The following is a 57,671-nucleotide window of genomic DNA, read 5'->3' on the forward strand; positions in this document are numbered from 1 at the left end:
ACAATATGGTGTATATATCCTGTATAAACCAATAAAAAGAAAGGAAAATCTGCTTTAAAACAGTATTTTTATAAGGAAAGATTTGTGCGATGGGAATAAATTCGTAAATTCGCAAGGTCAAAAGACAAAAGTAACGAAATTGTTAAACCAAAAACAAACTTCAAATGAAAAAGCATAATTTCAATGCAGGACCTTCCATTCTTCCGCGTGAGGTGATAGAGGATACAGCGAAGGCTATTTTAGATTTCAACGGCTCTGGTCTCTCTTTGATGGAAATCAGCCACCGTGCCAAAGACTTCCAACCTGTGGTTGACGAAGCAGAGGCATTATTCAAGGAATTACTCAATATCCCCGAAGGCTATTCGGTACTGTTCCTGGGTGGAGGTGCTAGTATGGAGTTCTGCATGGTTCCTTATAACTTCCTGGAAAAAAAAGCTGCTTACCTGAACACTGGTGTGTGGGCTAAGAAAGCAATGAAAGAAGCTAAAGGGTTTGGTGAAGTTGTAGAAGTTGCTTCCTCTGCTGAAGCTACATATACTTATATCCCAAAAGATTACACAATCCCGACAGACGCAGATTATTTCCACATCACTACTAACAACACGATTTACGGTACAGAATTGAAGAAAGACCTCGATTCTCCGGTTCCGATGGTTGCCGATATGTCTTCTGATATTTTCTCACGTCCGATTGACGTTTCTAAATATATCTGTATTTATGGTGGTGCACAAAAGAATCTGGCTCCTGCAGGTGTTACATTCGTTATTGTTAAGAATGATGCTGTAGGTAAGGTTTCTCGTTACATTCCGTCAATGCTGAATTATCAGACACACATTGATAATGGTTCTATGTTCAATACTCCTCCGGTAGTGCCCATCTATGCTGCATTGCTGAACCTTCGTTGGATCAAAGCACAAGGTGGTGTGAAAGAAATGGAACGTCGTGCCATTGAAAAAGCGGATATGTTGTATGCTGAAATCGACCGCAACAAAATGTTCGTGGGTACTGCTGCCAAAGAAGACCGTTCACGCATGAACATCTGTTTCGTGATGGCTCCCGAATACAAAGACCTTGAAGCTGACTTCTTGAAGTTTGCCACTGAAAGAGGTATGGTAGGTATCAAAGGACATCGTTCTGTGGGTGGTTTTCGTGCATCTTGCTACAATGCTTTACCGAAAGAAAGCGTACAAGCTTTGATTGACTGCATGCAGGAATTTGAAAAACTTCATTAATATATTATTTTCACCACAGATTACACGAATTAGCACAGATTCCTAAATTCTATAATCTGTGAAAATCTGCGTAATCTGTGGTGAGTCTTTATAAATAGAATTAAATTATGAAAGTACTTGTAGCTACAGAAAAACCGTTTGCTAAAGTTGCAGTAGACGGCATCCGTAAAGAAATAGAAGCGGCCGGATTCGAGCTTGCTTTACTTGAGAAATATACAGATAAGGCTCAATTGCTGGATGCAGTGAAAGATGCTAATGCTATCATTATCCGTAGTGATATTATTGATGCAGAGGTGCTTGATGCTGCCAAAGAATTGAAAATCGTAGTACGTGCCGGTGCGGGATATGACAACGTTGACCTGGCTGCTGCCACTGCTCACAACGTATGTGTGATGAACACTCCGGGACAAAACTCTAATGCTGTTGCCGAACTTGCTTTGGGTATGATGGTATATGCTGTCCGTAACTTCTATAACGGAACTTCCGGTACAGAATTGATGGGCAAGAAACTGGGTATTCATGCTTATGGAAACGTAGGTCGTAATGTAGCCCGTGTTGCCAAAGGTTTCGGAATGGAAGTGTATGCTTACGACGCATTCTGCCCGAAAGAAGTAATCGAAAAAGATGGTGTGAAAGCACTTGATTCGGCAGAAGAACTGTATAAGACTTGTCAGGTGGTATCTCTTCATATTCCGGCAACTGCCGAAACGAAAAATTCTATCAATTATGCTCTGTTGAAAGATATGCCGAAAGGTGCTATGTTGGTAAACACTGCCCGTAAGGAAGTTATCAACGAAGCAGAACTGATTAAATTGATGGAAGATCGTGCAGATTTCAAATATATCACAGATATTATGCCTGCTGCTAACGCAGAGTTTGCAGAGAAATTTGCCGGACGTTATTTCTCAACTCCAAAGAAGATGGGGGCTCAAACTGCTGAAGCAAATATCAATGCCGGTATTGCTGCCGCTCAACAAATTGTAGGCTTCCTGAAAGATGGTTGCGAGAAATTTAGAGTAAACAAATAAGATTCTTTTAGAAATAAGTAGTATATTTGAGCCACAGATTTTCAATAAGTCTGTGGCTTTAATTTTTTACATATAAAATACTAATATCATGGCAATAATTAAACCTTTCAAGGGCATTCGTCCTCCGCAAGACCTCGTAGAACAGGTTGCTTCACGTCCTTATGATGTATTGAATTCAGAAGAAGCCCGCGCAGAAGCGGAAGGTAACGAAAAGTCTCTTTATCATATTATTAAACCGGAAATAGATTTCCCTGTCGGTACGGACGAACACGACGAACAAGTGTATGCTAAAGCTGCCGAGAATTTCCAACTGTTCCAGGACAAAGGTTGGTTGGTGCAGGATAATAAGGAAAATTATTATATCTATGCCCAAACGATGAACGGGAAAACGCAATACGGATTGGTAGTTGGTGCATACGTTCCCGATTATATGAATGGGATTATCAAAAAACATGAGCTTACCCGTCGTGACAAGGAAGAAGACCGTATGAAGCATGTCCGTGTGAACAACGCTAACATTGAGCCTGTTTTCTTTGCTTATCCGGATAATGAGAAGTTGGATGTTATTATCAAGAAGTATACGGCAAACAAGCCTGTTTATGACTTCATCGCTCCGGGGGATGGTTTTGGACATACTTTCTGGATTGTCGATCAAGATGAGGATATTGCTGCTATTACTGCCGAATTTGCTAAGATGCCGGCTCTTTATATTGCCGACGGACATCACCGTTCTGCCGCTGCTGCACTAGTGGGAGCAGAGAAAGCAAAGCAAAATCCGAATCATCGGGGTGATGAAGAATATAATTACTTCATGGCTGTTTGCTTCCCTGCAAACCAGCTAACCATCATCGACTATAATCGTGTAGTGAAAGATCTCAATGGTTTGACTCCCGAGCAATTCCTGGCTGCACTTGATAAAAACTTTATAGTAGAAGAGAAGGGTGCGGATATCTATAAACCATCCGGCTTACATAACTTCTCACTCTATCTGGGTGGTAAATGGTACAGTCTGACAGCCAAGACAGGTACATACAATGATAACGACCCTATTGGTGTGCTTGATGTTACCATTTCTTCCAACCTGATTTTGGATGAAATTTTGGGTATAAAGGATTTGCGTTCGGACAAGCGTATTGATTTTGTGGGCGGCATCCGTGGATTGGGAGAACTCAAGAAGCGTGTGGATAGCGGTGAAATGAAAGTGGCTCTGGCTCTTTATCCTGTATCTATGAAACAATTGATGGATATTGCAGATACAGGTAATATCATGCCACCGAAGACAACTTGGTTTGAACCTAAACTTCGTTCGGGGTTGGTAATTCATAAATTGGATTAGGAAATTCTATCGGATGATGCAAAAAAGACGTTGCTGATGTAAGCTATATCAATAAATGTAACACCCGATTAAGATAAAAAAAATAGTGACGGTATATGCCCGGGATAGTGACGGTATCCTTGTGGTATACCGTCACTATTTTTATTGGATAGCGTCACTATCTTGTAGATGAAAATCTGCCAACAAAGATTTTTATATTCCCAGCTACATCTCATCGATAAGTGGAACATTAATATTTCCAAACGATAGATTGACTTTTCTTATTAAAGCCGTATCTTTGCAGCATGACTGCTGAAGATACTTATAAAACCATCATTGAACCTTCCGAAGGTATTTATACGGAAAAACGAAGCAAGTTCATTGCTATAGCCCTTCCTGTGCGTACTCTCGATGAGATAAAAATACATCTTGAAACGTATCAGAAAAAGTATTATGACGCACGACACGTATGTTATGCCTATATGTTGGGAGCTGCACGAAAGGATTTCCGTGCCAATGACAATGGAGAACCTTCCGGAACAGCGGGAAAACCCATTCTCGGACAGATAAATTTAAATGAACTGACGGATATCCTGATTATAGTAGTCCGTTATTTTGGAGGAATCAAGTTAGGGACAAGCGGATTGATCGTGGCTTACAAGGCTGCCGCTGCTGAAGCTATTGCTGCCGCTACAATTATAGAAAAAACGGTAGATGAAGACGTGACGGTAATGTTTGAGTATCCTTTCATGAATGACGTGATGCGCATTGTGAAAGAGGAGGAACCGGAAATTCTCAATCAGTCGTATGACATGGATTGTAGTATGACGTTACGTATTCGTCGTTCGATGATGCCTAAATTGCGTGCTCGTTTGGAAAAGGTGGAGACAGCTCGGATTCTTGATGAGGAGAATGTATTGTAAATAAGATATTTAAAATATTGCATGAGAAATAAATATCATATAATTTTCAATTTGTTTTTAAGCTTCTTTGCTTTGATAAGCGTTCAGACGCAAGCACAAGCACAGGAGACTCAAAAGCTCGCTCCTAATAATATCCCTGTTCCGTGGTATTCGCAGAAAATCACAGGATGTCCTTACTCGCATTGCTCTCTGGCTTCTTCGTTAATGGTCTTTGACTACTTTAAAGGCATGACGACCGATACACAACGTACAGCCCAGGATGCAGAAAAGAAACTGATTGAGTATCAACGTAACTACTTTCTGAAAAAACGTGCCCCTTTCCGTCGTCGTACATCGATAGGGCAGGGAGGATACTATTCTTTTGAAATTGATTCTTTGACACGTTATTATGAAAATATGATAAGTGCCGAACATTTTCAGCAGAAAGATTACCGGGTATTGAAAGATTATATTGATCGTGGTATACCTGTGCTTGTGAATGTGAGATATACAGGAGCAGTTCGTGGTTTGCGTCCCGGTCCGAGAGGGCACTGGATGGTGCTTCGTGGCATTGACGATAAACATGTGTGGGTAAATGACCCCGGACGTTCGCCGGAGATGCGGAGTAAAGGAGAAAATATCTGCTATCCAATAAAGAAACAGCCGGGCAATCCTTCCTATTTTGATGGTTGCTGGACGGGACGATTTATCATAGTCACTCCTAAAGAATGGATTCGAAACTCCCTGTTTGCACAAGTAGGCAAGCTTCCTCCTTTGGAGGAAGTAACTCATATAGTACCTCCTGTTGCGTTGCCTGTAACCTTACCGCAGGTTATTAATCAGTAAGCAATTCATTGTGAAGATAGAAATTTCTTAGTGAAATTAGGATAAAAAGAACATTAGTAAAATAAAGAAGAACAAAGATATATGGCATTCGAAGCAACCAAAAAAGAATGGTGCGAACTCTATTCTTTCTTTCGTCTCCTGACAGACGGAAAAGTAGTGCTAGGCACAGCAGACGCAAAGGCGGGAGAAACATCTTGGCCTATTGCAATGATTCAACGGGAAGAACATGATGGAACACGTCAATATTATATTGAGGAAGATACGATTCGTATAGAAGCAGAGAGCGGAACTAAATTCATGCCTCGCGAAGACTTTGGTATTGTAGCTGATTTGATATTGCGGGCTGTGAAATCTTCTTCGGAAGATGACGTAACCTCTCCGGAAGGAGTAGAAGAGTTTTTAGATGAAGCTGCCATTTTCGATTTGGAAGCAAAAACAGAAGATCGTACTGATTTCTCTATTGCATTTTGGCATCCGGAAGCTCCGTTGAGAGGTTTTAATGTTCGTTCACGGTTGGGTGTAATGAATCCGTTACTGGACGGAGGACGTGCTGCAAATCTAAAACTGGAACAGAGTGGAGTCAAATTTGCCACTCCTACAGTGAATAAAATCAATGCTTTGCCTGAATCTCCCAATGAGGTTGCCGAGCGAATGATGATGATCGAACGATTGGGAGGTGTACTTAAATATTCTGATGTAGCCGACCGGGTATTCCGTAGCAATCTTCTAATGATTGACCTGCATTTTCCACGTGTTTTGACAGAAATGGTTCGTATTATGCATTTGGATGGTATCTCTCGGATTAGTGAGCTGACGGAAGTTATCAAACAAATGAATCCGTTAAAGATTAAAGATGAACTGATAAACAAGCATAAGTTTTATGAGTTTAAGATGAAGCAGTTCTTGATGGCATTAGCTTTAGGTATGCGTCCCGCAAAGATTTATAATGGATTGGATTCGGCTGTGGAAGGTATTCTGTTGGTGGGCGGAAGTGGAGAGGTGCTCTGTTATCATAAATCAGAAAAGCAAGTAATGGAAGACTTTTTGTTTCAAAATACCCGTTTGGAAAAAGGATCTTTGGAGAAGGATAAATACGGATTTTTGGAGAGAGAGAATGGAGTCTATTATTTCAAACTGAATGCAAAGATTGGGCTAGTTAAAAGGTAAATGATAAATTAGAATTCTGTGGTGAAATTTTGATTCGATATATATAAAAAACTTGTTATTCATGAAAACGAATGAAGTTTTAGAGAACATTAAAGCACGTCGTAGTGTACGGGCTTATACTAGTCAGCAAGTTTCAGAAGAAGATTTGCAGGCTATTCTGGAAGCTGCAACTTATGCACCCAGTGGAATGCATTTGGAAACATGGCACTTTACTGCTATTCAAAATGTAGATAAATTGACAGAACTGAATGAACGCATTAAAGGAGCTTTTGCAAAAAGCGATGATTCCCGTTTGCAAGAGCGTGGACATAGCAAGACCTATTGTTGTTATTATCATGCTCCGACTTTGGTGATTGTATCCAATGAACCTACACAATGGTGGGCTGGTATGGATTGTGCTTGTGCAATAGAAAATATGTTTCTGGCTGCCCATTCTTTAGGAATCGGCTCTTGCTGGATCAACCAGTTGGGCACAACGTGTGATGATCCTGAAGTTCGTGAATATATTACCTCTTTAGGTGTTCCTGCCAATCATAAAGTCTATGGTTGCGTAGCTTTGGGGTATGCTGATTCGAAGATTCCGATGAAAGAGAAAAAGGTGAAAGCTGATACGGTAACAATTGTCAAGTAGAAAAAATATTCAGAATTGTAGTTGGATTAACATTCCATATCACGAAATATGAGCCTTGGGGATAATTGATGCATCCCCAGGGCTTTTGTTTATTCAGTCTTGGGCTGATAAAAATAATCCTAGGGCTTACATTCATTGAACCCCGGGATTATTTCTTATTGAGACGCTTCTAAAAATCTTTTCTAATGAATTGATTTCTACAATAAATCACCTTTATTCAAAAGTGCCATAACGAGTTGGTAGTAACTTACGGTCTCCCAATGTGTTATCTACACGAGCTACATTGACCCAGAATTTGTTATCACGTACACTTTCTATCGGATAAGCCGCTTTTTCGCGTGTGTACGAATGTTCCCAACGATCACTAACAATCTCGTATTCCGGATGCGGAGCATTAATCAACACATTATCATCCTTATCAGCTTCGCCATTCTTCACTTCCTGAATCTCCTTCCAGATATTCAGCATGACATCTACGAAATTGTCCAGTTCTGCCAAACTCTCGCTTTCTGTCGGTTCAATCATCAATGTACCGTGAACAGGGAAGGAGAGGGTAGGAGCATGATAACCATAGTCCATCAAACGTTTGGCAATATCATTTTCCGAGATGCCTGCTTCTTCATGTACTTTCCTACACTCCAGAATCATCTCGTGTCCTACGAAACCATTGGCTCCCCGATAGACAACTCCATACGTATCTTTCAGACAAGTAGCCAGATAATTAGCATTCAGGATGGCGATCTTAGTAGCCTGCGTCAATCCCTCTGCACCCATCATGCGGATATATCCATACGTGATAGGCAAAATACCTGCACTACCGAATGGGGCAGCTGATACTTGATTCTGCGAATTGCCGAAGATTCCATGTCCGGGAAGGAAAGGAACCAGATGTTCGGCCACACAGATAGGACCTACTCCCGGACCTCCGCCACCATGAGGGGAAGCGAATGTTTTATGAAGATTCAAGTGGCAGACATCTGCACCGATGAATCCCGGATTGGTCAATCCCACTTGGGCATTCATATTGGCTCCATCCATATATACTTGTGCGCCACAGGCATGAATGATGTCGCAAATTTCCTTTATTTCTGTTTCGAAGATACCATGTGTAGAAGGATAAGTAATCATCAGCGCTGCCAATTCATCCTTATTTTCTTCAGCCTTGGCACGCAGGTCATCCATTTCTACATTTCCTTGTTCGTCGCATGCACAGGTGACAGTCACAAATCCGGCCTGTATAGCTGACGCAGGATTTGTTCCGTGAGCTGAAGCCGGAATCAGGACTTTGTTCCGATGTCCCTGACCGATACTTTCGAGATAAGCACGGATTACACGAAGTCCTGCATATTCTCCCGCAGCACCCGAATTGGGTTGCAGGCTCACCCCTGCAAATCCGGTGATAACTTTCAGATCTTCACTTAAATTCTTAATTAATTCCCGATATCCTTCTGCCTGATCTTCCGGAACCAGCGGGTGCATACCCATAAATTCGGGACGACTTAAAGGCAACATTTCCGCAGCTGCATTCAGCTTCATGGTGCATGAACCGAGAGAAATCATCGATTGTGCAAGCGAAATATCTTTGCGATCCAAACGTTTGATATAACGCATCATCTCTGTTTCCGTGTGATATTTGCTGAATACTTCGTGCGTCAGGAAAGGAGTTGTCCGTTTCAAAGCCTTGTCGATACTGCTTTTTTCCGGAATATCGTCTACTTTCTGATAATCTTTTCCGGCAGCGATGGCAAAGATAGAGAGCAATACATTGGCGGCTGCCACATCTGTTGTTTCATCAATACTGAAACCGACATCACCATTTTCATAATAACGCAGATTTACTTCTTTACTAAGCGCTATGGTACGGATTTGTTGTGCCGAAACGTGTTCGGGCAACTCAAAACGTAAGGTGTCAAAATATTGAGCGTTGACTTGTGTGTATCCACATTTCTTCAGTTGCTTTTCAAGAAATACAGTGATACTGTGGATGCGCGACGCAATTGTGGTGATACCCTCCTGGCCGTGATAAACAGCGTAAAAGCCTGCCATGGTAGCTAATAATGCTTGTGCGGTACAAATGTTTGAAGTTGCTTTTTCCCGCTTGATATGCTGCTCACGTGTCTGTAAAGCCATCCGATAGCAAAGTTTGCCATATTTATCTTTAGACCATCCGATGATTCGTCCCGGCATATTCCGTTTGTATTCGTCTCTGGTAGCAAAGAAAGCAGCCGACGGACCACCATAGAACATTGGAGTACCCAAACGTTGTGTGGTTCCGAATACAATATCTGCTCCCCATTCTCCCGGAGGAGTCAGCAGGGCAAGACTCAAAATATCTGCGGCGACAGCTACCTTGCAATCTGCGGCATGAGCTTTTTCTGTAAATTCGGAATAATCCTCTGCGTTTCCATTCGAGTTTGGATATTGTAGAACGCAGGCAAACACTTCCGGTGAAGGTTCAAAATCCTTATATTTACCTACACGCAGTTCGATGCCTTGCGGCACGGCGCGTGTAGTCATAACAGCCAATGTTTGTGGGAAAATATTCTCGTCTACAAAAACTACGTTCGCATTGGCTTTCTGTTGCGCACGGGAACGTATGGCATACATCATGCTCACGGCTTCGGCAGCGGCAGTTGCTTCGTCCAGAAGTGAACAGTTGGCAAGTGGCATGGCAGTAAGGTCGCATACGGCTGTCTGAAAATTCATCAACGCTTCCAGGCGTCCTTGCGACACTTCTGTCTGATAAGGAGTGTAAGAAGTGTACCATACCGGGTTTTCGAATACATTCCGCTGGATAACAGCCGGGGTAATCGTGTTGTACCATCCCAAACCGATATACGTAGTATATAGTTTATTTTTATTTGCCAGTTCGGCGATATGTTTTCCAAATTCGTATTCCGTCAGCGGACTAGTCAATGCCAGCGGCTCTTTCAGCCGTATATTGGCGGGAATTGTTTTATCAATCAGTTCGTCCAGTGAGTTCACGCCAATTTTGCGGAGCATCAGGGCTGTGTCTTGTTCATTGATGCCGATGTGACGGCTAGCTAACAAATCGGTTTTCATGTCTTAATGATTTATGATTTATGATTTATGAATTATGAGTTCTGATTTATGCTTTCTTATGTTTTCCCGATTTATAAACCTCAATCAGCCGCAACACCTACTTCATCCGCACGGCAAATCATAAATCATAAATCAGAATTCATAACTCATTAAATCTTCTCTTATCTAAAAAATGGGTTTTCAGCTTTTTCCATTCCGATCGTCGTAGGAGCACCGTGTCCGGGGTAAACGACAGTTTCGTTGGGAAGAACAAACAGACGGCTGCAAATGTGCTCTATCAGTTCATCGAAGTTGCCTCCTGTGAGATCGGCACGACCGATGCTACCCTGAAACAGGACATCGCCGGAGAACATGCAGTTGTCTTCCTTGCAATAGTACACCAAGCTACCGGGTGAATGTCCGGGCACGTGTATCGCTTCCAGTTTGGTATGTCCGAAAGTGATAATATCTCCGTCATGCAGGTATTTGCCCAGTGGTACAGGCTCTTCCTGCAACTGAAAACCAAACATTCTGCTTTGTTTCGGTGCTTCGTCAATCCAGTACTCATCCGCTTTGTTTGCTTCTGCCGATAATCCGAATTCTTTCAGCATGAACGGATTTCCGAAGATATGATCCAGGTGCAAATGAGTATTCAGCAAATGCTTTACATTCAGCTCATTGGTAAGAATGAACTTTTTCAGAGCCTGCTTTTCCTCTTCATAAAAACAGCCGGGATCGATTACGACTGCTTCTTTAGTGTCATCCCATAATACGTAGCAGTTTACGGGAAACATATTAAATTCAAATCTCTTTATTTTCATGGTTTCTTTATGATTTATCATCTATCAGAACATATAGTCTTGTTTAAATCGGAACATATACCACTTTCTTAGTTTGAAAGAACTCTTCTTCGAAACTATCGCTCAAGTTATGAATGACCGTTTTATGCTTGAACGGCATCGTTTCATGCTCCAGCTCGCCACCTTTGAGGCAGATCAGTCCGTTGGGTAATGCATTCTGTTGTTTTGAAGAGATATTCTTTTTGATAATCTTAATCAAATCCGCCAAAGGCATTACGGCACGGCTGACAACAAAGTCGAACGTTCGTTTCTCCTCTTCTGCGCGGGCATGACGGAATGTTACATTTTTCAGTCCGATAGCGTTTGCCACTTCGGTTGCTACCCGTACTTTTTTGCCGATACTGTCCACGAGGTGAAATGTTACTTCGGGAAATAAGATGGCTAAAGGAATACCGGGGAAACCTCCTCCTGTACCCAGGTCCATAATGCTGGTTCCGGGGCGAAATTGGATTGTTTTGGCAATGCCTAACGAATGGAGCACGTGATGCTCATATAAATTCTCGATGTCCTTGCGGGAGATTACGTTGATTTTAGAATTCCAGTCAATGTAGAGGTCGTATAGAGCTGCAAACTGTTTGCGCTGCTCTTCCGTCAGATCAGGAAAATATTTCAGTATGATTTCCACTGTTTGAGTTTTGAGTTATAAGTTTTGAATGATAGATATGGATGAATATCCTATTCTGTCACACGGGAGTGATAACAATAGGATATTCATTGGTGTTCAGCTTTTTATGAAATTTAATTTTTCAGTTCTCCCAGAATTGGGTTACTGCCTAGTAAATGCTCCATCATAGAAAATGGGATTGTTACCTTTACAGGTCCCATAGAATAAGGAGTGATATCGTATACATTATAATAGAAGGTGATTCCTTCTTTGCTTAGATAGAAATTTTCTGTCGGAGCGATGTCTCCGGTGGAAGCATATCCCATATCTTCCAATGCTTCGTGAGTGTTCACTTTATTGTCCGCCATGAGCTGGTTCCAGATCAGGTCGGTCAATGCGTCTTTGTAGTCTCCGACAAAAATATCATCAAGACGGAGCGGGCGCATCAGGGTGAGGTCCATGTTCAGGAAAGTAGCCATGTAAATGCCATGTGCACCTCCGGTATATTCGTTGTAGTCGATACGATATACAAGCAGGTCTTTATCATACAGTTGTACGTGGCTCTCTATACCTTTATAATAAGAATACCAAGCTCCGATGGAAGATTCGTCTTCTTTGTCTTTCTCGTCCTCGGCATACATCGGTTCGAGGTCGCGGCGGTATTCGCTGATATAGTTCTCGGTATATTGCTTTACAACTTCTTCCGGCTTTTCGCTGATGTATTTATCACCGAAGCAGGCCGAAATGAAATAAGAATTCAAACTGTCTTTCAGCATATCATCCGATGATTTTACCGGATAAGCAAAATTTATAATGATATTGCAGGCCGGTTTGGCTGTATCACTGAAGAGGTGTGCTGTCTCATTCACTTGAATGCTATCAAACTGTAACGCACCTGTGTTTTTGTTCATCTTGTCATGACAAGAAAACAAAAAGCCGCTTACCGAAAGTATAATTGCAAGCAGACTGACATATTGTTTTTTCATACCCGTTTTTTCTATAAATTCAACATTTGTTTTATCATTCACTATTGACAAATATAGATGAAATTCGTGAATCGGGCTAATAAAAACAGAAAAAAATGCAGCTATTTATCCCCAAAAATGGGATTGGCGGATATTATCCGCCAATCAATGCTTGCAAACTTTAGTGATATCTACTGTGAATCCATCTTCAACAGGCATAAATTTCCCTTTCATTTTCAGAAATTCGATAAGGGTATCTACATCCATGTTTTCTGCCGAGCAAGCATAAAAACGTTGCTGTGAGCCAAACTTCTTAATGATTGCTTCCCGCAATGATGATTCCGAGTAGCTATTTCCTTCCATCATGTGGAGGACTTCATGAGCATGTAATTGTTCCATAATCTTTTTTCTGCAAAGATAGGGCAGAGATTGCTTGGAAACTGTAACATATGTGACAAAACTGCATAATATTCATTGAAAATTGAAAATAACCATTTCACTATGCGTTCCTATTCTGAAGGGTGGTCCCCAAAGAGACAATCCGGAAGATACATACACGTGACTGTTTCCCCATTGGCGATAACCGTGGCTTTGCTCGAAGATATAATCGGTCACCCAATTAATAGGCCATATTTGTCCGTGGTGTGTATGCCCACTGAATTGCAGGTCGATGCCGGCAGCTTCCGTTTTTTCCAAATCAAAAGGTTGATGATCCAATAAAATGATAGGTTTGCTTTTATCGATATTCACCATTAACTCTTGCAGGGAATGACGCTTGCGGTTATGACGGTCATCACGTCCTATCAGTTGTATGCCGTTGGGAAGTGTAACTACTGAATCGCGCAATAATTGTATTTGAGTGCTTTTAATATATCGGATACTTTCATCGATACCGCTAATGTATTCGTGATTGCCGAGAACCATATAGATACCCATAGGAGCTTTCAAGTTAGCTAATTCTTCCGCCATATTCTCTGTATAAAGAGGTACGACGCTATTATCAATCAAGTCACCACTAATCAGTATCAGGTCGGGATGCTGCGCATTTATCATTTCCACATATTTTTTTAATGCGGCTTTCCCTGTGCCATTTCCCAAGTGAACATCGCTGATTGCGACGATTTTAATTGCTTGGGGAGTATCTTCATATCGTTTATTGGTTAAAATGCTGACTACATTGGTTTCCGGGTGATGATAGTTATATACCCCACATCCCAGCAATCCCAACGTGAACACTAAAGACAGATAGAACCTATATTTGTAGACAACTTTGAATAATTTCAAGATATCAAACAAAAGCAAGAATAATGCCATGTATAGAGTAAATATCAACCAACTTGTTCCAATGGTGTACATTGAATGGGAGATAAAGACAGGCATCTCAAGGTTACGAGTTAGCATCGTGCCGAAAAAGGATAAAGCACATATCCAGAATAAAACGGTCAGGAATATTTTTACTCCGAGAGATTTAACTTTCAGAGCTTGCTTTGCTCTGATAAATATGTAGGCATTACCTGCCAGATAAAGAGTGATAATGATGAGTAAATATGTAAGCATAGCGTTTACTTAAAAATCAGAGAATTTATTGGGGCAAAGATAGGTTTTATTGTTGAGTAAAAAGAGTTAATAGTGCTGATATGACTCTAAAATAGCCAAATAAAGGAAAGAGAATGTGTCTGTATCGGATTGATTGAATCTTAATTACGAAAAATTATAGGAAAATCTGTTTTTATTCTTATCTTTGTCCTCTGAAATGAAAAAACTAGCCTACATAACAGCACTTATCCTTTCTCTCCTGATTATCTATTCAGGAGGCGGAGTCTCTATTGTGCGTTATTGCTGTGCCCGTTGTGAGACAGTGCAGAGTTGCTGTGATTCAGGCTGTCCGAAGTGTAAAAAGTCTCATACTTGCGATTCAAAGAAAAACTGCAAAGAAAAAGGTTGTACGGTTACGATTTATAAGCTCGACCTGATGAAACACTCTACGGAACTGACCGTATCAGTTTTGGCAGTCGATCTTTTATGTGAGCATTTCTGCTATCTGCTGACTCCGACCTATGCGGATAAACCGGTAGAATTTGATAGTCTGACCTCTCCGCCACCTCTCTGCTCGAGGCAGAAGCTGGCGTTATATTCCACCTACATTATTTAGCCACTATTTCTTTCTTATTTAATCCTTTGCTTTCAATAGAACATGAAAGTAAAGCAGCACTGAATGCAACTAAGTTGCATGAGAAATGAATTAATTTTGTATCTCGAAAGTAACTTTAGAAAGAATGAAATATATGATAATAGGACTGTTCCTGTTATTTGCCGGCAATATATATGCGCAAGTACGGGGAACAGTGAAAGATAGTACCGGGGAGGCTATTCCGGGTGCCAATGTGTTCTGGATGAATACAGGACAAGGAGTGACAACCAAAGAGGATGGTAGTTTTTCTATCACTAAACCTTCCAAAAGCCACATGCTGATTGTCAGCTTTATCGGTTTTCAGAATGACACGATTCATGTGAGCAGTAAAAATCAACAACTGGATATTGTGCTTCGTGATGGAGTGGAACTGAATGAAGTAAATATTGTCACTCGTAAACTGGGAACGATGAAATTGCGCAGTAGCGTGATGAACGAAGACATGATAAGCAGTGCCGAATTGAGTAGAGCCGCTTGTTGTAATCTGGGTGAAAGTTTTGTGACGAACCCTTCAGTAGATGTGAGTTATTCCGATGCGGCAACAGGAGCCAAACAAATTAAATTGTTGGGGCTGTCCGGCACCTATGTGCAGATGTTGACGGAGAACATTCCGAATTATCGGGGAGCCGCCGCTCCTTATGGATTGGGATATGTCCCCGGTCCGTGGATGCAGAGTATACAGGTTTCCAAAGGAACATCTTCGGTGAAGAATGGTTATGAAGCCATCACAGGACAGATAAACGTAGAATTTAAGAAACCGCAGTTGCCGGAAGCTGACTGGGTGTCTGCCAATCTTTTTGCAAGCACTACCAACCGGTATGAAGCCAATGCGGACGCTACATTGAAACTTTCCAAACGATGGAGCACTTCTCTGCTGGTGCATTACGAAAATGAGACCAAGGCGCATGATGGCAACGATGACGGATTTGTGGATATTCCGCAGGTAGAACAGTATAATGTGTGGAACCGGTGGGCATACATGGGCGACCATTATGTTTTCCAGGCAGGTATCAAAGCCCTTTCTGAAACACGTACCAGCGGACAGGTCAATCACGGAGGGACAATGCACTCCGGTGACCTGTATAAAGTAGGGATCGATACGGAGCGCTATGAATTCTTCACCAAGAATGCCTATATCTTTAATAAGGAGAAGAATACGAACCTGGCTTTGATTCTTTCCACCACTTTACACAATCAGGATGCTACGTATGGACGCAAACTGTATAATGTGGATCAAACCAACGTCTATGCTTCGCTGATGTTTGAAACGGAATTTAATCCGCAAAATAGTTTCTCCGCTGGATTGAGCTTCAATTATGACGCTTATGACCAACATTACCGTTTGGAAAATACGACGGACAATCCTCTCAAAGCCTTTGAAAAGGAAGCTGTTCCCGGTGCTTACGTGCAATATACGTTGAACCTGAATGATAAATGGATGGTAATGGCCGGTCTGCGTGGTGATTACAGTAACGAACATGGTTTCTTCGTGACTCCGCGTGCGCATCTTAAATACAATCCGAATGAATATGTGAATTTCCGTCTTTCTGCCGGAAAAGGGTACCGTACCAATCATGTGTTGGCAGAAAACAACTACCTGCTTTCCAGCAGTCGTAAGGTGGAAATAGCAAAGAACCTGGATATGGAAGAAGCGTGGAACTACGGTGCCAGCGTCTCTACTTATATCCCTATATTCGGCAAAACGCTGAATGTGAATGCGGAATACTATTATACGGATTTCCTGAAACAAGTGATAGTCGACATGGATAGCAACCCTCATGAAGTAGCTTTCTACAATTTGGATGGACGTTCTTATTCGCATGTGTTCCAGGTGGAAGCAAGTTATCCTTTTTTCAAAGGATTCACCCTGACAGGTGCTTACCGGCTCACGGATGCAAAAACGACCTACAAAGGTGAACGAATGGAGAAACCGCTGACCAGCAAATATAAAGGACTACTCACGGCTTCTTACCAAACTCTGCTGGGAATATGGCAGTTTGACGCTACACTGCAACTGAATGGCGGTGGCAGGATGCCTACTCCTTATGAGTTGGGAGACGGACAGTTGTCTTGGGAACGTCGTTATGGCAGTTTTGAACAGTTGAGTTTACAGGTGACCCGTTACTTCCGTCGTTGGTCTATCTACCTAGGAGGCGAGAACCTGACAAATTTCAAACAAAAGAATCCGATTATCGATGCGGCAAATCCCTGGGGGAACAACTTTGATTCTACCATGATTTGGGGACCGGTGCACGGAGCAAAAGGATATATCGGAATACGTTTTAACTTAGCTAGAAATAGTGAGTAAAAGCAGGAAATAGCGAATGAAAGAAACGATCGCATAATAAAGAATATTAATTTTAAACTGATAAGAAAAATGAGAACAAAAAGATGGATGGCCACTTGCGTGGTGGCTCTTTTGAGTGTAACAGCTGTATTGGCAAAAGATATTCGTGTTGTTGTATTTAAAGTGTCGCAGATGCACTGTGAGAAATGCGAAAAGAAAGTAAAGGACAATATGCGTTTTGAGAAAGGGCTGAAGGATATTTCGACCGAAGTAAAAACGAAAATGGTAACCATTACGTATGACGCTGAAAAAACGAATGTAAAGAAGTTGCAGGCAGGATTTAATAAGTTCAGTTATGAAGCCGAATTTGTAAAAGAAACAAAGAAAGACGATCAGAAGGCTGATAAGAAGTAATTGAACAAATACCTGTATTAGCTTGTTTCTATAAACAAACAAGGGTTCTTCCCCAACTTCTTTTTGAGAGGAGGGGAAGACCGTAAACAATAATTATATGGGTAACACAACAAAAAAGGCATTTCCTGTGCTTAATATGCATTGTGCAGGATGTGCCAATAATGTAGAAAAAACAGTAAAAAAATTGCCGGGAGTCATTGAGGCTTCCGTTAATTTTGCTACCAATACATTGACCGTTTCTTATGAGAAAGAGCAGCTGACTCCCGGAGAGATTCGTGCGGCTGTGCTTGCGGCAGGTTATGATCTGATTGTGGAAGAAGCCCACAAAGAAGAACGCCGGGAAGAGGAACAGCATAAGCGTTACACTCGTTTGAAGTGGAAGGTGATTGGTGCGTGGATTTTGGTAGTACCGTTATTGGTATATTCCATGATACTGATGCATGTGCCATATTCTAATGAGATTCAAATGGTACTTGCTATCCCTGTTATGGTCTTTTTCGGAGGTGGTTTCTTCACCGGAGCCTGGAAACAGGCTAAATTAGGACGGAGTAATATGGATACTTTGGTTGCGCTTAGTACTTCCATTGCTTTTCTGTTCAGTCTGTTCAACACTTTCTTTCCCGAATTCTGGTATGACCGCGGATTGGAACCGCATGTCTATTATGAGGCTTCTGCGGTGATTATCGCTTTCGTTCTTACCGGAAAGTTGATGGAGGAACGTGCCAAAGGAAATACCTCAACAGCCATTCGTAAGTTGATGGGAATGCAGCCTAAAGCGGCTCGTGTTCTGCGCAATGGAGTGGAGGAGGAGATCTTGATTGAAAAACTTCAGGTAGGTGATTTGGTGGTTGTACGTCCGGGAGAGCAAATACCTGTGGACGGTCAGCTTTCCGAAGGCGACTCGTATGTCGATGAGAGTATGATTAGCGGTGAACCGGTTCCGGTAGAAAAGAAGAAAGGTGATAAGGTATTGGCAGGAACGATCAACCAGCGTGGTTCATTTATCATTCGTGCCGCACAGGTAGGCAGCGAAACCGTGCTTGCCCGTATTATCGCTATGGTGCAGGAAGCACAGGGCAGCAAAGCTCCCGTGCAACGCATTGTCGATCGTATTACGGGGATTTTTGTACCTGTCGTGTTGGGCATTGCTATTCTGACATTTGTATTGTGGGTCGCCATTGGTGGTAGTGAATATATCTCTTATGGTATTTTGTCGGCTGTTTCTGTTCTTGTCATTGCTTGTCCATGTGCTTTGGGACTTGCTACACCTACTGCATTGATGGTGGGTATAGGCAAAGCTGCCAGCCAGCATATTCTGATTAAAGATGCAGTGGCTTTGGAACAAATGCGCAAAGTAGATGTCGTTGTACTGGATAAGACGGGAACACTGACTGAAGGGCATCCTACAGCTACCGGATGGTTATGGGCGCAGTCGCAGGAACCACATTTCAAAGATGTACTTTTAGCTGCGGAAATGAAATCGGAGCATCCGCTTGCCGGCGCTATTGTCTCTGCGCTTCAGGACGAAGAAAAAATAAAACCTGCCGTGTTGGATAGCTTTGAAAGCATTACGGGAAAAGGAATTAAAGCCTCGTATGAGGGACATACTTACTGGGTAGGCAGTCATAAACTCCTAAAAGATTTCAGTGCGACAGTAAGTGATGTGATGGCTGAAATGCTGGTTCACTATGAATCGGACGGTAACGGCATCATTTACTTTGGACGTGAAAACGAGTTGTTGGCTATCATTGCTGTTTCCGACCCGATAAAGGCTACTTCTGCCGAAGCAGTGAAGGAACTGAAACGTCAAGGGATTGACATCTGTATGCTGACGGGTGACGGGCAACGGACTGCATTAGCCGTTTCTTCCCGTTTAGGAATCGAACGTTTTGTTGCCGACGCTCTACCGGACGATAAGGCCGAATTTGTGCGTGAGCTTCAAATGCAGGGAAAGAAGGTTGCGATGGTGGGCGATGGTATCAATGATTCGCAGGCACTGGCATTGGCTGACGTCAGCATTGCTATGGGAAAAGGAACTGATATTGCTATGGACGTGGCTATGGTGACTTTGATGACATCGGACTTGTTGCTGCTTCCTAAAGCCTTCCAGTTGTCAAAGCAGACGGTCAAACTGATTCATCAGAATCTTTTCTGGGCGTTTATTTACAACCTGATCGGTATTCCAATTGCTGCCGGTATCTTGTTCCCGCTGAATGGTTTGCTGTTGAATCCGATGCTGGCAAGTGCCGCAATGGCGTTTTCCAGCGTGAGCGTAGTGCTCAATTCGTTGAGCTTGGGACGAAAATGAGAAATGAACTATAAAAGACAGGAACCTGTAAGCTGTAAACGATGAATGGCAAGCTGTTATTTATGAACAGCGAATGTAAATAATAGACGGTGAATACTTTGCGGATAATACGCAATTTATTCACCGTTCATTGTTTTACAACTCACCATTTATGTTTTCTATCGTTCTTCGTGAAAATTATCTGTTTCTAAAGTCCAATGGTGTCATTCCTACATATCTTCTGAAATATTTGCCAAAGAAAGAGGCACTGGGGAAGTTTAGAGAATATGCTATCTCTTGGATAGTCATATTGGTACCTTTCAGTTTGGCTTTAGCATCCATGATAACGATATAAGCAATGGTATCCAAAACACTTTTACCTGTCACTTGTCTCACAGTCGTGCTTAGATGTTGAAGAGATATACCTAATTTATCTGCGTAGAACTGTGCACGACGTTCATTTTTATAATTCTCGGTGATGGCTTGAATCAGTTCCCGGCAGATTTCCTTTTTGCGGTTCGAACTGCTGTTTTCTCCCGGAAATTTATGATATATCAGTCGTATGCTTGTCAGGATGGTCTGAAGAGACAATTCGACCAATTCAGAATCCATTTCGAAGTTCTCATTGCAACTGGCCCGTGATAATAGAGCAAAATAGTCTTTCAGATAACTGGCTACTTCTTCATTAAGAGGAACTACCGGCTGTTCTATCAGTTTGGGATATGCGTTACCAATATTCTTCATGAGATTGATCCGTCCGGCACAATGAGCAGAGAAGCCGGCAAAACAAAGGCATACTTTTTCTGTTCTCTCCCGAAACTGAATGATTGTTCCCGGCAATAATGTTATTAAGTCATTGGGGTGAATTTCGTAATCAAGCAGATTGATGGAGGCTTTCATCGAACCTTCGGTACAGATGGCAACAATACATGCTTGCAACCGACAAGATTGCTTGTAAATATTGAGAATGTCTTCTGTTACATTCGTCCATGCTAATACTTCGGTAGGCAAGTCTACCTGTGGAAAGTCCATTTTCATAGTTGTGTGTGTTATATTAGGCCAACAAATGTACGCATTTTCTTTTTATTTCTTACCTTTGTTTTTATGAAAACAGTTTTTATTGATTGGAATTTGATACCATACGCCGAAGCATGGCAACGGCAAACAGAATGGTTTGATAACATTGTCCGGGCAAAAGTTCAGGGCGAGAGTTATGAAAACCGTATTGTGATGTGCGAACATCCCCATGTTTATACATTAGGACGTAGCGGGAAAGAAAATAATATGTTGTTGAGTGATGAACAACTGAAAGCAATTGATGCCACCCTTTATCATATTGATCGGGGAGGGGACATTACTTATCATGGTCCGGGACAACTGGTATGCTATCCGATATTAAACCTGGAAGAATTTCAGTTAGGATTGAAAGAGTACGTTCATTTGCTGGAAGAAGCGGTGATTCGGGTATGTGCTTCTTATGGCATTGAAGCCGGACGTTTGGAGAAAGCGACAGGTGTCTGGTTGGAAGGTGATACGCCTCGTGCGCGTAAGATTTGTGCTATCGGAGTGAGAAGCAGTCATTATGTCACGATGCATGGACTGGCTCTGAATGTGAATACCGATTTACGTTATTTCAGTTATATCCACCCTTGCGGATTTATAGATAAAGGCGTCACTTCTCTTCGTCAGGAATTAAAGCATGATGTGCCGATGGACGAAGTGAAGCAACGCCTCGAAGAGGAGCTTAGAAAACTATTCCAACTCCCAGTTGCCAGGTGCGGCGCATAAAGCAATCTTTATCAGCCAAGGCGTATGAGAAGTCTGCACGTATCGGCCAGAAGTTTATTCCGCAGCCTAGAGTGCCGTAGTTGCCTACTCCTTTATCTTTGTCTCCGAAATGATATCCCGCACGGACAACACCATATTTCAGGAAATTATATTCGGCTCCTATGCCAGCCTGGAGATGACGGATTTCAGAGGGGAGCAGATAGTTGAAGTCGAGAGCCACCTGCAAACGGTTTTCTATGCTGAATGGCAGGTCGATTGTACCTCCCAATCCTAATCTGGCGGGTAACTTTTGTCCGTCCAGCTTTTTGCCTAAGTTGGCAGCTTGGAAACCAATGCTCCAGGAAGCCATTTCGTCCAATAGAGCCATATTGCGATAGTAGGTCGCGCCGAAGTCCAGACAAACGCTATTCTTGCTGTCTGCGCTTTCCGCGGCTTTGGCTTGCAGGTATCTGAACGTTAATGAAAGAGACAGATTTTTGGCTACATTTCTGAAATAAGCAGCTTCTAAGTCCCATACGTGAGGGCGGTAATCGAGCACCTTGGGATCTTTGAAATGCCGGAAACCTACAGCAAATCCATGTATGCCTTCCCTTCCGATCCGGTAGAAAAGAGAGGCGCTATGTAGCGCATAATCTTGGTTGATCTTAGCGTATGAATAACTCGCACCCATCACTTCTTGTGAGAAAGCGATGGTAGAAGCATTATGAAAAATAGCTGTACTACCGTTATCGGTGGTAGCTAATCCTGTACCTGCCATACCTGCCGATTGGGCGTCTGGAGTAAGTTCCAGAAAATAGGCGCTTGCCATTTCTTGTGCTCCCAGCAAAGTGGGGAATAAGCACGAGGCGAGAAGGAAATGTTTTACTCGTTTCATAATCAGTTATTTTTAGAGTGAGACATCCGGACAACACGTATGCCTGTCCACGATTTATTGTTGTTTAGCATGTGATTGAGAGGTTCGTCGCTGACAACTACTTTTCCCAATGTAGAAGAAGCGTGCAGCAGGTGCAGTTTTCCCTCTTTATATTCTGCTATTCCCACATGAGCAATGTCCAGTCCGGGCATCTTCGTTGTAATAGCAATAATGTCTCCATTCATGATCCAGGGCAATCCGGCTTCCGGCAGTTCGCTTTTCGGCAACCAATGTACGACTTTTCCGGAGATTGCTTTTTCATATTCGGCCATTTGTCGTACATTTTCCGGCGAATCAGCCAATTTTTTATATTGCTTGGGATGGGTAGACATATACGAAAGAGAGATTTTCTGGGTATGCGCACTGTTTTTGGCAGTAATATCGGTGAGGAATCCGTGGCGGATTCCGTTCTCTATCCATTCGGAAGTATAATGCAACCGGGAAGGATAACCGTTGATGATGCCGTCCCGATAACGTATTTTTTGCAGATTGTCGGCAAAGGAAGAGCCGAGTGCCTGTGCCAACGTGTATTCTACGAAAGTGAGGCAATCTACGGCATCAGTCCGGATCACTAATGATTCTTCTCCGTCTTGATCTAATGTGTTAGCCACGTATTTAGTTCCCAGGTAAGATTTCCCGATTCGTAACATGGGTTCGGGGTTTTCCGGGAATACAACGCCGTCGCGCAACCATTTCTCCAATTCCTGTGTCCATTGTTGCTTATATTTAAAATGATCCTGAAATCCCCAGCCATGTCCTCCGGTAGGATAAACATGGAGAGTTGCCGGAACCTTGTTTTTCTGTAAAGCAAGGTAATAGTTTACTCCGTGGTAAGGTGCTACGGAAGGGTCATCGGAGGTAAGAGCGATAAATGCTTGTGGAGTATCGGGCGTTACTTGCAATTCGGCGGAAAACTTCTGTATCTGTTCCATTGTGGGATTTTTGCCGAGCAATGCAGTTCTTGTATTTCCACGGGTGACTTGCATCATCGTAACTACCGGATAAAGTAATATCTGAAAGTCCGGACGTGTTTCCGAATTGTAGTGAGTGGCAAGTGTAGCAGTTAAATGCCCTCCCGCAGAGGCTCCCATTAATCCTACCTTGTAAGGATTGACATTCCATTCTTTGGCATGTTGGCGTACCATGCGAATGGCTTGTTCGGCGTCTGATACGGGGACTTCCCAATGTCCGTTCGGCATCCGGTATTTTAATACCATATAGGTAATACCTTGTCCGCAGAACCAAGGGGCCATATCATACCCCTCTCCATCCATACCCAATCCACGATACCCGCCTCCGGGACACATGATAATAGCCATTCCATTCGGCTTTTCCGGATGGTAGACCGTCAGGGTGGGATGCGTGACATTCGTGACAAAATGAGGGCGCGTTTCCTGCTCTTCTCCGGTTAGTCCACTGGAGTTGGGAGCACCGTCGGGCCACAAAGGTAGCTCGACGGGCTGCTGCGCAAATGATATGGCAGTTACAAGCGATACTATAATGGATAATAGTCTCCTCATAATTATTTATTTAACTTTCATTGAAGCCTTTATAAAGTAAAGAATCAATAAGGCATACGCTCCTAATGCCAACGCTTCTGACCAAGTATTGTTCAACCATGTTTCATTAACCAGGTTGATTCCACCAAAGCGCATTGCGGCACTGATTACTCCCATCAATGCACCTCCGGCAATGAAACCGGATGCCAGTAAGGTTCCTTTTTCACCTCTTTCCGTATTCAGAGATGCATCTTTGCTACGAGTTGTAACAAACCAATTCACTGCTCCACCCACTACCAGCGGCACATTCAGTTCCAATGGAATAAACATACCCAATGCGAAAGCTAATGCAGGAATTTTACAAAGAGTCAGAATAATTGCTAAGACAGCCCCAATGCCATATAACAACCAGGGTGCACCTACACCACTCATCAGTGGTTCGATCACGGCTGCCATCGCATTTGCTTGCGGAGCAGCCAGTGCGCCACTTGTAAATCCGTATGTCTTATTCAGGATAATCATTACACCGCCTACTGTTGCAGCCGATACGATTGTTCCCAAGAACTTCCATGTTTCCTGTTTGGCAGGCGTGCTTCCGAGCCAGTAACCAATCTTCAAGTCGGTGATAAAACCTCCTGCCATCGACAGTGCGGTACATACTACACCACCCATTACCAATGCGGCAACCATGCCTGAAGGACCTTTCAGTCCGACAGCTACCATCACTACGGAAGCCAAAATCAGCGTCATCAATGTCATTCCCGAAACCGGATTAGTACCAACAATCGCAATGGCGTTAGCTGCTACTGTGGTGAACAGGAAAGAGATGCCGGCAACCAAAACAATGGCTACCAATGTATGCAACAGATTCCCTTGCATGACATCGAGATAGAAGAATAATACGATTAATATCAGTGTGATGATGGAACCGATAGCGATAATCTTCATGGAAAGATCCCGTTGGGTACGGATAATGCTTTTCTCTACATTCCCTTTACCGCCCATCTCTTTGGCTGCCAGTCCGACAGCGCTCTTGATGATGCTCCAGGAACGGATAATACCGATCACACCTGCCATAGCGATACCGCCGATACCGATGCTCTTGGCATAATATTTGAATATTTCTTCCGGACTCATCATACCTACGGTAGAGGTGATTTCCGGATTCCATGCATTCAGTACACTGTCACCCCAGATAGCAGACATTCCCGGAATGATAATCCACCACACAGCCAGTGAACCGGCACAAATGATGGAAGCATATTTCAGTCCGACGATATATCCCAAACCAAGCACAGCGGCACCGGTGTTTACCTTGAATACTAATTTTGCCTTTTCTGCCAGCATTTCTCCGGCACTGCAAACACGGGTAGTAAAATTCTCGTTCCACCATCCGAATGTCGCTACGATGAAGTCATATAATCCGCCGATCATACCTGCCATCAATAACGGTTTGGCCTGACTGCCGCCTTTTTCGCCGGAGATCAACACCTGTGTAGTGGCTGTTGCTTCCGGGAAAGGATATTTTCCATGCATGTCGCTGACGAAGTATTTACGGAAAGGAATCAGGAATAGAATACCCAATACGCCACCCAATAAAGAGCTGATGAATACCTGCATGAAGGTAACCGTCATCTCGGGATATTTAGCTTGGAGAATATAAAGAGCGGGGAGGGTGAAGATCGCTCCGGCAACGATTACTCCGGAACAAGCTCCGATAGACTGGATAATCACATTTTCGCCCAACGCATTTTTTCTTTTGGCAGCTCCGGAAACTCCTACGGCAATGATCGCAATTGGAATAGCTGCTTCAAATACCTGTCCGACCTTCAACCCCAGATAGGCAGCGGCGGCCGAAAAAAGGATTGCCATGGCAATACCCCATGCTACTGACCAGATATTAACTTCCGGATAATTTTTAGAGGGACCCATCAACGGGTTGTACACTTCCCCGGGTTTCAACTCTCTGAACGCATTCTCGGGTAACCCGGTGAATTTGTCTTCTTCTTGTTTCATAGTTTTTATAATTTGCTAATGTGTTAATTTACATTTCCGTCCTCAAAGTAAACAAAAAAAAAGGAGAACCGAAAGATTCTCCTTTATGTAATAGTCTATTTTTTCCTACTTTGCATCTTTTGCCGTCATATCGCCTTCGATATACAATCTTACCATCTCTGTTTTGGCGTTGGTACGCAAGGTGATTGATTTTTTGAAATGTCCCGGATATTTGCCTGTTCCGTTATAAGTCACCTTGATTGTTCCTTTTTTGCCCGGCATGATGGGTTCCTTTGTATATTCGGGTACTGTACATCCGCAAGAGGCTACAGCCTGATGGATCACCAGCGGGGCATCGCCGATATTAGTAAAGGTAAATGTGCAACTGACAACCGGGCTGTTTTCAGAAAACTTACCGAAATCGTGAGTTGTTTTGTCAAACTTGATATCTGCATTTGTTTGTGCAAATGCAAAGCTTACGCCCATTACTAACAGGGTCATTAAAAAAAGTATCTTTTTCATTTTTCCTTCTCTTTTTGATTACAAACGACAAAGATAATGCTTTTCCCCTAAAATATACTTTATGGAGTGCGAAATAGTATTAAACGATTCTCTTTTGCTATTTTGAGAGCTGGAATCCGAGCATCATTCCATCGTAATTTTCGGCCAGTGAACTAACTGTTTTTAGTGCGGTACTGCTACTTTTGCTACCGATGAAAGCCATTAGTTTCAACAGTTTGTCCGAGTTGAACAGTAACTCCAGTGAGCTGGAACTGCAATTTACTTTAGCGTGCAGATTCAGAAGTTTCAAATACTTCAAATCAACTTGTTTGGTTGAAGCATTGTAGGAGTAAGTGCCTTTCAATGTTTTCTTGCCCACCGTGCTGGTGAAAGTACTGTCGGCATTGAAAGTGAAACTCATCTGGCCGTCTTTAATACCTATTTTGCTTAATTGTTCGTTCAGCTTATTTTCAGCCATAGTAGCTGCGGCAGCTCCGCCTGCTTTCATTAGTAAGTTATCCGATTCGAACTCTACCGCCGAACCTTTGTAGCTCCATGTTCCGGTCATGTCGATAGATTCGGTGGTTCCGGTGATGGCATTTACTACTTTTGAAATGTTGTCCTTATTTAATAAGTCGGACCATGATTGCGCCTGGCTGTTAGTTGCCGTTAGCACAAATACTGCCAAAAAGGCAATAGATAAAAAACTCTTTTTCATTTTCATTCTTCTTTCATTTAACATTGAGATCCTTGTTTATGTTTTCTATGTAATTGAGTATATCAACACGTCCTGTGCGGTCTTCCGAGGAAGATACGAAGTGAGGAGGGAGCTCTTCCCATTGTTTGCCCAACTCACGTAAATAGGCATTGATATTCATTTTTAAACGTCCACCTTTTAGCTTGTCGGCTTTGGTAAAGATGATAGAGAAGGGGATACCGTTCTCGCCCAGCCATTCCATAAACTCGAGGTCTATTTTTTGAGGTTCCAGCCGGCTGTCTATCAGGACAAAGAGGTTGGTCATTTGTTCCCGTTCCAAGATATAATCTTCGATTATGGTGCGTATCTGGTCTTTCCCTTTTTGTCCGCGTCGGGCATAGCCATATCCCGGAAGGTCGACGAGATACCAATTCTTATTGATAAGGAAGTGGTTGATTAACATCGTTTTTCCCGGAGTAGAAGAGGTCATGGCCAGACCTTTACGGCTGGTCAACATATTGATAAGACTCGATTTTCCCACATTCGAACGGCCTATAAAGGCATATTCCGGGAAAATGCCGGCCGGGCATTTCTTCACGTCCGTATTGCTAATCACAAATTCAGCACTTGTTATTTCCATTTTCTTGTCATTTATTTCTTTGTAACATCGTTTTTCCCTTTTTTAGACATGCAGATTAACCCCGCAAAGGTAAGCGTTCCATTTAACATTAGCAATTCATAACCGAATTTATATCCGGTTTCTTTTCCAATCCACCAGTCGGCAAGATAGCAGAGCAGGGGTGAAAAGATGGCTATGAGAGGAACCCACCGGTCGTTCGTTTGCCTGCGTGTAAAAAGTCCGAAAGCAAACATTCCGAGCAGGGGGCCGTATGTGTAGGAGGCGATGATATATATGGCGTCAATAACACTCTTATTATTGAGTATTTCTACCAGGCAGATGAAGAATGCCAATAAGACTGATAACGATAAATGCACTTTGCCTCTTTTGCGACGTGCCGTTTCTTCTGTGTCTTTTTCCGTATTCAGCAGGTCTACGCATACACTGGTTGTCATGGCTGTCAGGGCGGAATCCGAGTTGCTGAAAGCTGCTGCGATAATGCCGATTGTAAAAAGTACCAATACGGATTGTCCCAGATAACCTTGGGCTGCAAACATGGGCAGTATATCATCATTCATGGCTGGCAGTTCGAGTTGCATCTGTCCCGCTAGCGCTATCAATAGAATTCCCAGGCATAAAAAAAGGAAATTTAGCGGAATGAATGAGAAACCGTAGCAGTACATGTTTTTTTGTGCTTCCCGGAGGTTCCGGCAAGAAAGATTCTTTTGCATCATATCCTGATCCAGTCCGGTCATTACGATGACGATGAAGATACCACTGAAAAACTGTTTGAAGAAGTTCTGTCGGGATACCCAGTCGTCAAATACAAAAATACGGCTGTGTTCGCTGTTTTGGATTGTTTGCACAATGCCGCTGAAATTAAGGTCTAATCTTTGGATCGTAAAATAGATGATAAAAATCAGAGCGGCAATCAGGCAAAATGTTTGTAAGGTATCTGTCCACACGATGGTCTTTATTCCGCTTTTATGAGTATATATCCATACCAATGCAACCGAACCGACAGCAATCAGCCAAAAGGGGACGTGCATTTCCTGAAATACATACGTATGGAGAATGAGGCATACCAGATAAAGTTTGGCTGCGGTTCCCAACATGCGTGACAGCAGAAAGAAAAAGGAACCGGTGCGATAGGCACGCACTCCGATGCGGGTGCCGAGGTATCCGTAGATACTTGTCAGATTCAATTTATAATATAAAGGAAGTAAGATATGGGCTACGGCCATGTATCCGAAGAAAAATCCGAGTACCGTTTGCATATACGTCATATCCATTCCGCGCACCATTCCCGGTACAGAGACGAAAGTGACTCCGGAGATGGAGGCGCCAATCATTCCAAAAGAGACTATGTACCAAGGTGATTGGTTCTCTCCCTTGAAGAATGCTGCATTTGATCCTCCCTTACGTCCGGTGATACGGGCTATTAGTAATAATACCGCGAAGTAGCAAAGAATAGTGACTAGTATCATCATAACAGATGCAAAGGTAGCAATTTTTGTAGGTATTAAAAACAATAATCTGTATCTTTGCAAGGTTTTATCGATAGAACAGCAAATATTATCTATGAACCAACAATATCCTTCTATACTGCTTGAAAAGGCAGTCGGCGAATTTTCCAAACTTCCGGGTATCGGGCGTAAGACGGCTATGAGGCTTGTTCTGCATCTGCTCCGTCAGGATACGGCTACGGTGGAAGCTTTCGGAAATTCTATCATAACGTTGAAACGTGAGGTGAAATACTGCAAAGTGTGTCATAATATATCCGATACTGAAACTTGCCAGATTTGTGCTAATCCGCAACGGGATGCTTCCACTGTCTGTGTGGTGGAAAATATCCGTGATGTAATGGCGGTAGAGGCAACCCAGCAGTATCGCGGGCTTTATCACGTTTTGGGAGGAGTCATTTCTCCAATGGACGGAGTCGGACCGAGTGACCTTCAAATTGAAAGCCTGGTGCAGCGGGTGGCTGAAGGTGGAATCAAAGAAGTTATTTTGGCGTTGAGCACCACGATGGAGGGCGATACTACCAACTTCTACATCTATCGCAAGCTGGATAAACTAGGGGTTAAACTAAGTGTAATAGCCCGTGGCATATCGGTTGGTGATGAACTTGAATATGCCGATGAAGTGACTTTAGGACGCAGCATTGTGAACCGGACGCTTTTTACCGGAACTGTATAATCATTATTAATCATTTAAGAACGAACATGGAAGAACAGATAAAACGAGCTGTCAGAAATTTGAATATCAGTTATGTTTTCTTTTGGGTGCTCCCGGCATTTTTGCTTGGGGCAGGAGAGTTTGAACTCTTTCCCGTAGGAGGTTTGGTAGATAACGCACCGGCTATCTACTATTTTGAGACGGTCGGCATTTTGCTTACTGCTTTGTGTGTGCCTCTTTCTCTTAAATTATATAGCTTGGTGCTTAAGAAAAAGATAGATCACATGACTATCACGCTTGCCTTGAAGCGATATGTGCAATGGAACATTGTTCGCTTGGGAGTGCTTGAAGTAGCTATTGTGGTGAACCTTTTGTGTTACTACCTGACGTTGAGCAGCACGGGTAACCTCTGTATGCTGATTGGCCTTACGGCGTCACTTTTCTGCCTGCCCAGTGAGAAGAGATTGCGTAACGAACTTCACATTGCAAAAGAAGAAAAGCTATGAGACAGTCCTTCTTGATGAACGATCGTATCTATCTTCGTGCGGTAGAACCGGAAGATATGGATATAATGTATGAGATGGAAAATGATCCTTCGATGTGGGATATCAGTAACTTTACGGTTCCATACTCCCGTTACGTGTTGCGCCAATATATTGAAGGTTCGCAGTGTGATGTGTTTGCGGATAAGCAATTACGTCTGATGATGGTACGCAAATCCGACCAGTGTATCCTTGGTACGATTGATATTACGGATTTCGTTCCCCTTCATTCGCGGGGAGAAGTAGGAATTGCCGTGCATAAGGATTATCGTCAGCAAGGGTATGCCACCGACGCATTGAAGCTGCTTTGTGAATATGCTTTTGATTTTCTGTCTTTAAGTCAGCTTTATGCACATGTCACGACAGATAATGACGTTTGTGTAAAGCTGTTCACGTCTTGTGGCTTCGTTCAATGCGGATTATTGAAAAACTGGCTGAAAGTGGAGGGTTGCTACAAAGATGCATTGCTCCTCCAATGTTTGAATCCTAAGAAATAAAATATTAGTTGAGAGTAGGCACTTGTGGGAAGCGTGACCACGTTTCGTACTTGCTGCCTAGTTTCTCTAAAGCAGTCCGCCACATATCTTTGATATTGTTTTTCATCAGATATGATTTTTCTTCTTCAGACACCAACCATGTGTTTTCTCTGATTTCGTTATTTAGCTGTTCGCTGTCCCATCCGGAATATCCCAGGAAGAAACGGATACATTCGCTGATTTTATTCCCTTGTAATATATATTTCTTTATTTCATCAAAATCTCCATTCAGATAAAGTCCTTTGCTGATAGAGATAGAGCCGGGGATGTCTGATAGTGTATGGAGGTAAAATAAAGTATCAGTGGCAATCGGTCCACCCTTGTATAGAGGAATCTCGTCCAGATATTTAAATTCCATGATGATATCGTTCAGGAATAATGGCAGTTGTTTGTTGATAACCAATCCCATACTTCCTTCGTCCGTATGATCGACCAGTAAAATTACGGATCTGCCAAACGTTGCGTCACGCAGAAAAGGTTCAGATATTAAAATCTTTCCTCTTGATGGTAACACATTATTCGATTGAATCTTAAATATGTCAGAGTCGATATTCATGCCACTAAAGTAAGAAAAAAAACGGAATAACAATCGTTCTTTCCGTTTTTTTTCATTTTAAGAATGGCTTTTATGAATATCTTATGTCAGATAATCAGGCTATCGGATGATTTTCTGCAAATAGTTTCATTCTTTCGTCCAGTTGCGCATACTGATGGTCTTTAATAAAAGAGGTACACGCGCGCAATCCTTCCTGATGGCTTCCTGTTGTAACCAATGAGATCGCGCTTACTCCGTAGTACATCAGTTCTTTGGCCAGTTCGCCGCTGGTCATTCCCGGATATCCGATGGTAAAATAGAATCCGTCCGCAATCGGGTCGCCCAAGTCGTTGTCATATACCAGGTGGAAACCGTGACGGAGGAAGATTTCTTTCAATTTTTGTGCTCGCTCACCATAGATCTTCACTTCGTTGAGGAAGTTATATTGTCCTTCGTTGGCAGCTTTCAGCATGGCAGCCATGGCGAATTGTGCGGAATGACTTGTTCCTGATGAAAGTGCATAAAGTACGCGATGGATGAAAACAGTTCCAAAGGTACCGCCACCATATCGTTTGGTCAGTCCCGGATAGCTTCGGTGGTATAATTTATCAGAGATACAGCTTACGCCAATACGCTGTCCGGCGTAGCTGAATGCTTTCGAACCGGAAATCAACAATACATAATTATCTGTATAATGGGCTACTGATGGCTGGAAAGGAGGTTGGTATGGTTTGCTCAAATCCTGCCGGAAGTCCATGGCAAAATAAGCCAAGTCTTCCAAAACAATCACATCATACTGCGTTGCCAATTCACCAATAATCCGCAATTCTTCCTCTTTCAGGCAAATCCAACTGGGGTTATTGGGATTCGAATAAATGATAGCTGATATATTTCCTTTTTTCAGATAGCTTTCCAGTTTCTCTTTCAGTTTGTCTCCGCGGTAGTCATATACATCAAACGTTTCGAACTTTTGTCCCATTACTACCAACTGCTGTTTCTGTACCGGGAATCCGGGATCGATGAATAAAATCGTATCTTTCTTTTCGTCGCATTGACTGCAAGTAAGGAATGAAGCGAATGTGCCTTGCATTGAGCCGGTGACAGGTACGCATCCCTCCGGATTTAAATCTACATTAATAAATGCTTTGATAAAGTTGGACGCTTCTTTTTTCAGTTCCGGCAATCCATTGATATCAGGGTATAGGCTGGCAATACCATTTTGTAACGCTTCAATCTCTGCTTTCACACCTACTGCGGAAGGAGGGAGCCCCGGAACGCCCATTTCCATTTTGATAAATTCAACTCCCGATGCAGCTTCTGCTTTCGAAGCAATAGCTTTCACTTCCCGAATGGTAGCTTTTGAAAAATCGACAATTTGAAACTCATTTATAGTTTCATCAATCAGATGTCGTTCAATTGGTGTATTTTTCATTCTATTTTCTATTTTATTAGTAGCTGCAAATGTACACGATAATTCTTAATAAATCCACTTTTTCAGAAAAAAGATACTGAAGCTATTGCAGGTTTCAAAAAAATATCTACCTTTGCATCCGCAATCGAGAGAGATGCTTTAGTGAATATTTTGGTGCGTTAGTTCAGTTGGTTAGAATACATGCCTGTCACGCATGGGGTCACGGGTTCGAGTCCCGTACGCACCGCACTTCCCAAACAAAAAATCCTCTGGTTTCTAGTAAATTAGAGGATTTTTTATTTGGAAGATAGCGATTAATCGCTATCTGTTTTTTCCATCATATCCCCATTTTATATAGATAGCTCCCCAGGCAAATCCTGCTCCGAATGCAGTGAGAATTAGGTTATCTCCTTTTTTGAATTTATCTTCAAAATCCCAAAGGCAGAGTGGGAGAGTGCCTGCACTGGTATTGCCGTATCGTTCAATATTAACCATGACCTTTTCGGCGGGAACTTCCAAACGTTGTGTTACAGCAGTGATAATGCGTTGATTAGCTTGATGGGGAATCACCCAGTCGATATTGTCTTTGCTTAGATGGTTTCTTGCAATAATAGATTCACAGGCATCTGCCATGTTAGATACCGCGTATTTGAATACAGTGCGTCCTTCCTGATAGATGTAGTGCATTTGATTATCCAATGAATAATAAGAAGGGGTGCATACGGAACCACCGGCTTTAATATGTAAAAAAGGTAATCCTTTACCATCTGTCCTTAACACAGCATCCATAATACCCAAATCTTCAGTAGTAGGTTCAAGCATGACGGCTGCTCCGCCATCGCCGAAAATAGGACATGTTGCCCGATCGGTATAGTTTATTATTGACGACATCTTTTCAGCACCTACCACCACCACTTTCTTGTAATTTCCGGAACGGATAAAGTTAGCTCCTGTTTCCAATGCATATAAAAAACCACTGCAAACGGCCTGTATGTCGAAAGCAAAAGCTCTTTTCAGTTCCAGTCTCTCACATAAAATAGAAGCAGTGGAAGGAAAGCGGTAATCAGGAGTTGTTGTAGCTACAATTACCAGATCAATATCATCCGGATTTGTATGGGTGCGTTTTATCAGTTGTTTGACAGCTTTACGAGCTATGTAAGAAGTTCCTAGTCCTTCATCTTTCAGAATACGCCTTTCCTTAATACCAATACGCCCCATAATCCATTCATCGGTGGTATCTACCATTTTTGAAATCTCATCATTGGTCAAGATATAATCGGGTACATATCCTCCGACTCCTGTAATTACTGCGTTTATATTTTCCATTTGTTTTATCTAGTTTGGTAAATTGAATAAGGAGGTTGATCCAATAATAAAAATGCGGGCGCAAATATATGGAAAAGAGACTGAAATCCAATATTAGTTTGTGAAACTGTAGCCTTTTTAATTAATAAAAAGGAATATTTGACCAAATTTTGTCTGACTTTTTAATAGACGATTTTTGTTTAAGGTGACAGACTGTCGTAAATACTTGATTGATACAGCATCATGAGTGCTATTCCAATATTGGTAACCAAGAAGTTTGCGAGCAACTTGTTTTGGCATAAAGATGGGCATATCGGTTATTCAATTTGTACCTGTCAGTAATGCATGATAATAGTCAGTTATTCATTGAAAAAGTATTGCATATGTGAAAATATTTTGTTAATTTTGTAGATATAAATCAAAGCTTATTTATCATGAAAGAATTCACAATACGTGCGTATGGCCGTATGGAACTTGCCTCACTTTATTCTCCCGAACTAACCGACATCGCTGCTTATCGAAAAATGAAGAAATGGATCCTGTTATGTCCGGGACTTCTACAACGCCTGTATGACCTGGGTTATCAGCCCAACTGCCGTTCTTTCACACCTTTGGAGGTAAGAGTGATTATAGACGCATTGGGAGAACCATAAGACACGGGATAAGATTGTTGAAACTTTAAAAAAAAGAAGAGATCGTAAAGCATTGCTTTTCATAACCTAAAGCATCGCTTTACGACCTCTAAAGCTAAGCTTTAGCTCTTGTAAAACACTGTCTTATTATACCGTTCAGGTAGTTGTATTCTTCTTCATCCAATCTATTCCGGGTACGTAATCCTCCAGTTTCGTCATACTCGGATCATGTCTGAAATAAAGCTCACCAGTCATTCCGTTGCGGTGTTTCACAATACCCATCACACCCAATCCATCTGTAGAGTAGGTGCTTTTGCGGTCTGTCGCACGTCCGGAGAGAGCAGGGCGGGAAAGCATCAGTACTAAATCAGCATCTTGTTCGATAGCCCCACTTTCGCGAAGGTCACTCAAACTGGGACGGTTGTCGGGATGCCCCTCTACATTACGATTTAATTGACTGAGTAGTATCACAGGGATATGCAATTCTTTTGCCATCATCTTGGCTTTGCGGCTAGCTTGGGCTACTTCCTGCTCTCGGTTGCGGTTGTGTTGGTCTGTTTTCATGTCACACAGTTGCAGGTAGTCGATGATGACACCGTCACATTTTCCTTTACTTTGTAGCAGTTTAGCAGAAGAACGAACGTAATCCATACTCACCGACGGATTATCATCGATATGAATAGGTAGATGAGACAACTCTGTTGATGCCTCGTGTATTTGCCGTAATTCGCTGGGAGTTAATTGTCCGCTGAGGAGATGATCGGGGTTAACTCCCGTAGTGGCAGCCAGTAGCCAGCGGTCTCCCAAACGTTCACCTTGCATTTCAAGACTATATACAGCAATGTGATATCCCGCCGAAGCAGCGGTGCGTGCCAAATGTAGGGCGAATGCCGTTTTCCCTACTGCAGGACGGGCAGCTATAACAATCATGTCACCTGCTTGCCAGCCGCATGTCAGGCGGTCAAGATCAGTAAATCCGGTTGGCAACCCTGTGACACCATTCTTGTTGGAGGCTGTACGGACTTCTATTAGTTTAATGGTATCCTCCATAAGTTGCAGCATAGAACGAAGATGCTCGGTAGTACCACATTCCTTTTCCAAACGATCGAGGAGGGAATGGGCGTCTGCCAAGGTATCGTCTATATCAGTCGTTTCGTCGGCAGCCAGTGCCAGCAGTTTGTGAGATCCTAAAATCGTTTCACGACGGATATATTTCTGTTTGAGAATCCGGGCATGATATTCTAGGTGAGCACTCGACACTACGCGTGAACTGATACGCACCAGTGTATAAAGCCCTCCTATAAATTCGAGCTTGCCATGCCGGGCAAGTTCTTCTTTTATGGTCATGATATCAATTACTTGCCCGGCATGGTACATACCCTGCAAGACAGCATAAATCTCACGGTTCGTTTCAGTGTAAAATACTTCCGGCCGTAATATGTCGGCAACCAGTGTAATAGCTTTGCTTTCCAGCAGGCAGGCGCCGAGCACGACTTCTTCGAGTTCGGCGTCCTGTGGGTTTGTTATCTCACTCATTTTCTTTTCTAATAGTCATATTCATTCATAAATGCCTTATTTGACAAATAGGAGGCAGCCTGCATACAGTACTTGATATCCGCCAGATTATCATAATATTCATCGATGTGACTAAGACTGAGACAACGTTCGTTGACAGATAACTTGTTCCATTCCCGACGAGCACGGCCGACATTGGTTTTAGGCTTCCGGGTAATATCATGATATTTTTCCCAAAACGCATCGAAGGTGATACCGTCAGCTTCGGCACGGACACTTTCCCGACGTTTCTGTCCGACCAACAGATCGTAGTCGGGTATGCGGATGTGAGTGATATATGGATTAGACAATCTTTCGATAATACCTTCATCGTACATTTTATTGAAGAAATACCGCGTGCGACTGCGTTTCCAACCGAATAATTCTGCCCAATGAACCATGGACATTACAGATTCACCCCGCCGGCATTGAAATGTGTACTGGTGGATGCGACATTCCACAGTACTATAATTGACATGCGTTAATACCAAAATAAACGCGTCGAAATATCCTGTTGCACCTTTAGTCACTTTTATTTGCTCCTCGAATAAGACTTTAGGGAAGAGGAGATATCCCTTTTTAAGCATTTCTGCTGTAGATTTAATCATACTTTATATTGTTTTAATTTGGTGCGAAGGTAGTCCGGTTGGTTGAGATGTACAATTTTACGGTTATGAACGGCTAAATATTTTAATATTGGCTCATGTGTCCAATACCCCTGATTATTACCTATATTTTTGGACCTCTCTGTCTGCCTTCTTCTACTCTTGCTCAAACGCCCTGTTAAAAGGGGAGGCCGGCATGCCTATATTAGCACTTCGACCACCCCTTCATCCATTAATATATAAATGAAAAAAAGAATGTATTAAAATACATTATATCTTTTTCCCCATTTTCGGGACAGCAAGATATGAATTCTTTTTTATCATTTCGTATACTAATGCAGGCGTTCCCCAGAACCTTACAATAATCGCAATTTGCTGAGGAGTGAGCGTTGTGGTATGCCGGGTGAATCCCGCTTCCGTGAGTTGGTTCAGTAATACTGCATGTTCTTTGATGATCCGCCGGAACGCTTTCACCGCTGAACAATTATACTGATAGTTCGGAAAATAAGCTACTGCCACTTCGGACAGTGCATGGCAGCCATGAAGCAGCCAGTCAAAAGATTGATTATCCATTGTTTAAAATATTTAAATATTCCGCAAAAGTACGATTCGTTTCATTGGAAGGAAAAACCGATTTTATGATGCTGGTAATTTAAATGTGTTATAAGTATGAATATTTTTAAATAAAAATCTAATTATTTAAACAATCTTCTCTATATTTGCATGTGAGATTAGATTTTATATGGCATTTTCCCGGTTAATAATCAGTAAGGTCAAACCGTTTATATATAACTAAATTTTATAATGTCAAAAGGAATAGAGAACATAAAAGAACGTTTACAACGAAAGCGTGAACAGTACATTCGTCAGGAAGAGAAAATAGAACAAATGAAATGTACAATGCAAAACACTAGCGAGGAAATAGAGCAGCTGGAATATGTTCTTAGTGAAATGGAACACATATCGGATACGCATCGTGAGCCACGAGTGATTCCCAATGACAAAGTGGGAGACGTGTTTGCATATCTCTGTCGGGTGTTTGAGTTTTTACAGCACCGCTTAAAGCTGCATTTTAAATATAAACTGGCATGTGAAGTCATCTTTGCCCGTTATCAATTTCAAAGCCGGTCGCATACTCCCGGGCGGGAATATCTAAGCTTTGCCACCATACTGACTTACTTTAAACGTGAGAGAGGAATGACGGACGGGTGATTTCAAAAATATCGAAATATAGAGATAATAACATGAAAAACAAATGTTTTAGGAACAGAAATGACGAATTTGATATTTTTTCCTTATTTTTGTGCGTCCATTTTTGAATGATATGATGCAGATAATACGATTAAAAGGAAAAGACAAACATTTATATCGGCTTCTGGCGCCGATGGTGATGGATCCCGAAGTGATACGCGCAAACAATAATTACCCTTTCAAGACGGGCGAAGAGTATGTGTGGTTTATTGCGATTGAAGATAAAGAAGTGGTGGGCTTCGTGCCGGTGGAACAGAAAAGCCGGAAGAAAGCTGTAATCAATAATTATTATGTAAAGGCAGAAGACGCCGGACGGGAGGAAATCCTGTCGCATTTGTTGCCTGCCGTCATTGCGGAATTCGGGCCTGAGAGTTGGTTGCTCAATTCGGTCACACTGGTACAAGATAAAGAAACATTTGAAAAGTTTGAATTTGTATCGATGGACAAGAAATGGACACGGTATGTAAAAATGTATAGATAACTTATGGCGAAAAAGAAAATAGCAGGCACAAAGAATGTATATGAATTAGCACAAGAACGACTGAAAGTTATATTTAATGAATTTGATAATATATATGTGTCATTCTCCGGAGGTAAAGACAGCGGGGTACTGCTGAATATGTGTATCGATTATATCCGGAAGAATAACCTGAAGGTACGTTTGGGAGTTTTTCACATGGATTATGAAATCCAGTATAAAATGACCATCGACTATGTGGACCGGATGCTGGAAGCTAACAAGGATATTCTGGATGTGTACCGGGTATGTATTCCTTTCCGTGTGGCTACCTGTACCTCGATGTATCAATCCTTTTGGCGTCCCTGGGAAGATAATAAAAAGAATATATGGGTTCGTTCCATGCCTAAAAAGGCAATGACCAAAGATGATTTTCCTTTTTATAATACAACCATGTGGGATTATGAATTCCAGATGCGTTTTGCGCAATGGATACACAACAAAAATGACGCAGTGCGCACTTGTTGTCTGATCGGAATCCGTACACAGGAGAGTTTCAACCGGTGGAGATGTATCTATATGAGCCGTAAATTCCAGATGTATCATAAATACAAATGGACTTCAAAAGTAGGGAATGATATTTATAATGCCTATCCTATATTCGACTGGAAGACAACGGATGTATGGACGGCCAATGGAAAATTCCAGTGGGATTATAATACTTTATATGACCTTTACTATCGTGCTGGAGTCAATTTGGAGCGTCAGCGTGTAGCAAGTCCTTTTATTAACGAAGCGCAAGAGAGCCTGCAACTTTACCGGGTGCTAGATCCCAATACCTGGGGTAAAATGGTCGGAAGGGTGAACGGTGTGAACTTTACCGGTATGTATGGCGGTACTCATGCGATGGGATGGCAGTCGGTGAAACTTCCCGAAGGATATACATGGCGTGAGTTTATGTATTTCTTGTTGTCCACTTTGCCGGAACGGGCGAGGAAAAACTATCTCCGTAAACTATCAGTGAGTGTGAATTTCTGGCGGACAAAAGGTGGATGCCTAAGTGATGCTACCATCCAAAAGTTGATTGATGCGAAAGTACCGATTATCGTTATGGACAACAGTAACTACAAAACGTTGAAAAAACCGGTACGTATGGAATATCAGGATGATATCGACATTCCGGAATTCAAAGAAATACCCACGTATAAGCGAATGTGTGTTTGTATTCTTAAAAATGACCATGCCTGCAAATATATGGGATTCTCACCTACGAAGGAGGAGATGAGTAAGAGGAGTCAAATTATGGAACAATATAGAATCATAGTATCATGAGTGTAGATAAAAGCCCTGTTTACGAGGTAAAAGCGGTACCCGTAGAAAAAGTATATGCGAACGATTATAATCCGAATGTCGTTGCACCGCCTGAAATGAAGTTGCTGGAACTTTCTATTTGGGAAGATGGCTTTACGATGCCATGTGTATGTTACTACAATAAAGATGAAGACCATTATATACTGGTGGACGGCTACCATCGCTATACGGTATTGAAAACTTCCCAACGAATCTATAAGCGTGAAAACGGCTTATTGCCGATTGTGGTGATAGACAAAGACCTGTCTAACCGTATGAGTTCGACCATCCGGCACAACCGTGCGCGTGGAATGCATAACATTGAATTGATGTGCAATATTGTTGCGGAACTTGACAAGGCAGGTATGTCCGATCAATGGATAATGAAAAATATTGGTATGGATCGTGATGAATTGTTGCGCCTGAAACAAATTTCAGGTCTTGCTGATCTGTTTGCTAATCGCGAATTCAGTATTCCTGATGAGGTGGCACCTACGGAAACTGAGCGTAAAACCTTATAATTTGATAACTATATATACATATAGAAATTGAACTTTTTGTCATTTAGGCACAAATTATACAAGTTATTGGGCTGTTTTGTTGTATAAAATAGCTATGTCTTTTGTCTAATTTGTGCCTAAGTTGTGTCTAAATGACACAGAAAACTATAACTTCCTTCCATTGTCCAAGTTTTTATGAGAGAAACTTGGGATTTTTTTAATGTTCGCATATCGAAAGAAATGAGGATATTAAATATTTTTGTTGTGAATTTCGTAACCCTCTTGTTCACTACCTGCATAATTAGCCCCTTTATTCTAAGTTGATTCTCTGTAACAGAAATGAATACAATTTTGTATCTCCTTTAATATTCCGAAATTTGCAATATGAGATTTGGACAAAAATATTGTCCTGAGAGAAAAGCAAAAAGAGAAATAAGAGAGATATACAAGAAGTAGAAGAAAGTATATTGGAGAATTAATGAGAGAAATAACAAAACTTACAATCAGTATTTTATATTTGATTTTTTTATTATCTGTGATGTGTGTGCAGGGGTCGAATGTGACCGGTACTCTCTTTCAATTAACATCGAAGGTGACAACTTGTGCGGATATATATGCCAGGTTGTTGACTAAGCCGTTGAGCAATCCTTTGCTTGGCTCTCTGTCTTATAGTGACACTCAAGAAACTATCCCCATGAATTTATAACATTAAAAACAGGAAATTTGGAAAAAGAAGTTCATATTAGACAAAGGGAAGCTGTTCCTGCTACGGGAAGTACACTTCAGCTCATGCCTACTGGAAAATCAAATTCGGAGGTGTATGAAATCGATTATTTCTGCCTTACGGACGAAGTGGATGAAAGTGCTAAAAATTGGATTCGTCTGTATTCTTCCGTAATGCCGGAGGGACATACAGGAGAAGAACGCATTATCGTTGAAGACGGTAAGATCTATATTAAGGTATTGCCCAATGTAGAGGCGGATTCCAGAAACGGAATCGTACATCTCACAACAATGGTGTCTTCCGTTAAAACGGGCATCAGTAATGTGCAACGCATAAAAATAGATGTTACTCAATTGGGGCAATAAACAACAGTAAATGTGATATAAATGAAGAAAGTTGCTATACTCATATTATTCATGCTCGGATGTGCCATTTCCGAGGGTCATGCCCAGAAGGTTGCGCTGAAAAGCAATCTGCTGTATGACGCTACTACTACCATGAATCTGGGACTGGAGATCGGACTGGCGTGTAAATGGACGCTGGATATTCCGGTCAATTATAATCCGTGGAAACTTTCCGACGGCAAACGCCTCCGTCATTTGGGGGTACAGCCCGAAATCCGTTACTGGTTTTGTGAGAGTTTTCGCCGTATGTTTGTCGGAATGCATGGACATTATGCCGATTTCAATGTAGGGGGATGGCCCGACTGGTCTTTTATCAGTGACAATATGCAGCATACGCGTTATCAGGGATATCTTTATGGTGGTGGCTTTTCCGTAGGATATTCGTGGATTCTGAAAAAACGCTGGAGTATAGAAACATCTGTCGGAGTGGGATATGCGCACATTGTATATGACAAGTATCCTTGCGCTACTTGTGGTACGAGACTAAAGGAAAGCAGCAAAAACTATTTCGGGCCTACTAAAGCAAGTGTGTCACTTATTTATGTAATTAAATAATGAGGAGTATGATAATAAGAAAAATAGGTTTCCTTGTGTGTATGTTGGTGGTTTGCAGCCTGAATATAAACACAGCTATGGCTCAATCCCGCTCTTACGAAGGTGTCATTACTGTGAATCCGGTGCGGTTGGAACAGAAAGGTGATTTTATTCATGTCGATATAGATTTTGTTTTGAATAATGTGAAAGTGAAATCTGCCCGGGGAATGGATTTTATTCCGCGGCTGGTGACTCCCGGACGTACTCAGAATCTTCCGAAAGTTTCTATTAAAGGTCGTGACGAGTATCTGGCGTATGAGCGTGAGCTTGCGTTGATGAATGCCAAAGAGAAAAGAAACTACGAGAAGCCATATATAGTGGAAAAAGCTGGAAAACTAAGAAATGATACGATTCGGTATCAATATCTGGTTCCGTTCGAATCATGGATGAAGGATGCGCGCTTGGACGTGCAGCGTGATGAATGTGGTTGCGGCGAAACGGCATTGATGAACATAGAGGAGTTTGGCAAAGTGACGTTGGAACGTGTATGGACGCCTTACGTAGTGGTTCCTCAGTTTGCTTATCTGCAACCGAAAGCGGAAGAAATCAAACAACGGGATATTCAAGCAGAATGTTTTCTGGATTTCGAGGTGAATAAAGTCAATATTCGTCCCGAATACATGAATAATCCTCAGGAACTAGCTAAAATCCGCAAGATGATCGATGAGCTGAAGTCCGATCCGAATGTGAAAGTGAACCGTCTGGATATTATCGGTTATGCTTCTCCGGAAGGAACATTGGCAGCGAACAAACGTCTGTCTGAAGGGCGTGCTATGGCGCTTCGGGATTATCTGGCATACAGGTACGATTTTCCGAGAAACCAATACTACATTGTCTTTGGAGGTGAAAACTGGGACGGACTGGAGAAAGCGCTTGAAACAATCGAATTGGAATATAAAGACGAAGTGCTGGATATTATCAGGAACATACCTATTGAAAAAGGAAGAGAAACAAAACTGATGCAACTTCATGGAGGGACGCCTTACCGATACTTGTTGAAGTATATTTTCCCAAGTCTGCGTGTGGCTATCTGCAAAGTGAATTATGAAGTGAGGGATTTTAGTGTGGAGGAAGCGAAAGAGATTATCAAGACGCGTCCGCAGAATTTGAGCTTGAATGAAATGTTTCTGGTAGCTAATACCTATCCGACAGGCTCGCAAGAATTTATTGATGTGTTCGAAACGGCTGTCCGGATGTATCCACAGAGTGAGATTGCAAATATAAATGCTGCTACTGCCGCTTTATCACGCAATGATCTGGTTTCGGCCGAACGTTATCTGAGCATGGTGAATTCGAATAAGAATTTGCCGGAATATAATAATGCTATGGGAATATTAATGTTAATGAAGGGAGATTATGAATTATCGAAGAAGTATTTGAAGGTCGCAGAGCAGTCAGGTCTGGATGCAGCTAGGGGCAATCTGGAAGAATTAGTCAGGAAGAAGGCTAATGCTGCCGAAATGAGAAAAAATGGTAAGTAAAACTTACTAATTAAGTGGGAAATTATATATGTATTAATTCTAATAATTTTTTGTATTATGCTAAAGATTAAATCAATTTTAGTTTCGTTACTGGCCGTTGTGGCATTGGCAAGTTGTTCAAATGAGAATCTGGAGGAAAATCCGGAGGTTGAAGGGGGAGCAGGTTATGATGTAGCTTACGTATCAATTAGTCTGACTAATCCAAAAGTGCCTGGTTCACGTGCTTCTGGTGAACAGCCGGCTTTGCCTGCAGAAAGCGCGATTAATGAGCTTTATGTGATTACGTTCGATGCGGGTAAGGTGGTGACTAAGGATGAAAAGGCAACTAAGTATGCCACGGTATTGGGATCAGGTTCTTTCGGAACAAATAGTGGAGTTACGACTCCGAATACTCCGGTTAAAGTGGATCCGAATACTAAGTATTTGCTTGTTATAGCCAATCCGGGTTACCAATTAAAGGATCGCTTGGATAACCTTTCAGAGGGTGCAACCTATGCTACCATCAATGCAATGGTTACAGTTCCTGAAAACAATACTAAGCCCAACAATGCTTATCTGGTAGAGGAGGTTGTACACTCCAATGGTTGTGCAATGATTAATGTCGGATTCTACGATGATTCCGATTCGGATCCATCCAATCATGCATGGAAAGATGAATGTCTGCTCGATGTATCGGACAAGATTGTTTTGGTCAGTGACTATAAATCGGAAGCGCAAGCTCAGAATGCAGCGAAAAGTAATCCGGCTACTCTTGAGATAGAACGCCTTGCTGCAAAGTTGGAAGTTATGATTGGCAGTCCATTAGCAGTTGGACCTTTTGAAGATGGAACAAATGCAAGTCTTGGACAATTTGATTTTGGAAACTGGACTATAGACTACTATAACTCTCTGTTCTATCCTTTTGCAAAGAAGACTACCACAGCGTCATCTCATACTACCGGATTCTACAAAAGTAACTTCTATACAGTTGACCCGAACTTTACGACTGCAGGTGGAACTGAATATCTTACAGGCATTGTTAAGAATACACTTGATGCTAACCGCGAACCTAAGGTAGAGTGGGTTGCTGAAAGTGCAGATGCGGGTGATAATTATAAATACTGTATCGAGAATACGATGGCTGAAGGATATCAGAAGTTCGGTGCGGCTACGCGTCTGGTACTTAAGGGACAGTATGCACCTTGGAAGTCCGGTGAATTTACTTTGGGAGATGACTGGTATCGTCTTCCTAACGGAACTAACTCTGTAAACTTCAAAAGTTTTGCTGACTTGCTGGCTGCTTATACACCTGCTAAAGCTAAACAAACAAACTCAGACCCTATGACCGCCCAGGAGAAACTCTTGGTTACAGCATGCGAACTGTTCTATACTCAGATACAATCTGAACTTACCACCAATGATCCGGGTAGTTTTGCTCTTCTTACACAGACTATTCTTGATGACAACAACATTAAGAATGGTGGTGAACTGTGTAAAAAAGAAGGTTGCATCTATTGGTATCCAAAGAGTCTCAACTATTACTACTATGAGATTCGTCATGACAATGCAGCCAACTCTTATATGGAGTATGGAAAATACGGTGTAGTACGTAATAACTATTATACGCTTACGCTGACAAAGGTAAATGGTAACGGTACACCGTGGTATCCTGGTGGTGGACCCGAAGATCCGGATGAAGAAGAAGATATCGATAAGAAAGGTGCTTATCTCCACTTTGAGATTAAAGTTGCTCCGTGGATATACTGGACTACAAATTTCGAAATCTAAAGAAACTCTTTACTTTCAAAGAAAACAGGGCAGTGCGGACTGCCTGCCCTGTACTTTTTTTAATAGATATTCCGTGCGGAACAGACCGCCGAAAAAAGTAAAAACAAGCCGGTGACAGGCTTCCCAAAAACAGCACTGAAATATACCGGCGCATCCGAGATGCAATGAAATGCAAAGCGCGCCCCTAAAAGAGGAAATAACCGGAGGTCACAAAATAGAGATCTCTGACAATATAAAATGGCAAACCGATAGGGTTGCCTCCTAAAAGAAAAAGATATGTTCGGAAAAACTAAATCGCTGTTCCTTATCGTTGCTTCGATGCTATGTATGGCTTCGTGCGACAGTATACGCGAAGACCTTCCACGGTGCGAACTTTGGTTGGAATTTGTATTCGACTACAATATGGAATATGCGGATGCATTTAATCCGCAGGTTAAATCGGTGGATGTACTTGTGTTCGACAGCGATGATAAATTGCTTTTCACCAAAAGTGCCGAGGTTGCTGCGCTGGTGGGTGGAAACCGGATGTCGTTGACCGACGAGCTCGATTTCGGAAGTTATAAAGTACTGACCGTCGGAAGTCTGTCTGACAGATTCCGGCTTTCGGACAATGCAGGTAATAAACTGGCACCGGGAACAACCACCCTCCAACAGGTCATTGTATCCCTGAAGCGGGAGACGGATGTTGTTAATTTCGAGTTTCAGCATCTTTACTTCGGAGAGGTTGTGGAAGTGGACCACCTGCCATCCAGTACCGACCATAAAATTTATCCGGTGAACCTGATACGTGACACCAATCGGTTTAATCTCGCGTTAATGGGATATGAGGAAAATAAAGTGAATGGCACACAATATACATTTGAAATTCAGGCGCCGGAAAATGCGGTTTATTCCTGGGAAAACGAACCCACAGGACAAGGGCCGGTTACTTATGTGCCTTACTATACAGGTCCGGGTGAAATATCCGACGTGGTTATGTCCGCACGCCTGAACACGATGCGTTTGCTCAACAGGAGTGGATGGGATTATAAATTTATTATAAGGGATGCGAATACCGAAGCTGAAGTCTGGAGCTACAATCTGATGACACTCTTGAGTATTGCACGGCCGGTTTCCCGTTACGACGGAACGGAGCTTCCCTTTCAGGAATATCTTGACAGGCAGAGTGAATGGAACCTGATATTTACAGTTGTTGAAAAACCCGGAGGAGGATTCCTTCAAATTGGTATTGTCGTGGGGAACTGGATTCATTGGCTCCACGGGATGGAAGTTTAAGAATGAGAAAAAAGCTATTACATATCATTTGTCTGGCATCCACCATCCTTTTGTTCTCATGTAGTAGAGAAGCTGATGTGGCTTATGAGTTGCCTGCCCATACTACCAGGGCGCAACTTAGCATCGACTTGGTGAACAATGGGGATGTGGAACAACAGGAGAAGATAAACTCCATGCGGTTTATCGTATTCGGCAGCACGCCCGGTGGCGTGAGGCTGGATGTGAATGAACACATCCTGTTGAGTACTCCGGAGACAGCTACTGATATAGATGCGCAACTTCTCGAAGTGACTTCCAGTAATGATATCCTGGTCGTAGTTATTGCCAACGAACCGCAGAGCCTCACAAGCAAACTTGACGGTATAGCCAATCTTTTGACATTGCAAGAGATGATTTACGATATCTCCAGCATACTGAATAGTGACGGGCAGATTATTTCGGCAACCGGAATGCCTATGACAGGAGTGATCCGGGATATATCCATAGCACCTGATGAAACCAAAACAGTACAAATGGTGATCGAACGTGCCGTAGCCCGAGTAGATGTCTTTATCGAAGCTATAGACGGTGGGGCGGTGACCGGATATATTGCCGGAAGCACTAGTGTCACCTTGCACAATTTCTCCTACGATAGCTATTTCGTGATGGGAAACGTGGACAACGGCACGCGTGATAACACCGACTCTTCAAAAAACTACGGAAAAGTGAAGGAAGACGTGTCGGAAAGCAATTTGTTAACGCATAAGTGGACAGCTGCGACTACAGAAACTTGGGCATATTCATCTGCTCCCGGAGCTGAAAACCGGAAGTTGCTTTGCTCGTTCTACACAGCCGAACGTCTATTCAAGTCGGATTATTCCGACCGACTGTCTATCAGTATGGCTAATGTCCCGAAAGGCCCTTCGGACGTCACCGGAATAACCGAGAAAGTAATTGAAAGCGTAACAAAGGTTGATGGCACAGGCAGTCCGACGGCGCAACCTTTTACGGAGATCCGTCGGAATAATGTGTATCAGGTAACGGCACGCGTCGGAAAAATAGGTATTCAAATACTGACGATAAGCGTAGAAGATTGGGGTGAAAGACAAGACATTGACTTGAATCTGGACTTGTAATATCTTTCGTTGATTGTTTTTAATTTCGGAAAAGAAGTAAGATGATAAAGACTATAAATAATATTAGGATGATTATGGCAATGGCTGTCCTTTCGGCTGTTCTCTTTTCGTGTGTCAGAGAAGAGATGACGTGTGATAAGGAATTAATTGTTGTGCAACGTATCGGAGAAGGCGGCTATGTCTACACTCGCGGTGCGGCAATCTCTTCGAATACCGATCTGAAAGAAGAGACTTTCGGTCTTTACGGCTCACTGACTCCTAATGCTTCCGTTCCCCAACCATACTTCAATGCAAGTGCCACGGTTAACGCCGACCTGACAGCCACCATCTCGCCGTTGCAATATTGGCCCGGATTGCTGAATGCGAGCATGAAATTCTTCTCCTGGTATCCGTACAACGATGCGAATGCGCCTACTGCGAGTTTCACTGATCCCGGAGAAATGGTGCTGAATTATACAGCGAATGCATCCGCCGCCAATCATGTCGATGTACTGGCGGCTATATCGGGCCCTGTATGGGTTGAGGGTGTGAATATACACTTCTACCGCACATTGACCAAGGTTACCTTTACATTCAAGAAAGTAGCTCCTGTACCGGATGAGGTGACTATCGAGAAAATAGAATTCCAGAATGTGGGAAAAAGCGGTAAACTTGCCATGACTGAAATTCCGACCACCACGACGAAAAACGGCAAACCGAAGTTTGTCTGGAGCGATGTCGCCACCGGGAAGGTCGTTTCTACTCTCACCGATAACAAATCGGTGACCGAAGATGCCACCTTGATGGGGGATACATTCCTCATGTTGCCGACCGACGCTTTCTCCGCAACCGCCAAAATCGTTGTTACCACCAACTTTGGCGACCGGGAATTCCTGTTCAGTGATATTATCGCCAAGAACCCGCACTCCTGGGAGTCAGGCGAGTACATCAACTACAATCTTACGATATCCAACGAAACCTATCAGCTTTCAGCCACGCCGCTTGAATGGACGGAAAGCCCGGTGAATGTGATTTTCGACAAACAATATTATCTCAAGTTATCGCAGACCAAGGTACAGACGGCTGGTGATGGTGTCACTGTCAATATAGAAGCGAAAACGAATTATGATGCCAATCCGGATACGGGCTATCTGCCGGGTGCGTCATTAAACAAAAGTACTATGGATACGTGGGCAACGGTTAATATGGCCGAGACATCCTTTTCGGGAGGTGTATATACCTATAATATCCAGGTTGTGATGCCCGGATTTAACTCCGGAACCGGAACTAAGCGGGAAACAGGCTTTTATATCAATGCCGGTAATCTGCGGCATCATGTACTGTTGAGCCAGTGGAAAGAAGACGGAGAGTGGTTGACCTCGAACGTAGAATTGGACGGCAGTGATGGTGGAACCGGAAATATGCAACGTCGCAAGCTTGTCTTTACTTCGGGCAACCCGGGAACGTGGGAGTGGAAGATAACCCAGATACAGGATCCGGATAAAATTCTGCTTAACAGTGAGACAATGCTCGAAACAAGTGGCGTGAGTGGTGATGTGGTTTACTTCTACTTTAGAGCCGATGCTGTGTCCGGTGATACGGCTACACTCACACTAACCAATACGAATGGTGATAATCTGCCAATAGCGGTGACATTGACCGCGCCATAATGGCGAATATGCAATATTAAAGTTTAAGGAAAGGAAATAGAAATATGCAATATGGGATTTCAATCATAAGAAGGTGCTATCTTTTGCCTGTTTTGTTAATGACGGTATGGCTTACCGGATGCGTACAGGAAGAATTAGGGTCGACACCTTCTCCAACAGGAAACGGTATCCGGTTTACATTAACGGTTCCCGATGTAAACCTCCCGTCCGTATCTTCGCGTACGATGACTGGAACGGGAACAGCAAAGAAAGAAGACGAAATAGAAACGGTGGATATTCTTGTTTTTGATATGTCAAAAACACCGGCGGTATACCTGGAATGCGTCAGCGCTACAGGAGTTACTCAGGACTTGGCTGACAATTCCACTGTGAGTTTCTCTGCTGTGCTTTCTCCCACTACCGCATCTACTTGCATCGTGGTTGTGGCAAATAAGGAACTTGATAATATTGTGCCGGGCTTCATAAAGGGAACGACCACCAAGGTTGAGGCAATGGAAAAGATGCTCCACGCCCAGACCGGCAAATGGCTGGCAGACGGTTCGACGACTGATGGGTATACGCGGATTCCGATGTACGGGGAGAAGGTAATAAGCAAAATCACTCCTTCGATGGATCCGATAACTGGCATAAATATGAAACGTATGCTGGCGCGCATCGATATCCGTAATAACAGTGCCACTTCGAATTTCACGGTCGAAGAGGTTTACCTGGCTAATTACAATACCACCGGATACATTGCTCCGGCATGGAACACGAACGGGCAGGTTACTGACCCGGCTCCGGATACTCCGGTTCTCCCTGTGAACAGTGGTAAAATGACGGAAGAAGGGGATGCAATTCTTTACTCCGTAAATGGCAACACACCCTACGAAGGGGAGATTTATACATTTGAATCTATAGCAGCAGAGGATGTCGGTGGTGTGGGACAAGATGGAGAAGCGAGCCGTAAGAATGCTACTTGCCTGATTGTGAAAGGAAGAATCGGTACGGGCGAATCGACATTTTACCGGGTGGATTTTACCAAAACCGGAAATACAGGAGAGCAGGTGGAATATTTGTCCTTGAAGCGAAACCATAAATACATCATTACCATTACTAAGGCGTTGGGAATCGGTTATAAAAGTTTTAGCGAGGCGTTGGCATCTTATACAGTCATGTCCAACCTGAAATTCCGATTGATACACTATGACCGTGACAAGGTCAAAGATGTAGTCTACAATGGGCAATATATGCTCGGAGTGGGTGAGTCGGAGGTCGCTGTAACTCAATACCAGAATAATAGTTATGCCATAGACGTTTTTACTGACAGTCCCGGTGGCTGGAAAGCCACTGTTACTGCAGGGAGCGACTGGCTCAAATTTGAAGGTGGGGTCGATGCGGCGTCGGGCGTTGCGAACGATGATACCCAACTCAAATTGAAGATTCCTTATTTTAATAATGAAACTATAGGTGTTGAGCGTAAGGCTACTGTTACGTTGACAGCAGGGCGCTTGACTCACAATATTGAAGTGACGCAGTATACGATAGATCCGGGAATTATCAAATTTGTCGATGCATACGGAAATGTGTTGGAGAGAGGTCTTTTTTTCCCGATTAGAAATCCCGATGGTGACGAACTCCCTCTCGAACCGCAGACGGTGTATGTCATGTTTTCCGTGGATAAGATAGAAGGTAAACTTTTTGACGCTAACGATATCGGTATGATCCAATACAATGCCGGCGGTTTAATTCCGCAATTAGACAGGACGAATACGGTACCATTCAGTGAAAGGGTGCAGGCGTTTACCATACAGCCTAATCCGCGAAGAGCAGGTGATGGTACTGTTGAAGATGGTGAAGGTTGGTGGTGGCGTTGGGATTTCATCTTATTCGGCCTGTACGATAAGGAGGGATACCTCACTCATGTACAATTCCCCATCAATCAAGGGGAGTTGGAATTCTCATTCCGATATATTCCCACTACAGTCAATAGCCGTACTTATAAAGTCAATCTGGGTGCGGAGCAATACTTGCAATTGTTTGTCAATAACAATTGGGAAATTATGGATATTGAGGAATTGAATATAACGAACGATGATGGTACCGGACTGATTCGGACCGATTCGGATAATGATGTAATTATAGGCAGAAAGAATGCGGACGACAAGATGTATCTTGAGTCTATCATAGGCTATGATGACGGAAAGGGTAATGATGTGGTTGGCCACGGATACGATTTTAGGCTGAAGCTTCACCCTGGCAAGTGGAAAGAGGGAAAAAGCGGAACGATAAGAATCACGTTCAGAAATGTAATGCATACTGTGTCGGATGAAGAATTCCCGTTTTATCGTACGATTGACCTTCAGATGGTATCCGAAACCAAATCTTACACAACTGCAGGGGAACCTCTTTTCTATCTTTATCCACTTCGGTTTGATAACAGGCTATATTATAAGGAAATAGGCGAGACGAAGCAAAGTGTGGGACGGTTGGAAAATGTAGCCGATGCGGAGGATATCTGTAGGAATATAGGCGATGGTTGGCGTCTGCCTACTGCCAGTGAACTGTTGCTGTCATTCGCTTATGAAAATGCTTTGGGTGGCAATGCAGAGAATTATAATAATCATGATAGCCAGAATATATATGGGTGGTATCAAAACTGGACCGGTAATTACTGGACTTCATCATACTATGAGGCTAAAGGCTCTGCTACCCGTTTTTGGATGGAGATGTCGGCAGGTTTTTTGGATTCCGAATCTGTTAGCAAGAATAATTATTTCCGTTGCGTGAGGAATAATACAAATAGTGGAAAGAAGTACCCTTATCTAACGGTAGAATCCTCGGGGGTCACTATTGTCTCTCGTGATGCCAGTGGAGGAACGGATCCTTCGGTATTATTTGCTTCAGGTGAAACTCCGGGTACAAGTGACGCGATGAATAAGATTGCTCCTAAGTTTCAGATTGAAAATACCAGTAGTAATGGTAAAACTTGGTCGGAAGCAAAAGCGGCATGCGAAAACAAAGGGAGTGGCTGGCGTCTGCCTACCCAGCGTGAGATGTATCTGGTGCTCAGTATGGGAGGGGCCGTTACCAGCATTGAAAACCAAGGTTTCGGTGGTTCGACTACTTGGACAGGGAGCGGATTCGAGAAGATTAGCGCTGTACATTGGACATTGACTTCACGCGATGGCGGCTATTGGGTGGTCGGACATAATAATGGTGAATTCGGCGCATGGACTACTGGAGAATCCACAGATTGGGCTTGGTATCGTTGTGTGCGCACAATAGAATAAAAGCTAAAAGAAAAGAGCTGTATCAGAATGTTGTTTGTCTTCATTCTGATACAGCTCGTCTTTTACATCTCTTTCTTTTATATCCTAAAATCTACAATTGTTTACAACGTATTGATAACTTCCAATTGCTTTTGTAAAAAAGCGATACGCTGTGCTTCTCCACTTTCTGAAACCAGAATAGAGTGGCGCTTCAACGATTGAATCCAATTGCGTTGCATCTGGCAGATATACGAGCTTTGCGAATCCATCGAATTGATAGAATATACCCGCAGTAGGCTGACTTGGTAATCATGTTTCTCGATATAACTGTAAGTGGCTTCGAAACTGATATTGGACAGATAGAAAGATACTTTCTTGTTTTCGCTGAACTCTCCTTTTATGGACAGATGTTCTACCACGCCAAGTAACTGAAGAAGCTCTTCCTTCAAATGCATGACATCGTCCTTGCTTATCAGATTCAGACTGGCAAAGTACTTGATCTCTTTCACAAAAGAATAAAAGATATTTGTGTCCCAGATGAAAAACGTTTTTGGACACTGTCTTATACTTTCACTCAGCTTCTTATGCACATTGACGATCCGTTCATCCACAGACATCTCTTCCAAAGAATGTGGCGTCTTTATATCTCCGTTCTGATACATCCATCGGCAAAGACGGAATTTAGACAAATTCTCATAGGAAGAATAAAGTGTAAAGGGAAGGGAATTGGATGCAGTATACACCTCCGTCGTATTATCTGTTTTCACATAGTCGAAAATTTGCAGATAACGGTTGATTATTTCGTAATAACTTTCCAGCGCACTGGAAGCATGAAGCAAGTTTAGGTCGAAAGTAACTTTATTAGAGACATGGCTACCGACAATCTGGTCGATAGAAATACCGAGTTTTTGAGAAAGCAGTGCTACTTCGTCTATTGTAAAAGACACCTCACCCCTCAATCTGCGATAGACAGCTTCCTTTCCCATGCATAAAATGTCAGCCAAAGTATTGGCCAGATTCATATCTTGAGGAATTCGCTCCCTCATTGTAGATATTAATTCGTTTAGAATACCATTTTTCATTGTTTGTTCCTTTAATTTTAATGTTAATAATCTCTGTGATACATTCTATGCAAAATTACGTCTTGTGTTTGAAAGATTTGTGTGGTAAAACAGAGATGAGCGTGCAGGTATTTTTCTGATTGGGAATCAGGTGGGTAGGATGGGAACAGGGAATGAAAAAAAGTAGATAAGATTCTTATCTACTTTCATTTATTGGAACTTAATTTTTTTTCAAGTTCTAATCTGCGAAAATAAAATTAAAGAGCGTCAATAATTTCTCGCTGTTGCTTGAAGAATTGAATACGCTGCATTTCGCCGCTTTCGGATATCAAAGTGGAGAACTTTTTCAGAGATTGAATCCATTCTTTCAAGGTACAGAAAATTTCGTTGTCCATCGTGGTAATGGAGTTGATAGAATAAATACGTATGAGGCTCAGTTGCAGGTTATTGGTGTCTACATAACTATATGTTGCCTCGAAGTTGATATTCGACACATAGATGCGTACACGATTGCCGTCGGCTGTTTTACCGTTGATAGCCAGTTCTTCCAGTTCATCCGCCAATAAGAATAATTCTTTTTTGATTTCTTCTTTTGTTTCGTCGGAAATGAGATGGATGCTGGCGAAGTATTGGATATCGTTGATGAGATGCTGGAAAATCATATTATCCCATATGTAGTCTATGGAGTGGATATGACGTGTCATTGCTACATAGTCTTTTTGGATATTGACCAGTTTCGATGGAATATCCAACTCTTCGAAACTCTTGCAATCAATATATTTATTCTGGTACATCCATTTGAATAAACGGAATTTTGCCAGAAGCTCATGTTTCAGATAGAGAGTCTGTGGAATAATGTTGGCGGAAGTTCCCATTACAGAATTCGGGTCATCCGGCATCGTATTAATCAGCGAGACATATTTTTCAAGGATATTGTAGTAACTCTCGAACGGGTCGTCATAATCTACAATGTTTATATTGAACATGGCGTTCGATTTGAAACTTAGTCCTATAATCTTGTCTAGCGATATACCCAGTTTTCTTGAAATAAGAGCCGACTCTTGCAAGGTGAAAGGTACTTCACCGCGCAATCTTCTATATACTGCCTCTTTTCCTATGTATAGCGTGTCCATTAACATATCTGCCAGTTGCCCTTTGAGCGGGAGCTTTTCCTTCATCGCTTCTATGAGGTTTGCATTTGGATTATTTGTCATCATAATAGTTCTAATAAATAATACTTTTTTATTATAAACATTTGTCAGTGGCAAGTTGTTTCGGAAATTGAAACTATTTAAATCTTCTTTTTTTTAAAATATCCTCTCCGAAAATTGTTTATTTTAAGCAAATCGGTTACATTTGTGACCATAAACAAAACGAAGAGACAGCGTCTCTTTAGTAAACAATAGAAATATTTAGAATGAAAAGAATATTGGTAAGTGGCGGAGCTGGTTTTATAGGCTCTCATCTCTGTACACGGCTTATAAACGAAGGTCACGACGTGATATGCCTGGATAATTTTTTTACGGGTTCGAAAGATAATATCATTCACTTGATGGATAATCATCATTTTGAGGTGGTGAGGCATGATGTCACTTATCCTTATTCGGCTGAAGTAGATGAAATCTATAATTTGGCCTGTCCAGCATCTCCCATTCATTATCAACATGACCCGATTCAAACTGCCAAAACATCTGTGATGGGAGCTATTAATATGCTGGGATTGGCAATGAGACTGGATGCCAAGATTCTGCAAGCTTCTACGAGTGAGGTATATGGAGATCCAATCGTTCATCCGCAACCGGAAAGCTATTGGGGAAATGTGAATCCGGTGGGGTACCGGTCTTGCTATGATGAGGGAAAGCGTTGTGCAGAAACGTTATTTATGGATTATCACCGTCAGAACAATGTGCGTGTGAAGATTATCCGTATTTTTAATACGTATGGTCCGCGAATGTTGCCGAATGACGGACGGGTTGTTTCTAATTTTATTCTTCAAGCGTTGAATAATGAAGATATAACGATATATGGTGATGGGAAGCAGACACGCAGCTTCCAGTATATTGATGATTTGATTGAAGGAATGATAAGAATGATGAATACGGAGGACGAGTTTACAGGTCCTATAAACCTGGGGAATCCGAATGAATTTCCGGTATTGGAATTGGCGGAAAGGATCATTAGTATGACCGGTTCATCTTCGAAGATTGTATTTAAGTCTTTACCGGATGATGATCCGAAGCAACGCCAACCGGATATTACATTGGCTAAAGAGAAATTGGGCTGGCAGCCTACTGTTGAACTTGAAGAGGGGCTGAAGCGTATGATTGAATATTTTAAAAATGTCTGAAGCATAAAAAAAGAAAATTATGAATATGGAAATTAATCCTTCTGAATATAAAGTCCTTATTGTGGACGATGTGATTTCAAACGTCCTTTTATTAAAGGTACTTTTGACTAACGAAAAATTCAAAATTGTGACTGCCGGTAATGGAACGCAGGCGTTGGAACAAGTGAAGAAGGAAAATCCGGATCTTGTATTACTGGATGTAATGATGCCGGATATCAGTGGCTTTGAGGTAGCTCAACAAATGAAAGCGGACCCCGAAATGGCTGAAATTCCTATTATCTTCCTGACTGCTCTAAACAGTACGGCGGATATTGTAAAAGGATTTCAGGTGGGTGGTAATGACTTTATTTCAAAGCCATTCAATAAAGAAGAATTGATTATTCGTGTGACGCACCAGATTTCGTTGGTTGCAGCGAAAAGAATCATTGTTGCACAAACGGAAGAGTTACGTAAGACGATCATGGGACGCGACAAACTCTATTCTGTGATTGCACATGACTTGCGTTCACCAATGGGATCTATCAAGATGGTATTGAACATGCTGATTCTGAATTTGCCGAGTGATACAATCGGTGATGAGATGTATGAATTGCTAACGATGGCTAATCAGACAACAGAAGATGTATTCTCATTGCTTGATAATCTGCTGAAATGGACGAAGAGCCAGATTGGTAAGCTGAAAGTGGTTTATCAGGATATTAATATGGTGGAAGTCGTAGAGGGCGTAAGTGAAATCTTTACGATGGTGGCCAGCCTGAAAAATATTAAGATAGTACAAGATGTGCCTGTAGAGAATGTGGCTGTTCGTGCTGATATTGACATGATTAAGACAGTGATTCGTAATTTGATCAGCAATGCGATCAAGTTTAGCAATGAAGGTTCGGAAGTAGTGGTGTCACTGACAGAGGAAGATGGTATGGCAATCGTAAGTGTGAAAGACAGTGGTTGCGGTATTGATGACGAAAATCAGAAGAAGTTGTTGCACACTGATACTCATTTCAGTACCTTCGGTACAAATAATGAAGAAGGTTCGGGACTCGGATTATTATTGTGTCAGGACTTTGTTGTCAAGAATGGTGGTAAACTGTGGTTTACTTCAAAGAAGGGAGACGGATCTACATTTAGTTTCTCAATTCCATTGCTCGAAAAATAATTGATTCAATGCGTTTTTGTCTCTGTTAAAGGATGCGTTGAAACTTCTTTATATTTTATTCAGGCACGGATTACACGGAATTATACGGTTTAAGATAATTGGGAAAACCGTGATCCGTCTAATTCGTGCCTGAATTTTTAATTTAATCTATCGCTTGCAGATAGCTTTAAAATCGCAATACGAACACTTTTTAGTGTCCTCTGTCTGCGTG

53 protein-coding genes and 1 tRNA gene (1 of these 54 running past the window's edge) are annotated in these 57,671 nt (G+C 42.3%); 31 read left to right on the forward strand and 23 right to left on the reverse strand.

The window, feature by feature from the left end; all coding sequences use genetic code 11:
- Positions 1-164: 164 nt before the first annotated feature.
- The 7 genes from serC (at position 165) to LPH68_RS09615 (ending at position 7,121) form a co-directional block, all read left to right on the forward strand.
- Positions 165-1,232 carry a 3-phosphoserine/phosphohydroxythreonine transaminase gene (serC, locus tag LPH68_RS09585; RefSeq protein WP_008022134.1) on the forward strand — a complete coding sequence of 356 codons (1,068 nt, stop codon included), beginning with the start codon at positions 165-167 and terminating at the stop codon, positions 1,230-1,232.
- A gap of 107 nt (positions 1,233-1,339) precedes the next feature.
- Complete coding sequence (locus LPH68_RS09590; RefSeq protein ID WP_015531234.1) at positions 1,340-2,260, forward strand: NAD(P)-dependent oxidoreductase; 921 nt, start codon at positions 1,340-1,342, stop codon at positions 2,258-2,260.
- A gap of 88 nt (positions 2,261-2,348) precedes the next feature.
- On the forward strand, positions 2,349-3,596 hold the full coding sequence (locus LPH68_RS09595) for a DUF1015 domain-containing protein (protein ID WP_008643834.1): 1,248 nt from the start codon (positions 2,349-2,351) through the stop codon (positions 3,594-3,596).
- Between the two features lie 284 nt (positions 3,597-3,880).
- The gene (locus LPH68_RS09600; RefSeq protein ID WP_074910291.1) at positions 3,881-4,498 is read left to right on the forward strand and encodes a YigZ family protein; all 618 of its coding nucleotides are present in this window, start codon (positions 3,881-3,883) and stop codon (positions 4,496-4,498) included.
- Positions 4,499-4,519: 21 nt separating this feature from the next.
- The gene (locus LPH68_RS09605) at positions 4,520-5,323 is read left to right on the forward strand and encodes a C39 family peptidase (protein WP_170849028.1); all 804 of its coding nucleotides are present in this window, start codon (positions 4,520-4,522) and stop codon (positions 5,321-5,323) included.
- 81 nt (positions 5,324-5,404) lie between these two features.
- Entirely contained in the window at positions 5,405-6,490 is a 1,086-nt protein-coding gene (locus tag LPH68_RS09610; protein ID WP_074910286.1) for an HpaII family restriction endonuclease, read from the forward strand.
- 61 nt (positions 6,491-6,551) lie between these two features.
- Positions 6,552-7,121: a nitroreductase gene (locus LPH68_RS09615; protein ID WP_008643824.1), complete on the forward strand. Its 570-nt coding sequence runs from the start codon at positions 6,552-6,554 to the stop codon at positions 7,119-7,121.
- A 213-nt stretch (positions 7,122-7,334) separates the two neighbouring features.
- On the opposite strand, the gene gcvP is transcribed toward LPH68_RS09615, so the two are convergent.
- From gcvP to LPH68_RS09645, 6 genes are all read right to left on the reverse strand, one after another.
- Positions 7,335-10,184 carry an aminomethyl-transferring glycine dehydrogenase gene (gene gcvP, locus LPH68_RS09620; RefSeq protein WP_151923621.1) on the reverse strand — a complete coding sequence of 950 codons (2,850 nt, stop codon included), beginning with the start codon at positions 10,182-10,184 and terminating at the stop codon, positions 7,335-7,337.
- A 161-nt stretch (positions 10,185-10,345) separates the two neighbouring features.
- A complete protein-coding gene (locus tag LPH68_RS09625; RefSeq protein ID WP_004311627.1) occupies positions 10,346-10,984 on the reverse strand; it encodes an MBL fold metallo-hydrolase in 639 nt (212 codons plus the stop codon).
- Between the two features lie 43 nt (positions 10,985-11,027).
- Complete coding sequence (gene rsmG, locus LPH68_RS09630; RefSeq protein ID WP_008640602.1) at positions 11,028-11,648, reverse strand: 16S rRNA (guanine(527)-N(7))-methyltransferase RsmG; 621 nt, start codon at positions 11,646-11,648, stop codon at positions 11,028-11,030.
- 113 nt (positions 11,649-11,761) lie between these two features.
- Positions 11,762-12,613, reverse strand: a complete 852-nt coding sequence (locus tag LPH68_RS09635) for a DUF3298 and DUF4163 domain-containing protein (protein WP_151923620.1) — start codon at positions 12,611-12,613, stop codon at positions 11,762-11,764.
- 144 nt (positions 12,614-12,757) lie between these two features.
- Positions 12,758-12,991 carry a YecH family metal-binding protein gene (locus LPH68_RS09640; RefSeq protein WP_074706552.1) on the reverse strand — a complete coding sequence of 78 codons (234 nt, stop codon included), beginning with the start codon at positions 12,989-12,991 and terminating at the stop codon, positions 12,758-12,760.
- Positions 12,992-13,063: 72 nt separating this feature from the next.
- Positions 13,064-14,149 (reverse strand): metallophosphoesterase, encoded by a 1,086-nt coding sequence (locus LPH68_RS09645; RefSeq protein WP_004306295.1) that lies wholly within the window; start codon positions 14,147-14,149, stop codon positions 13,064-13,066.
- A 196-nt stretch (positions 14,150-14,345) separates the two neighbouring features.
- On the opposite strand from LPH68_RS09645, the gene LPH68_RS09650 reads away from it, so the two are divergent.
- The 4 genes from LPH68_RS09650 (at position 14,346) to LPH68_RS09665 (ending at position 19,792) form a co-directional block, all read left to right on the forward strand.
- Positions 14,346-14,744 carry a hypothetical protein gene (locus LPH68_RS09650; protein ID WP_009041149.1) on the forward strand — a complete coding sequence of 133 codons (399 nt, stop codon included), beginning with the start codon at positions 14,346-14,348 and terminating at the stop codon, positions 14,742-14,744.
- 124 nt (positions 14,745-14,868) lie between these two features.
- Positions 14,869-17,091: a TonB-dependent receptor gene (locus LPH68_RS09655; protein ID WP_151923619.1), complete on the forward strand. Its 2,223-nt coding sequence runs from the start codon at positions 14,869-14,871 to the stop codon at positions 17,089-17,091.
- 69 nt (positions 17,092-17,160) lie between these two features.
- Positions 17,161-17,484: a heavy-metal-associated domain-containing protein gene (locus LPH68_RS09660; protein ID WP_004300412.1), complete on the forward strand. Its 324-nt coding sequence runs from the start codon at positions 17,161-17,163 to the stop codon at positions 17,482-17,484.
- A 97-nt stretch (positions 17,485-17,581) separates the two neighbouring features.
- Positions 17,582-19,792: a cation-translocating P-type ATPase gene (locus LPH68_RS09665; protein ID WP_151923618.1), complete on the forward strand. Its 2,211-nt coding sequence runs from the start codon at positions 17,582-17,584 to the stop codon at positions 19,790-19,792.
- A gap of 177 nt (positions 19,793-19,969) precedes the next feature.
- Here LPH68_RS09665 and LPH68_RS09670 read toward each other — a convergent pair whose 3' ends face one another.
- Positions 19,970-20,809: a helix-turn-helix domain-containing protein gene (locus LPH68_RS09670; RefSeq protein WP_004300415.1), complete on the reverse strand. Its 840-nt coding sequence runs from the start codon at positions 20,807-20,809 to the stop codon at positions 19,970-19,972.
- 66 nt (positions 20,810-20,875) lie between these two features.
- Between LPH68_RS09670 and lipB the strand changes: the two genes are divergently transcribed.
- A complete protein-coding gene (lipB, locus tag LPH68_RS09675) occupies positions 20,876-21,559 on the forward strand; it encodes a lipoyl(octanoyl) transferase LipB (RefSeq protein ID WP_008775862.1) in 684 nt (227 codons plus the stop codon).
- Here the strand turns inward: lipB and LPH68_RS09680 are convergent.
- The 7 genes from LPH68_RS09680 to LPH68_RS09710 form a co-directional block, all read right to left on the reverse strand.
- The gene (locus LPH68_RS09680) at positions 21,516-22,433 is read right to left on the reverse strand and encodes a PorV/PorQ family protein (RefSeq protein ID WP_004300417.1); all 918 of its coding nucleotides are present in this window, start codon (positions 22,431-22,433) and stop codon (positions 21,516-21,518) included. The genes lipB and LPH68_RS09680 overlap by 44 nt on opposite strands.
- A gap of 2 nt (positions 22,434-22,435) precedes the next feature.
- Positions 22,436-23,992 carry an N-acetylmuramoyl-L-alanine amidase-like domain-containing protein gene (locus LPH68_RS09685; protein ID WP_032849483.1) on the reverse strand — a complete coding sequence of 519 codons (1,557 nt, stop codon included), beginning with the start codon at positions 23,990-23,992 and terminating at the stop codon, positions 22,436-22,438.
- A gap of 6 nt (positions 23,993-23,998) precedes the next feature.
- Positions 23,999-25,987, reverse strand: coding sequence for an OPT family oligopeptide transporter (locus LPH68_RS09690; protein ID WP_151923617.1), 1,989 nt, complete (start codon positions 25,985-25,987; stop codon positions 23,999-24,001).
- Positions 25,988-26,092: 105 nt separating this feature from the next.
- Positions 26,093-26,488, reverse strand: a complete 396-nt coding sequence (locus LPH68_RS09695; protein ID WP_004300420.1) for a DUF1573 domain-containing protein — start codon at positions 26,486-26,488, stop codon at positions 26,093-26,095.
- A gap of 97 nt (positions 26,489-26,585) precedes the next feature.
- A complete protein-coding gene (locus tag LPH68_RS09700; protein WP_230296919.1) occupies positions 26,586-27,209 on the reverse strand; it encodes a DUF4923 family protein in 624 nt (207 codons plus the stop codon).
- On the reverse strand, positions 27,199-27,804 hold the full coding sequence (gene yihA / locus LPH68_RS09705; protein WP_004315890.1) for a ribosome biogenesis GTP-binding protein YihA/YsxC: 606 nt from the start codon (positions 27,802-27,804) through the stop codon (positions 27,199-27,201). Before yihA ends, LPH68_RS09700 begins: the two co-directional genes overlap by 11 nt.
- Before the next feature lie 11 nt (positions 27,805-27,815).
- Positions 27,816-29,273, reverse strand: a complete 1,458-nt coding sequence (locus LPH68_RS09710) for a sodium:solute symporter (protein WP_049702936.1) — start codon at positions 29,271-29,273, stop codon at positions 27,816-27,818.
- A 91-nt stretch (positions 29,274-29,364) separates the two neighbouring features.
- Here LPH68_RS09710 and recR point away from each other — a divergent pair, with 91 nt between their 5' ends.
- Genes recR through LPH68_RS09725 form a run of 3 tightly spaced genes read left to right on the forward strand, consistent with a single transcriptional unit; the run spans position 29,365 to position 31,000 of the window.
- Positions 29,365-29,982: a recombination mediator RecR gene (gene recR, locus LPH68_RS09715; protein WP_004306273.1), complete on the forward strand. Its 618-nt coding sequence runs from the start codon at positions 29,365-29,367 to the stop codon at positions 29,980-29,982.
- A 26-nt stretch (positions 29,983-30,008) separates the two neighbouring features.
- On the forward strand, positions 30,009-30,467 hold the full coding sequence (locus LPH68_RS09720; RefSeq protein ID WP_044131866.1) for a hypothetical protein: 459 nt from the start codon (positions 30,009-30,011) through the stop codon (positions 30,465-30,467).
- Entirely contained in the window at positions 30,464-31,000 is a 537-nt protein-coding gene (locus tag LPH68_RS09725) for a GNAT family N-acetyltransferase (protein ID WP_008022161.1), read from the forward strand. Before LPH68_RS09720 ends, LPH68_RS09725 begins: the two co-directional genes overlap by 4 nt.
- A 4-nt stretch (positions 31,001-31,004) precedes the next feature.
- On the opposite strand, the gene LPH68_RS09730 is transcribed toward LPH68_RS09725, so the two are convergent.
- Together LPH68_RS09730 and LPH68_RS09735 are read right to left on the reverse strand one after the other, a co-directional pair.
- The gene (locus LPH68_RS09730; protein WP_087317946.1) at positions 31,005-31,595 is read right to left on the reverse strand and encodes a YqgE/AlgH family protein; all 591 of its coding nucleotides are present in this window, start codon (positions 31,593-31,595) and stop codon (positions 31,005-31,007) included.
- Between the two features lie 94 nt (positions 31,596-31,689).
- The gene (locus tag LPH68_RS09735) at positions 31,690-33,006 is read right to left on the reverse strand and encodes a pyridoxal phosphate-dependent aminotransferase (RefSeq protein WP_074557232.1); all 1,317 of its coding nucleotides are present in this window, start codon (positions 33,004-33,006) and stop codon (positions 31,690-31,692) included.
- Positions 33,007-33,158: 152 nt separating this feature from the next.
- On the opposite strand from LPH68_RS09735, the gene LPH68_RS09740 reads away from it, so the two are divergent.
- A tRNA-Asp gene (locus LPH68_RS09740) sits at positions 33,159-33,232 on the forward strand.
- Positions 33,233-33,306: 74 nt separating this feature from the next.
- On the opposite strand, the gene LPH68_RS09745 is transcribed toward LPH68_RS09740, so the two are convergent.
- The gene (locus LPH68_RS09745; protein WP_120143634.1) at positions 33,307-34,311 is read right to left on the reverse strand and encodes a beta-ketoacyl-ACP synthase III; all 1,005 of its coding nucleotides are present in this window, start codon (positions 34,309-34,311) and stop codon (positions 33,307-33,309) included.
- Between the two features lie 413 nt (positions 34,312-34,724).
- Between LPH68_RS09745 and LPH68_RS09750 the strand changes: the two genes are divergently transcribed.
- Positions 34,725-34,943, forward strand: coding sequence for a DUF4248 domain-containing protein (locus LPH68_RS09750; protein ID WP_008022164.1), 219 nt, complete (start codon positions 34,725-34,727; stop codon positions 34,941-34,943).
- 135 nt (positions 34,944-35,078) lie between these two features.
- On the opposite strand, the gene dnaB is transcribed toward LPH68_RS09750, so the two are convergent.
- The 3 genes from dnaB to LPH68_RS09765 all read right to left on the reverse strand — a co-directional run bounded on the left by dnaB (position 35,079) and on the right by LPH68_RS09765 (position 37,654).
- Positions 35,079-36,458: a replicative DNA helicase gene (dnaB, locus tag LPH68_RS09755; protein WP_055236510.1), complete on the reverse strand. Its 1,380-nt coding sequence runs from the start codon at positions 36,456-36,458 to the stop codon at positions 35,079-35,081.
- An 8-nt stretch (positions 36,459-36,466) separates the two neighbouring features.
- Entirely contained in the window at positions 36,467-37,084 is a 618-nt protein-coding gene (locus LPH68_RS09760; protein ID WP_074706544.1) for a hypothetical protein, read from the reverse strand.
- 267 nt (positions 37,085-37,351) lie between these two features.
- Positions 37,352-37,654 (reverse strand): DUF4248 domain-containing protein, encoded by a 303-nt coding sequence (locus LPH68_RS09765; RefSeq protein ID WP_120143632.1) that lies wholly within the window; start codon positions 37,652-37,654, stop codon positions 37,352-37,354.
- A gap of 231 nt (positions 37,655-37,885) precedes the next feature.
- Between LPH68_RS09765 and LPH68_RS09770 the strand changes: the two genes are divergently transcribed.
- The 12 genes from LPH68_RS09770 to LPH68_RS09825 all read left to right on the forward strand — a co-directional run bounded on the left by LPH68_RS09770 (position 37,886) and on the right by LPH68_RS09825 (position 52,920).
- Positions 37,886-38,293, forward strand: coding sequence for a hypothetical protein (locus tag LPH68_RS09770; protein ID WP_055236513.1), 408 nt, complete (start codon positions 37,886-37,888; stop codon positions 38,291-38,293).
- A gap of 112 nt (positions 38,294-38,405) precedes the next feature.
- Positions 38,406-38,813 carry a hypothetical protein gene (locus tag LPH68_RS09775; RefSeq protein ID WP_008770983.1) on the forward strand — a complete coding sequence of 136 codons (408 nt, stop codon included), beginning with the start codon at positions 38,406-38,408 and terminating at the stop codon, positions 38,811-38,813.
- Between the two features lie 3 nt (positions 38,814-38,816).
- Positions 38,817-40,121 (forward strand): DUF3440 domain-containing protein, encoded by a 1,305-nt coding sequence (locus LPH68_RS09780; protein WP_004313604.1) that lies wholly within the window; start codon positions 38,817-38,819, stop codon positions 40,119-40,121.
- Positions 40,118-40,660: a ParB/RepB/Spo0J family partition protein gene (locus tag LPH68_RS09785; protein ID WP_004313605.1), complete on the forward strand. Its 543-nt coding sequence runs from the start codon at positions 40,118-40,120 to the stop codon at positions 40,658-40,660. The genes LPH68_RS09780 and LPH68_RS09785 overlap by 4 nt, the downstream gene beginning before the upstream one ends.
- A 702-nt stretch (positions 40,661-41,362) precedes the next feature.
- Entirely contained in the window at positions 41,363-41,728 is a 366-nt protein-coding gene (locus tag LPH68_RS09790) for a hypothetical protein (protein WP_230296920.1), read from the forward strand.
- 21 nt (positions 41,729-41,749) lie between these two features.
- Positions 41,750-42,322: a DUF3575 domain-containing protein gene (locus LPH68_RS09795; RefSeq protein ID WP_118408378.1), complete on the forward strand. Its 573-nt coding sequence runs from the start codon at positions 41,750-41,752 to the stop codon at positions 42,320-42,322.
- 8 nt (positions 42,323-42,330) lie between these two features.
- Positions 42,331-43,842 (forward strand): DUF3868 domain-containing protein, encoded by a 1,512-nt coding sequence (locus tag LPH68_RS09800; RefSeq protein WP_151923322.1) that lies wholly within the window; start codon positions 42,331-42,333, stop codon positions 43,840-43,842.
- 57 nt (positions 43,843-43,899) lie between these two features.
- Positions 43,900-45,609 carry an Mfa1 family fimbria major subunit gene (locus LPH68_RS09805; protein WP_004308188.1) on the forward strand — a complete coding sequence of 570 codons (1,710 nt, stop codon included), beginning with the start codon at positions 43,900-43,902 and terminating at the stop codon, positions 45,607-45,609.
- Between the two features lie 276 nt (positions 45,610-45,885).
- Positions 45,886-46,884, forward strand: coding sequence for a FimB/Mfa2 family fimbrial subunit (locus LPH68_RS09810; RefSeq protein ID WP_044133019.1), 999 nt, complete (start codon positions 45,886-45,888; stop codon positions 46,882-46,884).
- Positions 46,885-46,886: 2 nt separating this feature from the next.
- Positions 46,887-47,999, forward strand: coding sequence for a fimbrial protein (locus tag LPH68_RS09815; RefSeq protein WP_151923321.1), 1,113 nt, complete (start codon positions 46,887-46,889; stop codon positions 47,997-47,999).
- 41 nt (positions 48,000-48,040) lie between these two features.
- The gene (locus LPH68_RS09820) at positions 48,041-49,648 is read left to right on the forward strand and encodes a fimbrillin family protein (RefSeq protein WP_151923320.1); all 1,608 of its coding nucleotides are present in this window, start codon (positions 48,041-48,043) and stop codon (positions 49,646-49,648) included.
- 44 nt (positions 49,649-49,692) lie between these two features.
- On the forward strand, positions 49,693-52,920 hold the full coding sequence (locus LPH68_RS09825; protein ID WP_151923319.1) for a fimbrial protein: 3,228 nt from the start codon (positions 49,693-49,695) through the stop codon (positions 52,918-52,920).
- A 101-nt stretch (positions 52,921-53,021) separates the two neighbouring features.
- Here the strand turns inward: LPH68_RS09825 and LPH68_RS09830 are convergent, their stop codons facing one another.
- Together LPH68_RS09830 and LPH68_RS09835 are read right to left on the reverse strand one after the other, a co-directional pair.
- A complete protein-coding gene (locus LPH68_RS09830) occupies positions 53,022-53,981 on the reverse strand; it encodes a hypothetical protein (protein ID WP_008022188.1) in 960 nt (319 codons plus the stop codon).
- 236 nt (positions 53,982-54,217) lie between these two features.
- Positions 54,218-55,177, reverse strand: coding sequence for a hypothetical protein (locus LPH68_RS09835; RefSeq protein WP_049702923.1), 960 nt, complete (start codon positions 55,175-55,177; stop codon positions 54,218-54,220).
- A 200-nt stretch (positions 55,178-55,377) separates the two neighbouring features.
- Here LPH68_RS09835 and LPH68_RS09840 point away from each other — a divergent pair, with 200 nt between their 5' ends.
- A complete protein-coding gene (locus LPH68_RS09840) occupies positions 55,378-56,307 on the forward strand; it encodes a UDP-glucuronic acid decarboxylase family protein (RefSeq protein ID WP_004300450.1) in 930 nt (309 codons plus the stop codon).
- A gap of 19 nt (positions 56,308-56,326) precedes the next feature.
- The gene (locus LPH68_RS09845) at positions 56,327-57,460 is read left to right on the forward strand and encodes a hybrid sensor histidine kinase/response regulator (RefSeq protein ID WP_008017655.1); all 1,134 of its coding nucleotides are present in this window, start codon (positions 56,327-56,329) and stop codon (positions 57,458-57,460) included.
- 147 nt (positions 57,461-57,607) lie between these two features.
- Here LPH68_RS09845 and LPH68_RS09850 read toward each other — a convergent pair whose 3' ends face one another.
- On the reverse strand, positions 57,608-57,671 hold the 3' end of the coding sequence (locus tag LPH68_RS09850) for a PD-(D/E)XK nuclease family protein (protein ID WP_151923317.1). It continues 2,816 nt past the right edge of the window; only the last 64 of its 2,880 coding nucleotides appear in the window; the start codon falls outside the window, past its right edge — the gene reads right to left on this strand; its stop codon occupies positions 57,608-57,610.

Source organism: Bacteroides sp. 1_1_30 (genome assembly GCF_020982715.1).
Taxonomy (GTDB): domain Bacteria; phylum Bacteroidota; class Bacteroidia; order Bacteroidales; family Bacteroidaceae; genus Bacteroides; species Bacteroides xylanisolvens.

What these genes read in the sequence shown, in the direction of transcription:
- LPH68_RS09765 (WP_120143632.1), bottom strand. Translation starts at nt 37,654, where the DNA reads ATGGATAATCAATCTTTTGACTGGCTGCTTCATGGCTGCCATGCACTG.
- LPH68_RS09735 (WP_074557232.1), bottom strand. Translation starts at nt 33,006, where the DNA reads ATGAAAAATACACCAATTGAACGACATCTGATTGATGAAACTATAAAT.
- LPH68_RS09615 (WP_008643824.1), top strand. Translation starts at nt 6,552, where the DNA reads ATGAAAACGAATGAAGTTTTAGAGAACATTAAAGCACGTCGTAGTGTA.
- LPH68_RS09640 (WP_074706552.1), bottom strand. Translation starts at nt 12,991, where the DNA reads ATGGAACAATTACATGCTCATGAAGTCCTCCACATGATGGAAGGAAAT.
- LPH68_RS09835 (WP_049702923.1), bottom strand. Translation starts at nt 55,177, where the DNA reads ATGATGACAAATAATCCAAATGCAAACCTCATAGAAGCGATGAAGGAA.
- LPH68_RS09770 (WP_055236513.1), top strand. Translation starts at nt 37,886, where the DNA reads ATGTCAAAAGGAATAGAGAACATAAAAGAACGTTTACAACGAAAGCGT.
- LPH68_RS09690 (WP_151923617.1), bottom strand. Translation starts at nt 25,987, where the DNA reads ATGAAACAAGAAGAAGACAAATTCACCGGGTTACCCGAGAATGCGTTC.
- LPH68_RS09710 (WP_049702936.1), bottom strand. Translation starts at nt 29,273, where the DNA reads ATGATGATACTAGTCACTATTCTTTGCTACTTCGCGGTATTATTACTA.
- LPH68_RS09805 (WP_004308188.1), top strand. Translation starts at nt 43,900, where the DNA reads ATGCTAAAGATTAAATCAATTTTAGTTTCGTTACTGGCCGTTGTGGCA.
- LPH68_RS09840 (WP_004300450.1), top strand. Translation starts at nt 55,378, where the DNA reads ATGAAAAGAATATTGGTAAGTGGCGGAGCTGGTTTTATAGGCTCTCAT.
- LPH68_RS09610 (WP_074910286.1), top strand. Translation starts at nt 5,405, where the DNA reads ATGGCATTCGAAGCAACCAAAAAAGAATGGTGCGAACTCTATTCTTTC.
- LPH68_RS09680 (WP_004300417.1), bottom strand. Translation starts at nt 22,433, where the DNA reads ATGAAACGAGTAAAACATTTCCTTCTCGCCTCGTGCTTATTCCCCACT.
- LPH68_RS09795 (WP_118408378.1), top strand. Translation starts at nt 41,750, where the DNA reads ATGAAGAAAGTTGCTATACTCATATTATTCATGCTCGGATGTGCCATT.
- LPH68_RS09825 (WP_151923319.1), top strand. Translation starts at nt 49,693, where the DNA reads ATGCAATATGGGATTTCAATCATAAGAAGGTGCTATCTTTTGCCTGTT.
- LPH68_RS09605 (WP_170849028.1), top strand. Translation starts at nt 4,520, where the DNA reads ATGAGAAATAAATATCATATAATTTTCAATTTGTTTTTAAGCTTCTTT.
- gcvP (WP_151923621.1), bottom strand. Translation starts at nt 10,184, where the DNA reads ATGAAAACCGATTTGTTAGCTAGCCGTCACATCGGCATCAATGAACAA.
- LPH68_RS09745 (WP_120143634.1), bottom strand. Translation starts at nt 34,311, where the DNA reads ATGGAAAATATAAACGCAGTAATTACAGGAGTCGGAGGATATGTACCC.
- LPH68_RS09695 (WP_004300420.1), bottom strand. Translation starts at nt 26,488, where the DNA reads ATGAAAAAGATACTTTTTTTAATGACCCTGTTAGTAATGGGCGTAAGC.
- LPH68_RS09785 (WP_004313605.1), top strand. Translation starts at nt 40,118, where the DNA reads ATGAGTGTAGATAAAAGCCCTGTTTACGAGGTAAAAGCGGTACCCGTA.
- LPH68_RS09670 (WP_004300415.1), bottom strand. Translation starts at nt 20,809, where the DNA reads ATGAAAATGGACTTTCCACAGGTAGACTTGCCTACCGAAGTATTAGCA.
- LPH68_RS09780 (WP_004313604.1), top strand. Translation starts at nt 38,817, where the DNA reads ATGGCGAAAAAGAAAATAGCAGGCACAAAGAATGTATATGAATTAGCA.
- LPH68_RS09775 (WP_008770983.1), top strand. Translation starts at nt 38,406, where the DNA reads ATGATGCAGATAATACGATTAAAAGGAAAAGACAAACATTTATATCGG.
- LPH68_RS09810 (WP_044133019.1), top strand. Translation starts at nt 45,886, where the DNA reads ATGTTCGGAAAAACTAAATCGCTGTTCCTTATCGTTGCTTCGATGCTA.
- LPH68_RS09660 (WP_004300412.1), top strand. Translation starts at nt 17,161, where the DNA reads ATGAGAACAAAAAGATGGATGGCCACTTGCGTGGTGGCTCTTTTGAGT.
- LPH68_RS09750 (WP_008022164.1), top strand. Translation starts at nt 34,725, where the DNA reads ATGAAAGAATTCACAATACGTGCGTATGGCCGTATGGAACTTGCCTCA.
- recR (WP_004306273.1), top strand. Translation starts at nt 29,365, where the DNA reads ATGAACCAACAATATCCTTCTATACTGCTTGAAAAGGCAGTCGGCGAA.
- LPH68_RS09685 (WP_032849483.1), bottom strand. Translation starts at nt 23,992, where the DNA reads ATGAGGAGACTATTATCCATTATAGTATCGCTTGTAACTGCCATATCA.
- LPH68_RS09720 (WP_044131866.1), top strand. Translation starts at nt 30,009, where the DNA reads ATGGAAGAACAGATAAAACGAGCTGTCAGAAATTTGAATATCAGTTAT.
- LPH68_RS09650 (WP_009041149.1), top strand. Translation starts at nt 14,346, where the DNA reads ATGAAAAAACTAGCCTACATAACAGCACTTATCCTTTCTCTCCTGATT.
- dnaB (WP_055236510.1), bottom strand. Translation starts at nt 36,458, where the DNA reads ATGAGTGAGATAACAAACCCACAGGACGCCGAACTCGAAGAAGTCGTG.
- LPH68_RS09625 (WP_004311627.1), bottom strand. Translation starts at nt 10,984, where the DNA reads ATGAAAATAAAGAGATTTGAATTTAATATGTTTCCCGTAAACTGCTAC.
- serC (WP_008022134.1), top strand. Translation starts at nt 165, where the DNA reads ATGAAAAAGCATAATTTCAATGCAGGACCTTCCATTCTTCCGCGTGAG.
- LPH68_RS09800 (WP_151923322.1), top strand. Translation starts at nt 42,331, where the DNA reads ATGATAATAAGAAAAATAGGTTTCCTTGTGTGTATGTTGGTGGTTTGC.
- LPH68_RS09820 (WP_151923320.1), top strand. Translation starts at nt 48,041, where the DNA reads ATGATAAAGACTATAAATAATATTAGGATGATTATGGCAATGGCTGTC.
- LPH68_RS09655 (WP_151923619.1), top strand. Translation starts at nt 14,869, where the DNA reads ATGAAATATATGATAATAGGACTGTTCCTGTTATTTGCCGGCAATATA.
- LPH68_RS09845 (WP_008017655.1), top strand. Translation starts at nt 56,327, where the DNA reads ATGAATATGGAAATTAATCCTTCTGAATATAAAGTCCTTATTGTGGAC.
- LPH68_RS09725 (WP_008022161.1), top strand. Translation starts at nt 30,464, where the DNA reads ATGAGACAGTCCTTCTTGATGAACGATCGTATCTATCTTCGTGCGGTA.
- LPH68_RS09830 (WP_008022188.1), bottom strand. Translation starts at nt 53,981, where the DNA reads ATGAAAAATGGTATTCTAAACGAATTAATATCTACAATGAGGGAGCGA.
- LPH68_RS09730 (WP_087317946.1), bottom strand. Translation starts at nt 31,595, where the DNA reads ATGAATATCGACTCTGACATATTTAAGATTCAATCGAATAATGTGTTA.
- LPH68_RS09600 (WP_074910291.1), top strand. Translation starts at nt 3,881, where the DNA reads ATGACTGCTGAAGATACTTATAAAACCATCATTGAACCTTCCGAAGGT.
- LPH68_RS09700 (WP_230296919.1), bottom strand. Translation starts at nt 27,209, where the DNA reads ATGTTAAATGAAAGAAGAATGAAAATGAAAAAGAGTTTTTTATCTATT.
- LPH68_RS09635 (WP_151923620.1), bottom strand. Translation starts at nt 12,613, where the DNA reads ATGAAAAAACAATATGTCAGTCTGCTTGCAATTATACTTTCGGTAAGC.
- LPH68_RS09595 (WP_008643834.1), top strand. Translation starts at nt 2,349, where the DNA reads ATGGCAATAATTAAACCTTTCAAGGGCATTCGTCCTCCGCAAGACCTC.
- yihA (WP_004315890.1), bottom strand. Translation starts at nt 27,804, where the DNA reads ATGGAAATAACAAGTGCTGAATTTGTGATTAGCAATACGGACGTGAAG.
- LPH68_RS09645 (WP_004306295.1), bottom strand. Translation starts at nt 14,149, where the DNA reads ATGCTTACATATTTACTCATCATTATCACTCTTTATCTGGCAGGTAAT.
- LPH68_RS09815 (WP_151923321.1), top strand. Translation starts at nt 46,887, where the DNA reads ATGAGAAAAAAGCTATTACATATCATTTGTCTGGCATCCACCATCCTT.
- LPH68_RS09665 (WP_151923618.1), top strand. Translation starts at nt 17,582, where the DNA reads ATGGGTAACACAACAAAAAAGGCATTTCCTGTGCTTAATATGCATTGT.
- lipB (WP_008775862.1), top strand. Translation starts at nt 20,876, where the DNA reads ATGAAAACAGTTTTTATTGATTGGAATTTGATACCATACGCCGAAGCA.
- LPH68_RS09590 (WP_015531234.1), top strand. Translation starts at nt 1,340, where the DNA reads ATGAAAGTACTTGTAGCTACAGAAAAACCGTTTGCTAAAGTTGCAGTA.
- LPH68_RS09760 (WP_074706544.1), bottom strand. Translation starts at nt 37,084, where the DNA reads ATGATTAAATCTACAGCAGAAATGCTTAAAAAGGGATATCTCCTCTTC.